This window comes from Sphingomonas sp. 2378, from assembly GCF_038084995.1.
GTDB lineage: Bacteria > Pseudomonadota > Alphaproteobacteria > Sphingomonadales > Sphingomonadaceae > Sphingomonas.
In genome coordinates, this window is the sequence record NZ_JAXCMJ010000006.1 from 109956 (window position 1) to 161078 (window position 51123).

Sequence of the window (51123 nt, forward strand, 5' to 3'; positions counted from 1 at the left end):
CCGCCGATGCCGAGGCCGCCGTGGGCCGCGCGGGCGTGGTCATCGGCCAGATGGAACGTAACGGCTTCATCACCGCCGCCCAGGCCGCCGATGCCGATCCCAAGGCGCTGAAACTCGCGCCCGAGCCGAAGCAGAATTCGGTCCGCTATTTCACCGACTGGGCACTGCCCCAGCTCGACACGCTGATCGACGAGCAGACCGCGCCGCTCGATGTGTGGACGACACTCGACCTCAATATGCAGCGTGCCGCCGATGCCGCGATCCGCGCCGATGCGCCGCCGGGGACGCAGGGCGCGCTGGTCAGCCTGGACCGGGACGGCGCGGTGCGTGCGATGGTGGGGGGCAAGGATTATGTCTCCACCAACTATAACCGCGCGGTGACGGCGGTCCGCCAGCCGGGGTCCGCCTTCAAGCTGTTCGTCTATCTCGCCGCGCTGGAGGCCGGGCACAAGCCCGAGGACCAGGTGGTCGACGAACCCGTCACCATCGACGGCTGGTCCCCGCGCAACGATTCGCGCCGCAATTCGGGCAGCGTCTCGCTCCGCACCGCCTTCGCCTATTCGCTGAACACGGTCGCGGCCAAGCTGGGCCAGGAGGTCGGGTTCCAGACGGTCGCCGACATGGCGCGCCGCTTCGGCATCACCACGCCGGTCAACACCCACCCCTCGATGGTGCTCGGCACCTCGGAAGTGCGGGTGATCGACATGACCAGCGCCTTCGCCAGCGTCGCGAACAAGGGCGTGAAGGTCACCCCCTATGGCATCACCAAGGTCATGGCGAACGGCCAGACCATCTACACGCATGAGGTCGATCGCAGCCATGTGCTGGTCGCGCCCTTCGTCGCCGCGGAGATGACCGACCTGCTCCAGACCGCGGTCAACACCGGCACCGGCCGCGCCGCGCAGATCGGTCGCCCGGTCGCGGGCAAGACGGGCACGACGACCAGCCTGAAAGACGGCTGGTTCCTGGGCTTCTCCAGCGGGATCACCACCGGCGTCTGGATGGGACGCGACAATGCCAAGCCGGTTGCCGGGCTGCACGGGGGCAGCGCCCCTGCCAAGGCCTTCGCCGACTATATGCGCGTCGCCACCGCCAACCGCCCGATCGAACAGTTCGATACCCAGGTGACCCTGCCCGACTGGCAGTTGGAGCCCGATGAGGAGAGCTATTTCGGTCAGCCCGACAATGGCGTGGCCGGGGTCGATGCCGATGGCAATCCCCTGCCCCCGCCGGTCGCCGGAGAGGCGCAGGAAGGCGACGAGACGATGGAGATCCCCACCCGCCGCAACCCCGGTGCGCCCATCCCGATCCAGCAGCCGCAACCGGGCGCGTCCGTGCCGTCGCCACCCTCGGGTCAGCCGCCCGCACAGGCCCCCGCCCCGCAACAAAGGCTGGATCAGGCATGGATCGACCGGGTGACCGGGCGCGGCAATGGCGGGGCTCCGCGTGAGGGTCGGGCCAACCCCAACCCGCCGCGCGGCTCAACCCGCGATCGTCAGGACGACCGCCCGTACCAGTGAAGTCCCGCGCCGTGTCGCCGCAACCAGGCGGTGGCCGGCGTCGGGTCCTCGCCCAGCAATTCGGCGACCAGCGCGTGGAAAACGGGCGCGTGGTTCATATGCACGCGGTGCGCGACCTCATGCGCGACGGTGGCGCGGCGGACGAAATCGGGGGCCAGGATCAACCGCCAGCTATAGCGGATCGCGCCCGTGGAGGCACAGCTTCCCCAGCGCGCCTTGGGGTCGGCGACGCTGACCTTGGTCACGGTGACACCCGCCGCCCGCGCGACCTCCGCCGTCTCGCGCGCCAGCACTTCCAGCGCCTGTCGCTTCAACCACGCCTCGACCCGGCGGCCCAGCGTTTCGATCGGGCCGGAGGCGCATAGCCGGTTCCCCTCGCGCTGGATGACGCGGGCCCGCCCCTCCCGCCATTCCAGCGTCAGCGTCACGTCGCCGAACGGGATCGTCGCGCCGGGCACGAAGGGTCGCGGGTCGGGCAGGCGGGCGCGCTGCTCGGCGATCCAGTCCTTCTTCTCCTCGGCCCAGGCGAGCGCGGACTTCAGCCCCGCGCGGCGCGGAACGATCAGCCGCGCGGTGCCGGTGGCGGGATCGACGCTGAGGCGGATGGTCTTGGCGGTCGGGTGGCGGACGACCTCGTCGATCATAATTCGCGGTCCACGATGTGATTCTCGAAATCCCCGGCATCGTCCTCGCTGATCGTCCAGCCGCGCACCGATTGCCCTGCGCGATGCACCGCCTCGCGGTCACCGCAGACCAGATAATGCCATTCGGGCAGCGCCTCGCCCGCCGCGCGCAGGCGATAGGCGCAGGTGGTCGGCAACCAGTCGATCGAGCGGACATTGCCCATGGTCAGCCGCACGCACTCGCTGACATAGGCGCGGCGATGGCGGTAGTTGGAGCATTGCCCGCTCCGCCGGTCGAGCAGGCGGCACGCGACGTTGGTCGCGACCAGTTCGCCCGTCTCCTCATCCTCCAGCTTGTGGATGCAGCATTTGCCGCAACCGTCGCACAGCGCCTCCCATTGCGCGCGGTCGAGGCTTTCGATCGGCTTTTCCCAGAAGCGCTCCATTATCGGACCCACTGGTCCAGCGTGTCGGCCACCGCCTTGGGGCCTTCATCCGTCGGCAGCAGCGCCATCGGTTTGCCGTCCGGGTCCATCAGATAGGCCTGTTTGCTATGGTTCATCAGATAGCCGCCGCCGGGCGAGGGATCGCCCTTTTGCGCCACGATGGCATAGGCCTTTTCCACCGCCGCGATCTGCGCCTCGGTGCCGGTCAGTCCGACGAAGCGCGGGTGGAAGGTGGTGGCGAAGCGGCCGACCACCTCGCGCGTGTCGCGCGCCGGATCGACGGTGATGAAGATCGGCACGATCCGCGCCGCCTTTTCGGGCGCGCTCTGTTCCAGCAGCTTCAGCCCCGCGCCGATCGCCTGCATGTCGGTGGGGCAGACATCGGGGCAGAAGCTGTAGCCGAAATACATGATGCGATACCGCCCGGCATAGTCGCGGTCGGTGACGGTGCGGCCATCGGCGGCGGTCAGGCGGAACGGCCCGCCGATCTTCGCCCCGGCCAGCGGCGGCTCGGCCTCCGGCTGGGAGGAACCGCAACCGGCCAGCATCAGGGCCAGCGGCAGCAGGGCGGACGGGAATATTCGGGTCATGACGTCGACAGCCTTGCTGTGATAAATCGCCGGTTGCAAGCCATGCTCCATTGCTCAGGATCACCTTTCATGTCCCTTCGCCCCCTGTTCGCCGCCGCGCTTCTGGGTGTCATCGCCATGCCCGCCACGGCGCAGATGATGCAGTCGGAAAGCTATAAATTTCTCCAGGCGGTGCGCGAGGCCAAGGGCAACGACGTGACCAACATGCTCGATCGTCCGGGCGCCAGCATCATCAACACCCGCGACGTGACCAGCGGCGAAGGCGCGCTGCACATCGTCATCAAGCGCGGGGACGAGACCTATCTGCGCTTCCTGCTTCAGAAGGGGGCCGATCCGAACCTGCGCGACGGGCGCGGCAACACCCCGTTGCTGCTGGCGGTCGGCGGCGGCCAGTCGGAAATGATCCGCATCCTGACCGCCGCCAAGGCCAATCCCAATATCGGCAATGCCTCGGGCGAGACGCCGCTGATCCGCGCGGTGCAGCGTTACGACATCGGCATGGTCCGCGAACTGCTCGCCGCGGGAGCCGATCCCGACCAGGCCGACAATGTCGCCGGCCTGACCGCGCGCGAATACGCCTCGCAAGACCCCCGCAACACCGCCATCGCCAAGCTGTTCGCCGAAACGCCGAAGAAGACCCGCGCGGCGGTGGCGGGGCCGAAATTCTGAACATCGTACCGGCCGGATAACGTCCCCATGATCCTCCCCTGTAAGGGGAGGTGGCAGGGCGCAGCCCTGACGGAGGGGTGTCACCAGTTGCGAGGTTCACACTCCTCGCCGATGGGAACACCCCTCCACCATCCTTCGGATGGTCCCCCTCCCCTTACAGGGGAGGAATGGGTGCGCCCTATATCAAACCCAGTTCCACCAGTTTCCCGACCAGCATCGGCGGCATCGTCTCGATCCCCGTCGCCGCGCCGCTGAGGTCGGGCGGGGCGTCGTTCGCCTCCAGATAGCGCCATCCCTGATGCGCGCGGCGGGGCAGCGCCTGGACCAGCACCAGTTCGGGATCGATATGGATGGCACAGCGCCCGCCCTCGGCCTCTCCGAAAGACAGGATCGGCGAGCGCGCGACCAACTGGTGCTTCAGGATCCAGAACAGCGACCCCTGCCCCGCCACTTCCTCATGCCGCTTGGGCAGATAGCGGGTGGTCAGGTAGACCGGCCCCTCCTGTGCCCGGATCTTCAGCCGTTCCGCCAGATGATCGATACTGGTCGCCCCGAACGCGACCTTGGTCAGATGAAGCGCCATGTCACGGGGCATGTGGGAGCGCTGAGGGTCAAAGGCTAGAGCCGGAGGAGCGCTCCATCGGAAACCAAAGGAAAAGGGCGCCGGTGGAACCCACCGACGCCCTTTCCTGATTTCCGGCGCTAACCGTCAGTCGCTATTCAAGCGGCCTGCGGCAGAGCGGCCTTCGCCTGGGCGATGATCGCCGAGAAGGCTTCGCCCTCGTGCATCGCGATGTCGGCCAGGACCTTCCGGTCCAGTTCGACGCCCGCCAGCTTCAGGCCGTGCATGAACTGCGAATAGGTCAGGCCCTCGGCCCGGACACCGGCGTTGATGCGCTGGATCCACAGACCACGGAAGGTCCGCTTCTTGACCTTGCGGTCGCGATACGCATATTGACCGGCCTTTTCGACGGCCTGGCGCGCGATGCGGATGGTATTCTTGCGACGGCCATAATAGCCCTTCGCCTGTTCCAAAATCCGCTTATGCTTCGCCTTGGTGGTCGTGCCCCGCTTGACGCGTGCCATATCTTTCTACCCTTCCAGAGATCAGTTCAGGCCGTAAGGCGCCCAGGCCTTCACGGTCTTGGTGTCGGCATCGGACAGGACCGAGGTGCCGCGGTTCTGGCGGATATACTTGCCGTTATGGCTGATCAGGCGGTGGCGCTTGCCGGCGACGCCGTGCTTGAGCTTGCCGGTCGCGGTGAGCTTGAAGCGCTTCTTGACGCCGCTCTTGGTCTTGAGCTTGGGCATTTTGGTCCTTTCGCTGGAGCTAAGGCAGAAACGGCCGCGGCAGCCCTGATGGCCGGGCCGTTCGTGACACCTCGCTCGGGAAGCGGGCCACTTAGACGAAGCCGTGGCGGAATGCAACCATGGCCCTCCGGCGGAACCAGCGCCTCGCTCGGGCGCTTGGGGCTGTCATGGATCAAGCGCCCGCGGCCGACACTTCCGCCCGCCCGACCGTTGCCCGTGCCGGGTGGCGGCGCTGGGCGTTGCGAGTCGCGGTCGGACTGCTCGCCGTCATCGCTGCGATCTGGCTGGTGCTGTTCGTCACAAAGGGGCGCTTCCTGCGATCCCCCTTCGAATCGATCGTCGGGCGACTGACCCAGCGGACCGTGACGGTCGGCGGCGACTTCCAACTCTATTTCGCGCCGTGGCGGATCAAGTTCGTCGCCGAGAAGATCGCGATCTCCAACCCCGGCTGGGCCAGCCGCCCGAACCTGTTCACCGCCGACCGGATCGATTCGCGGATCGCGCCGCTGTCGCTGCTGTTCGGAAAGCGGCGCTTCACCTGGCTGGAGCTCACAAACGGCGCGGTCGACCTGGAATGGACGCCAGACCACCGGACCAACACATGGACCTTCAGCGAAAAGAAGGGTGGCAAGCCGCTGGAATTCCCGCGAATCGACACGGCCGATGTGACCGGCACCACGGTCCGCTATCGCGATCCCCGGATGCGGGTGACGGCGGACCTGGCGCTGGACGACATCCGGTCGCAGGACGCGCGGATCGGCAAGGCGGTGGGGGTTCGCGGCAAGGGCGTGATCCGGGCCACGCCCTTCACCCTGACCGCCCGGCTTCTGTCGCCCGACGCCACCGCCAATCGCGGCAGGAACGAGTTGATCGCCCGGATGCGCGCGGCGGGCAATGTGGTCGACGTGTCGGGCACCCTGCCCTCGATCGCCGCGATCGAGAATGTCCCGCTGAAGACGCGGGCGCGGGGCAGGGATCTGTCGACGCTGCTCGACGTGATCGGCGTCGTCATCCCGCGCACCCGCACCTATGACTTGCGCGCGCAACTGGTGAAGGACGGCGAGGTCTATCGCTTCACCCGGATGACCGGCCATTTCGGGGACAGCGACGTGGCGGGCAAGCTGACCGTCACCAATGGCGAGCGGCTGCATCTCGATTCGGAACTGGCGACGACCAAGCTCGACATCATCGATGCCGCGCCCTTCATCGGTTACAATCCCGACATCGTCGCGAGCAAGGGCGCGCAGGCCGCCGCCGCCGCGACCGGGGTGGGGCCGCAAATGCTGCTGCCCGACGCCGCGCTGCCGATCGCGACGATGCAGCGATTCGATGCCGATCTGAAGTGGACGATCCGCACCGTGCGGTCGCGCCGGGTGCCGATCTCCAATGTCGACCTGACGCTGGAGTTGGAGCGCGGCAAGCTGACCCTCTCGCCGCTGCGCTTCGCGATGGCGCGGGGCGATGTGGCGTCGGACCTGATCTTCGACACGCGGCCCCGGCCAAGCCGGATCACCTATGACATCCGCCTGTCGCCGACGCCGCTCGGCCGCCTGCTCGCCGGATGGGGCGTGGCGGAAGCGGGGACGACGGGCACGGTCAAAGGCCGTATCCAGTTGGAAGGGCGCGGCGACACCATCCATGATTCGCTGGCCGGTGCGAATGGCCGCATGGCCTTCGTCCTGCCCGCCGGGTCGCTATGGACCCGCAACGCGCAATTGGCCGAGCTGGACCTGGGCACCTTCGTCCAGAAGATGTTCGAGGAGCGATTGAAGGAGCCGGTTCGAATCAATTGCGGGCTGATCGCCTTCACCGTGCGCGGCGGGGTGGCGGCGGCGGACCCGATCCTGATCGACACGTCGAAGAACGTCATCATCGGGCGCGGCGGCTTCAGCTTCCGCAACGAGGCGATCGACCTGGCCATCCGCGCCGACGCCAAGAAGTTCAGCCTGTTCTCCGGCCAGTCGCCGGTCGGGCTGACCGGCCATTTCGTCTCACCCGCCATCCAGCCGATCAGCGGCGACCTGCTCGCCCGCGCCGGGGCCGGGCTGGGGCTGGCGGTGGTGGCGACGCCGCTGGCCGGGGTGCTGGCGTTCGTCGATGTCGGCGACGCCAAGGCGGCAGCGTGCGGCCCGGTCCTGTCGGGGGCGCGGGCGAGTGCGCAGCGGACGACCAAGGGCGACAAGCGCGACGATGTCGGGCGGGGCACGACCGCCAAGGACGAAAAGGGACGCGGCAATCCCGGCGAAGCCAAGGCACAGCGGAAGAAGTTTTTGGGGATTTTCTGAGGTCACGCGCCATTCGGCACCACATGGGCACGGTCGCCCGATAGCCGGGACTAACGCGCGCCGGGGGCTGACGCCTGGAGCCTCTCGATGATCGCCGACACACCCCGCTCTATGCCTTGCCCGATCCGCGCTTTCGCGAAAGCAGGAACCATGATCCGGCTCATCACCTGCTGGCAGAACGCATCCGGCAATCGCTGTTCCAGTCCGATGCCAACGGCAATTCTGGCTTTCCTGTCATTCGGCGCCACAAGGATCACGATGCCGTCCTTGAGGTCTCTTCGGCCGACGCCCCACCGGTTTGCGAGCCGCATGGTGAAGTCCTTCACGTCCTCACCATGCAGGGTTTTCACCGTCACCACCGCGAGTTGATGACCGGTTTCCCGCTGAAAACGCCCGAGCCTTAAAGTAAGCCGCTGCTTTTCGTCGCTATTCAGGACCTGGGCCTGATCGACGACATAGCCGGTAAATTGCAACGGCTCGTCCGCACTCGCAATTTTCGGCTCCATCGCCTGGCAGGGCGCGGCAATGCCCCCAAGCAAGGCCAGCGGCATCGCCAGGGCCACCAGCACCGCTGAGCGGTATGACCGCAAAGGGGGCCTTGATCCCGGGTCGATCCTGCCGTTCACCCACCATAACCCGCCGGGGTCGGACATTTCCGCCATGTCTGTCACCAGGCATCCACCAATGATCGTGCATCAATGATCGTGATGGTGATCCCCATGCGGCACATTGCGCAACGCCTCCAGCACCTCCTCGGTCCGCGCGGGGTCGCCGATCGCCAGCACATGGCCCGCGCTGTCGGCGGTCAGGGGATCGCCGTTCCAGTCGCACATGCGCCCGCCCGCCCCTTCGACCACCGGCACCAGGGCGGCGAAGTCGTGCAGCTTCAGCCCCGATTCGCAGACGATGTCGATATGCCCGCTCGCCAGCAGTCCGTAATTATAGCAATCGCCGCCATAGACCGGCCCCTGGCGCGGACTGTCGCCGCTGATCGCCCCGACCAGCGCCATGAAGTGCGGCACGTCGTCATCCTCGAACAGATGCGGGCTGGTCGTCGCGATCGCCGCCCCCGCCAGTTCGGGACAGGGGCGGGTGCGCGCGGGCTGGCCGTTGAACAGGGTCGGGCGGCCCGTGACGCCCAGCCAGCGCTCGCCCGCGATCGGCTGGTCGATGATGCCCAGCACCGGCCAGCCATTGTCGACCAGCGCGATCAGCGTGCCGAAGATCGGGCGGCCCACGGTGAAGCTGCGCGTCCCGTCGATCGGATCGAGCACCCATTGCCGACCGGTCACGCCCGCCTTGACGCCATATTCCTCGCCATGAATCCCGTCGCCCGAGCGCTCCGCGTCCAGGATGCGGCGCATGGCGGCCTCCGCCTCCCGGTCGGCGAGCGTGACGGGCGACCGATCCTCCTTGATCTCCAGCCCCATCTCGCGACGAAAATAAGGCCGGATGGCGGCACCGGCGGCGTCGGCCAGCTTCAATGCCAGGTCGATATCGGCAGAGTGTACGGACATGGGGCATGGGATAAGCCAGCTTGGATGTATCAGCAATGGACGCCAATCCCGCGACGCGATACGTTTGACGCATAGGTAATGTGAGAGGTGGAGTGATGCGCGTACTGCTGGGCGTTCTTCTGGCAATGGCCACGGTTCCGGCTGCGGCGGCGCTTCGCCCGGGGGCCACCGCTCCCGACTTCACCACGCGCGGCGCGGTGGCAGGCAAGGTCTTCACGCTGAACCTGAAGGATCAGCTGCGCCATGGCCCGGTCGTCCTCTATTTCTTCCCCGCCGCCTTCACCAGCGGATGCAGCGCGGAGGCGCGCGCCTTCGCCGAGAAGATCGACGCCTTCCGCGCCGCCGGCGCGCGCGTGATCGGCATGTCCGCCGACCCGGTCGACAAGCTCGCCGCCTTTTCCAAGGCTGAATGCGCGGGCAAGTTCCCGGTGGCCAGCGCGGGTCCGGCGATCGTGAAGGGGTATGACGTGGCGCTGGGCCGTCAGATCGAGGGTCGCGACATCACCTCGCGCACCAGCTACGTCATCGGTCGCAACGGCAAGATCGCCTTCGTCCATGACGATATGAACCCGGCCGAGCATGTCGCCACGACGCTGGCGGCGGTGCGCGACTTGGACTCCCGTCGCTGAGCAGGGGGGTGACGGGGGCGTCCGATGTCTGTGGGGGATTATGCGGAACTGGGCGGGCGTAACATGACGCGCGCGACCGATGACCTGTTTCGGCGGATCGGCCGGTTTCTGGACGATCATCGCCTGTCCCCCGATCCGGCGCATTATGCGTTCGTCCACGCCATCATGACCGACCCGGACGGCAGTCTGGCACGGGCGGTGGCGGCGTTGATCGACGGCGGCGTCCGGCTGCACCGCGACGATATCTGCCGGCTGGGCGGTCCGCAGAACGCGTCCCGACCCGCCGCCCCATCGCCTTCACGCAAACCCCGCAGCCGCTCGCAGCTGATCGTCCCCCCCGCCGAGGTGCAAACCGACGCGCTGGCCGAACAGACCCAGGATCAGGTGGAAACCTTCGCGGCGATCATCCGCGGCATCCAGGCGGACACCTCCGCCTTCGGCGTCGATCTGGCACGCAATGCCGAAGAGCTTCGGCACGGCGACGCGATCGGGCTGAGCACGCTCGCCACGCTGACCGGCGAAATGCTGAAGCGGATCGACGCCACCGAGGCCCGGTTGCAGGAGGCGACGGCCGAGGCCGAGACGCTGCGCGAAAAGCTGGCCGAGGCGCGGGCGCTGGCACGGCGCGATCCGCTGACCGGGCTGGCCAACCGGCTGGCCTTCAACGAAGCGCTCGTCCAATGCTTCCAGACCGCCTCATCCTGCCATCTCGCCCTGTGCGACATCGATCGTTTCAAGCGGATCAACGACGAGCATGGCCATGGGGTGGGCGACCGGGTCCTGCTGGCGATCGGCAATATCCTGGCGAAGGAATGCCATGGCCATCTGGTCAGCCGTCATGGCGGCGAGGAATTCGCCATCCTGATTTCCGGCCTGTCGGACCAGGAGGCGTTCGCACTGGTCGAGCGCGCCCGCGACACGCTGCGCGAGCGGCAGATGCGGGTGCGCGAGACCGGGGAAGCGCTGGGGCCGATCACCTTCTCGGCGGGGATCACCGCCTTCCGCCCCGATGATACGCAGGAAACGCTTTTCGCCCGCGCCGACGCGCTTCTTTACCGCGCAAAGAACGAAGGCCGCGACCGCGCTTTCGGCGACGCCTGAATTGCGCCACGACATGGCGCAAAATCCGCAGGGTCGTTGGCAAAAATTCCCAACTTCTCGATTGGCAAAATAGAAAACGCCTGATTTCCGTCACTTATCGAACTGGCACGCTCCCTGCGAAGCTGTTGGCATCGGTCGCCAGATGGTTGGACGACCGGACCATCAAGGGAGTTTCACCATGTTCACCTCGTTCCAGGCTCGCCAGATCCTCGCTTCCTTCGTCGGCGCGGTCGTCTTCGCCGGTCTGGCCATCACCAGCGCAGCGCCGATCTTTCCGATCGCCTGATCGGTGACGGCGCCTTCACCATGGCGCGGTCGGGTCCATCACCGCTGATGCCCGACCGCCGCCCCTCTGACGATCAGGCGGGAACCACCGCGCCGACCGGGCCCACCGGCGCTTCCTCTTCCCGCGAATAGGTGCCGGTCAGCACCCCGGCGGCGAGCACATGCCCCGCCATCGCCTCGACCAGCGCACCACGCCCCGGCGTCGCGCCGCCGATCTCGACCAGGCTATCCAGCGCGAACAGCTGGAACACGTAACGATGCTCGCCATGCCCGCGCGGCGGATCGGGGGGCAACCAGCCTTCGCCCAAATAGGAATTGCGCCCGACATCGCCGCCTTCGGGCGTTCCCGCACCATCCGCCGCGATCGCGCCTTCCGGAAGGTCCCCGGCGTGCGGCGGCAGCTTCCACAGGATCGCATGGACCAGCGGCTGCGGCGTGGGCGCATCGGCATCCTCGACCAGCAGCGCCAGCATCGCGGTCCCGCTCGGCGGATCGCCCCATATCAAGGGCGGCGACACCCCTTCCCCATCGGCGGTGAAGCGTTCGGGCAGGCGGCCCATGTCGGCAAAGGCGGGGCTGCTCAGCGACAGGGCGGCGGGCGGGGCCAGTTCGGGCCGGACCACCGCGATCGATTCGACCCCGGCGCGCCAGCCGCTCATCGCCTTGCCCAGCCATGCAGGCAGATGTTCGAGCATGATCCTCTCTCCCTTGCCTATCGCGCCGCCATGCCGACGGCGCGCGTGCGCCAGACATGCAGCGTGTCGATCGCGCCGCGACATTCGGTCATGCTCGCCGCCTCCAGCAGCCGGAAGCGCGTGCCGTCCCAGCCGAACGACTGCCGATCGCCGCAATCGCCCAGCCCCCGGCCCTTGCCCCAGCTCGACAGCCGTCCGGTCGGCGACCATTCGCTGTTGACCAACGTCACCGCGCCGCCGGGCCTGGCCTCCCCGGCGAAGGGAAAGGCGAAGTCGAACCGCGCCGGGGCCAGCCGCCCGTCGCGCCAGATCAGCGGCTTGACCAGATAATTATACGCCCCCGCGCCGCAGGACATCAGCACCAGTGTCGAGCGCCGGTCCAGCCGATAGGATTCGGCACTGACCGGGCTGCCCAGGCTGTTACGGCAATCGAGTCGCCGCCGCATGTCGGCGATCGCCCCGTTGGGGATGGAGGGGGCCGCGCCCGGTGGCGGCGTCACGATCCGCACGACGGGCAGGACGGGGGGCCTGCCGCGATAACGCGCCGCCCCCTTCGCCACCAGCGCGCTGGTGGTCCCGGCGCGCTTCTGCCGCTCGTCGATATAGCGGAAGGCCGCCGACGCGCCGGCCAGCGACACGGGCTTGGCATCGGGGGTCAGGATCGCCGCGCGCCGACCATGGCTCATGGCGGCGACCAGCGCGGTCGCGGGGGCGCCGCGCAGCCATCCCTCCGCTTGTTGCGGCAGGGGGACGGTCGCCACCGCCCGGCCATCGATCCGGACGCTGGCGGATTGCGCCTTGCCGGTCATGTCCGCGACCTTGACCGCGACCGTCCCGTCGGCCGCGCGTCGGACGAGCAGCCCAGCGTCCTGCAACATGCCGTCCTCCGACGACAGCGAGGCCGCCTCGCACCCGCCGCCATTGTCGCAGGTCACGATCCAGTCGCGGAACAGCTTCAGCTTGGACGGGACCGGCGTGGCGGGGTCCGCCGCCGTGACGGGCATCGCGAAGCCGATGAGGACCGAGAATGCGGCGATGCGAATCATGCTGGACCAACCCCTTTGCTGGCGGTGACGTTCCGAAACGGATAGGGCGACTGTCAAAGAATAAGGAGAGTATCATGATGAAGTCGGTAGGTGTGATCGGCGCCGGGCAGATGGGCGCGGGCATCGCGCAAGTGTCGGCGGCGGCAGGCTATTCGGTCAAGCTGGCCGATGTCTCGGCCGAGCGGGCCGAGGCGGGCAAGGCGGGAATCGCCAAGGCGCTCGACCGGCTGGTGACCAAGGAAAAGACGACCCGCCCCGAGGCGGACGCGCTGCTGTCGCGGATCGAACCGGTCGGCAGCCTCTCCGCCATCGCCGGATGCGAACTGGTGATCGAGGCGGCGACCGAACGCGAAGCCATCAAGCGCGCGATCTTCGAGGAGGTCGGCCAGGGGCTGTCCGACACCGCGATCCTGGCGACCAACACCTCATCCATCCCGATCACCCGGCTGGCGCAGGCCGCGCCCGATGCGGGGCGCTTCGTCGGCGTGCATTTCTTCAATCCGGTGCCGGTCATGGGGCTGATCGAACTGATCCGCGGCCTCGCCACTTCGGACGAAACGGTCGCCACGGTCGAAGCCTTCGCGCAAGAACTGGGCAAGCGCGTCGTCCATGCCAATGATGCGCCGGGCTTCATCGTCAACCGCGTGCTGATGCCGATGATTAACGAAGCGATCTTCGCGCTGGGCGAGGGCGTGGCGACGATCCCCGATATCGATGCGGCATGCCAGCTAGGGCTCAACCATCCGATGGGCCCGCTGACGCTGGCCGATTTCATCGGGCTGGATACCTGTCTGGAGATCACCCGCGTGCTGTTCGAGGGCACCGGCGACCCGAAGTTCCGCCCCGCCCCGCTGCTCATCAAATATGTCGAGGCGGGCTGGTATGGCCGCAAGACCAAGCGGGGATTCTACGACTATAGCGGTGTGGAACCCGTGCCGACGCGGTAATGGAAGCGGGCGGCAATGCCCCTCCACCACGCCCTATGGGCGCGGTCCCCCTCCCCATCGGAGATGGGGAGGAATTGAGCAGTTATCCCCAATCCTCCCCAAGCCATGCTTGGGGAGGGGGACCGCCGCGAAGCGGTGGTGGAGGGGCATACCCCGATCAGGCGATCAGCAACCCCGCGAGCGCCGCCGACATCAGATTGGCCAGACTCCCCGCGACCAGCGCCCGGATACCCAGCCGGGCGATGGTCGGGCGCTGGTTCGGCGCGAGGCTTCCCGTCACCGCCATCTGGATCGCGATGGAGGAGAAATTGGCGAAGCCGCACAGCGAGAAGGTGACCACCGCAACGGTGCGCGGGGAAAGCTGCGCGGCCTGCTTGCTCAGGTCGATATAGGCGACGAACTCGTTCAGCACGATCTTCTCGCCGAACAGCCCGCCCGCGATCCCCGCCTCGTTCCACGGCACGTTGAGCAGCGCCATGATCGGCTGGAACACATAACCCAGCAGCGCCTGGAAGCTGAGCCCCGGAATCCCGATCATATTACCCAGCCCGCCGAGCAACCCGTTCGCCAGCGCGACCAGGGCGACGAAGGCCAGCACCATCGCGCCGACCGCGACGGCCAGCTTCACGCCGGTCTGTGCACCCTGCGCCGCCGCCATGATGATGTTGGCGGGCTTTTCCTCGTCGTGCGTGGCCTCGGCGAGCGCGATCTTCTCGTCCTCGATCACATCGCCCAGCGGCAATTGCCCGGCGGGCGGCTCGATCCGGTCGGGCATGATGATCTTGGCCATCAGGATACCGCCCGGCGCCGCCATGAAGCTGGCCGCCAGCAGATACTCGATCGAAATCCCCATCGAGGCATAGGCCGCAAGGATCGTCCCCGCCACGCCCGCCATGCCGCTGGTCATCACGGTGAAGAGCTGCGCCGGGGTGAGACTCGCCAGATAGGGGCGGATGACGAGCGGCGATTCGGACTGGCCGACAAAGACGTTGGCGGCGGCGCAGAGCGACTCCACCTTGGACACGCCGATCACCTTCTCGATCGCACCGCCCAGCCAGCGCACGACCAACTGCATGATCCCCAGATAATAGAGGATCGAGACGAGGGCCGCGAAGAAGATGATGACCGGCAGCGCCTGGATCGCGAAATTGCGGCCCAGCGGATCGGACGCCAGCGCGCCGAACAGGAACTTGGTCCCCTCATTGGCGTAGCCGAGCAGCCCTGCGACCCCGCCCGACAGCCATTGCAGCACCTTCTTGCCCCAGGGCACGTACAGGACCAGCACCGCGATCCCCGCCTGAAGCGCGAAGGCCGCACCGACGACGCGCGGGCGGATCGCGCGCCGGTCGGTCGACAGGGCGACCGCGATCGCCAGAATGACAAATATACCCGCGATACCGATGGCAAAACGATTCATGCGCGCTGCTTAACTGGGCCGCTTTGGGGCGGGTGGTGAAAACGACGCGGCCCCCCGGCTGCGCGGGGGACGATCATAAGCATGGTATGAGCCGACCGCCATAGTTTTGATCGGGAGTGCAATTCATTGAAATTCCTCCCCTGCAAGGGGAGGGGGACCATGCGCAGCATGGTGGAGGGGCGTCCCCCTATCGAGAGCGCGACACCCCTCCGTCAGGCCTGACGGCCTGCCACCTCCCCTTGCAGGATTTCTCTGCGAAACGCCCCAGTACCATCCCGGCGAAGGCCGGGACCCAGTTGCCGTACGATGGTAAATGACTCCAATCGCTTCCCAACTGGACCCCGGCCTCCGCCGGGGTGGTGCATGATGTTGGGCGACGTCCCGACTTTCGCAGAGGTTTCCTTGCACGGGAGGAACGCTATCCCGTCAACCCCGCCGCCGTCGCCAGCCCCAGAAACGCCAGGAAGCCGATCGAATCGGTCGTCATCGTCACGAACACCGACGACGCCACCGCCGGGTCGGCGTCGAACCGGTCGAGCGTCACCGGCACCAGCACGCCCGCCAGCCCCGCGACCAGGATATTGGTCATCATCGCCGCCGCGATCACCATGCCCAGCGCCGGGTTGGCGAAGACCAGGCTCACCCCCACCCCGATCACCGCCGCGACCGTCACCCCGTTCATCATCGCCACGCGGATCTCACGCATGATCGCGCGGGTGGTGTTGGATTGGGTAAGCTGGTTGGTCGCCAGCGCGCGCACCGTCACCGCCAGCGTCTGAGTCCCCGCATTGCCGCCGACGCCGGCGACGATCGGCATCAGCGTGGCCAGCGCCACCATCCGCGCGATCGTGCCCTCGAACGCCGCGATCACCGAGGAGGCGACCATCGCCGTCACCAGATTGGCGAGCAGCCAGCGGACACGGCTCTTATAGCTGTCGAGGATCGGCTCGTTGATGTCGCCCTCGCCCGCGCCCGACAGGCGCAGCACGTCCTCGCCCGCCTCCTGCTGGATGATGTGGACGATGTCGTCGACGGTGATCATGCCGACCAGCCGCCCGCTGGCATCGACCACGGCGGCGGAGATCAGCGCATATTTCTGGAAGCGCAACGCGACCTCTTCCTGGTCCATATCGACCGGGATCAGCGTCTGTTCGCGCTTCATCACGTCGCCGATCACGATCTGCCCCGGCGCGCGGAGAATCCACGACAACTGGCACGTCCCGATCGGACGATGGCCGGGATCGACGACGAAGATTTCCCAGAAATCGGTGGTCAGTTCCTCGTCGTCGCGCAGGAACTGGATCGTCTCGGCCACCGTCCAATGCTCGGGCACCGCGATCAGCTCGCGCTGCATCAGGCGACCGGCGGACTCCTCGGGGAAGGACAGCGCCTCTTCGATCGCGGCGCGGTCGTCCGGGTCGAGCGCACGCAGCACCGCACGCTGCTCGTCCTCGTCCATGTCCTCGATGATCGCCACCGCGTCGTCGGTGTCGAGTTCGGAGGCGATATCGGCGACTTCATGCGGTTCGAGCGCCTGGATAAGCTGCTCGCGCACATAGTCGTTCATCTCGGCGAAGACGTCGCCGTTCAGCAGGTCCGCGACCGCGCGTGCCAGGCTGACGCGCTCCTCGTCGCCGACCAGTTCGAACAGGTCGGCGATGTCGGCGGGATGGAGCGGCTCGACCAGCGCGCGCGCGCCCTCGTCGTCGCCCGCGTCCAGCGCGTCGAGTACCGCCGTCACATATTCGGGCTTCAGCCGGTCGTCCTCGTCCAACTGGGTTTCCGGCGGGGTCTCGGTTTCGAGTTCGGGGAGTTCGGTGTCGCTGATCTCGGCCTCCCTCGACGGTGCATGAACGCGGTGTCACGCCTCTATAGAGAGGCGCTTCGATTTGCCAGCGGGCGTGTGAACGCCTACCTGCGGGCGATCAACCAAGGAAGACCCCTTATGGCCGAGACTTTTTCCAAGCTGACCCTGACGCTCGAGAGCGGCGATGTCGTGATCACGCTGCGCCCCGACCTCGCGCCCGAGCATGTCGCGCGCATCGGCGGGCTTGCCAATGAAGGCTTTTACGACGGCGTCGTGTTCCACCGCGTGATTCCGGGCTTCATGGCACAGGGCGGCGACCCCACGGGCACCGGCATGTCGGGTTCGGACAAGCCGAATTTGAAGCAGGAGTTCAATGCCGAGCCGCATGTGCGCGGCACCTGCTCGATGGCGCGGACCAACGATCCCAACTCGGCCAATTCGCAGTTCTTCATCTGCTTCGACGACGCGCGCTTCCTCGACCGTCAGTACACGGTCTGGGGCCAGGTGGAGAGCGGCATGGAACATGTCGACGCGCTCCCCAAGGGCGAGCCGCCCCGCAATCCGGGCAAGATCCTGAAGGCGACCGCGGAGTAATTTCGCAAGAGCCGGGAAAGAGGGGAGTCCTGAGAAGGGCTCCCCTTTTTTGTTTGGCCCATCGCCCTGCCAAGCAGCACGCCCCTCCCGCAGGCGGGAGGGGATGGGGGAGGGAAAGCCACAGGCCATGCGCTCCATGAGACCCCATGCCCTCCCCAACCCCTCCCGCCTGCGGGAGGGGCTATCGTTGCGGGAGGGCGAGCAGCGCCCTCTCAACCGTCGCGGAAATCCGCCCGCCGCCGTTCCATGTTCGCCCGCACCGCCTCGCGGAAGTTCGCCCCCCGCATCAGCGCCACTTGCTCGGCGCTTTCCATCGCCAGCATATCCTCGGGTGCGCGCCCCATCGCCCCGAACAACCGCTTCGCGCTCCGCACCGCATCAGGGCTGCGTTCGGCAATCCTGCGCGCCAGGGCCAGCGCCTCCCCGCGCGGATCTTCCACCAGCCGGGTCACGAACCCCGCCGCCAGCGCCTCCGCCGCATCGAACTCGCGCGCGGTATAGACCCATTCGCGCAAGACATCCTCGCGCATCCCGCGCCACAGGGCGAAGCCGCCCATGTCCGGCACGATCCCCCAATGCACTTCCCGGATCGCGAAACGGGTCGCCGGGTGCGCCAACCGGATATCCGCCCCGGCCATGATCTGCGTGCCGCCGCCAAAGGCCACCCCGTGCACCGCCGCGATCACCGGCACGGACAGCGTCCGCCATCCCCACGCCACCTGCTGCACCCCATTGGCGGGTCCATGGGTCCGCGCCGACAGGTCCAGCCCCGCCAGTTCTCCCCCCGCCATCGCCGCCATGTCGAGACCGGAGCAGAAGCCCTCCCCCTCCCCCGACAGCACCACCGCCCGCACATCCACTCGTGTTGCCAGCATCTGGATCGCCTCGGCCAGCGCATCGAACATGGCGCGGTCGATCGCGTTCAGCTTGTCCCCGCGCGACAGGCGGACATCGGCGACGCCGTCCTTCACCGCGATCGTCACCCGGTTCCGCATGTCGCTCTCCTTTTGCACTGGCTTTCCCGTGGTGTAGATCATGGCCCCATGGGGTTCGATATGGAACGCTTCATCGCGATGGGCGGCCTGGGCGGTGGGCATGGCCGGCATCTGGGCATCGCATACCGCGCGCATGGGCCGGATTGGGCGGAACTGGCGCTGCCCTATGACGAACGGCTGATCGGCGATCCGGCGAGCGGGGTCATCGCCTCCGGCCCGATCGTCGCGATGATGGACATGGCGACCAGCGTCGCCGTCTGGCTGAAGCGAGGACGCTTCGAGGCGCATGTGACGCTGGACCTGCGCGTCGATTACCTCCGCCCCGCCGTGCCGCAGCGGACCGTGATCGGGCGCGGCGAATGCTATCGAATCACCCGCAGCGTCGCCTTCGTCCGGGGGATCGCGCATGACGGCGATCCCGACGATCCCGTCGCGCATGTCGCGGGCACCTTCATGGGAATGAAGCCATGAGCACCCCCCGCACCGCCATCGGCCAGGCGATGGTCCTGCCACCCTATGCCGAATGGCTCGGCTGTTCGATCGAATGGGCGGAGGGTGCTCCGCAACTGGTCATGCCGTTCGGCGACCATGTCATGGGCTGGCCCGGCCTGCTCCAGGGCGGCGCGATCGCGGGGTTGCTGGAGGTGGCGGGGATCGCCGCGCTGACCCACCGGCTGTCGAGCGAAGGGGCTGCGCGGATCAAGCCGGTGACGGTGACGACCGATTACCTGCGCACCGGCCGCGACCACCCGACGCGCGCGGTCGGCACGATCCTGCGGCTGGGCCAGCGGGTCGCCAATGTCGAGGCGACCGCCTGGCAGGAGGATCGCGACCGGCCGATCGCGACCGCCCGGCTGAACTATCGCATCCTGCGCGGCTGAGCGCCCCTGAGCGCCTGTTTGATCGCGGCGTCGGCGACCGGCGCCATCGCGGCATAGCCCGCCTCGTTCGGGTGGACCCCATCGGTGCCATAAGCGGGGTTCAGCGCGTCGCCGACATGTAAGGCAGACCAGTAATCGGCATAGGTCGCCCCCACCCGACCCGCATAATCCTTCAACCACGCATTCATCGCGGCGATGCGCGGGGCGGGGTTCACGCCCGGCTTCCACTCGAAATGGTCGGCGGGCGGGATGGAGGCGAGGATCACCCGGATGCCGTTGGCCTGCGCCAGTTCGACCATCGACATGATATTACCCTGCACCTGCGCATCGGTCGTCGGGCCGGTGTTGCCCGCGATATCGTTGGTGCCCGCCATGATCTGCACCACCGTGGGATGCAGGTCGATCACGTCCTGGCGAAAGCGGAGCAGCATCTGCGAGGTCGTCTGCCCGCTGATCCCGCGCCCGACCCTTTCGGTCGCGAAGAACTGCGGCACCTTGCTGGCCCAGTTCTCGGTGATCGAATCGCCCATGAAGACGATGCGGGAATGACCCGGCGTCAGCTTCGCATTGTCGGCACGATAGCGGGCGAGATAGCCGAAGTCGTTGTGCAACCGCTCCTCCCATTCACGGGCCCAGCGTTGGCCATCGGTTTCCGTCTGCTGCGCGGCGGCGGGCGTGGCGAGGACCAGCGCCATCAGCACGATCGAGGCAAGGCGGCTCACGGACGCAGGTCCGCAGCGGTGGCGGTGACGTTCCAGCCGCGAAGCGTGACGCTGGGCCTGTCCGCCCTGGCACTGGGGTATCGAATCTCGATCACGCGCGTTTCTCCCGGCAACAGGGTGACGTAATTGTCGCTGAAATAGGCGGGCAGCACCTGGCTACCGTCCGCATTCATCACGGTCAGCTTGGTTTCGATCGCGGGGACCGAACCGCTATTGGTCAGGGTGACGTTGGCGAGCGTCTCCTCGCCCTGCCCCTGAAGGCTGGTGGTCGCGGTGACGGTCGCCGCGCCCATCGTCGTCAGCGCGCGGTAGCCCGCATCGTCCTGCGCCTGCCAATAGCTGTTGGTCGACAGGATCTGCCCACCCGCGTCGGTGGCCTCCAGCCGGACCAGCACCGGCCCGCGCTTCATCGCGGAGGCGAGGTCGAGGTTGAGGGCGGGCGTCACCCCCTCGGCACCCGCGACCAGCTTCGCCTCCTGCTCGCCCTCGACCCGGCCATCGAGCCCGACAATCTTCGCGCGCACCTGCACGCCCTTCAGCGCATCACGGGTGTTGTTGACAAGCACGACACGGTGGTCGGGCAGGTTCATCTGGACATGGATCGGCTCGGCGGCCTTCTTCACCCCGTAAAAGGCGGCATGGGTGTCATAGTCGGAGGAGAAGATCTGCCATGCCGAGGACGGCCAGGCGGGTTGGGTCATCCACAGCATCCGCCCCGAATTCTCGGTCCAGAGGCCCGCATTCATCCCCTCGAAGATGGCGCGATAGGATTCATACTCCATCATCTGCGCCTTGCGCTCGAAATCCTCCAGCCCGGTGGCGGGGCCGAAGCGGCGTTCGAGGGCGTCAGTGAAGCTCTTGACCGCACCGTTCCCGCTCTGGTGCCAGTCATGATAGGCCCAGACATCGCCGATCGGCCAGCGATCCGCCTCCGCCGGGATGGCGCGCTTCCACGCCTCCAGCGTCGGCAGCGAGGGCGTGCCGACCTCGACCGAGAAGCCCTTGGCCAGATCGGTGAAGTAATCGACCGGCGGCCGCCAGTTATAGGGCCCCGAGCCTTGCAGGTTCACCGCGTTGGACGAGGGCATGTAGAGCCGCGTCCCGTCTTCGGCGCGCAGGATCGCGTCGAGCCCGGTGTTCAGGATCGGCTGCGGCACGCCTTCATTCCGCCCGAACCAGGCGACGATCGAGGGATGGTTGCGATAGCGGCGCACCACATCGGCCGCATTGGCGAGGAACAGTTGCGGGTCCTCGGCCTCCATATTGTAATCCTGGGTCGACTCCCAGAAATCGGACAGAACCATCAGGCCGTACTCGTCGGCCAGGTCGAAGAAGCTCTCCTCGCTATTCTGCCCCACCCAGTTGCGGACGATATTCAGATGCGCGTCGCGGTGGAGGCGGAAGAACGGCTCCAGATGCGCGCGATCGACGCGCTTCATATAATCGTCCATGCCGATATTCCCGCCGCGCGCCGCGATCCGCACGCCGTTGACCCGCAGGACGAGATGGGGGGCGAGGCGCGGGTCGTCCTGCACCTTGGTCACCGCCGCCGACTGGTCGCCGCCGGGGGTGAAGCTCATCGCCCAGCCGTTACCGGCCTTGCGAATGCCCGCATGGCTGGTGTCGATCACCCGCTGGCCGCCACGCACCCGGTTGAGATCGAGCGTCACCCGCTCCAGATCGCCGTCATTGTCGAACAGCGACAGGTCATAGGTCACCTGCCGCATCCCGAAGCGGAGCGCCTTCGAATCCGACAGCGCCCCGTCCACCGCCGCCGTCAGCGCGAGATCGTGCAGCGCCGGGTCGCCATAGCCATTGGGCCACCACAGGCGCGGGTTCTTGACCGAAAGCTGCGGGAACTCGGACGGCGACAGGACGGCGCGGATCGTCTGGCCGGGGGCGATCGTCACCGGCTTTTCGACCACCACATCGTCGAACACCGCGCGCACCATGGTCGTCACCGGCGCCTGGCCGTTGTTGGTGACGGGCACCGCGATCTCGACATCGGCGACGCTATTGTCGGTCTTGGGCAAGGTGGTGACCACCTGCGGGTCGCCGATCACCGCCGGGCCGGTCGCGGCCAGCGTCACCCCCTGCCACAGCCCGGTATTGCGATCGCGGACGGAGGGAATCCAGTCCCAGCCCTCGGTCGCGACGAAGGTCGGGCCGTCGAGCATCTGGACGCCGCCATTCTCGCCCACGCCCGCCGTCATCGACTCCTCATGCGCGATGCCGGGATGCGGCGGCGGCGAAACCCGCACCGCAATCGCGTTGCGCCCCGCCGCCAGCGTCACGGGGAAGCGGCCGCGGATGAAGGCCCCCTTCATCGTGCCCGCCATCCGGCCGTTGACCCAGATTTCGGCGGAATAGTTCACGCCGTTGAAGGTCAGCCACATCTGACGCCCGGCAGCCTCGGCGGGCGTGTCGAACTCGGTGCGATACCAGTAATCCTGCCGTGCCAGCGTCTCCGGGATCGACAGGTTGTTCAGCCCGACCGCCGGATCGGGATAGACGCCGCGATCGACCAGCGTGGTCAGCACCGTGCCCGGCACGGTCGCGGCATACCATTTGCTGGCGTCGAAATTCCCCTGCGACAGGTCCGCGCCGCCGGGGCCGACCTTGGCCGCCTCGATCAGTCGCCAGCCATTCACTGCCCATTGCCCGGTCGCGGTGGAGACGAGCGCCGCGTCCTTGGGCTCCGGTTTCGCCGTGCCGCTGGTCGGGATCGGGGCCTTGGACTGGGGCAGGGTCCAGGCGTCCTGCGGCACCGTCTGACCCTGCATCTGGCGCGTCTGGAAGGGCCAGCTCGGGCTGCCGGTCTGGAGCGCCAGCCTGGCGGGGTCGGGCGCGCGCCGCGCGGCGACACGGATGGTCAGCGGATCGACCACCTCGCGCACCATGCGGAAGTCGATGACCTTGCCTGCGAAGACCGGCTGGTAACTGCGCGGGGCCAGCGTCGCGACGCCGTTGACGGGTTGCAGCGTCAGGCCGCGCTGCACCACCTGTCGCCCGTTCACGAACAGCCGGACGACCTTTCCGTCATAGCTGGCGGCGATATAGGTCCATTTGTTGCGATCGGCGTCGCCGCCGCCCTGCACCACCCCCGCCTCGGTGACGAGCGCGGGCTGGCCATCGACCAGTGCAAGATAGCGGCGCGGGCCGCCGGTCGGATCGCCAAAACCGCCGATCAGCATCGTCGTGCCCTTGCCCGCGACGCTGCGCGGCTGGACCCAGGCGGACAGCGTCCAGTTGGGCGCGGCGACCGGTGTCCGCACGATGGCGCGGGCGTAGGAATCGCCACCGGGCGGCAGATCGGCGTTGATCGGCCCAAGCGGCGTAGCGGGCGGCGTCGCAGGCACGGCCACCGTCTGCGCGGAGGCGGCGAGGCTCCAGACCAGCGCCGTCACCGATGCCAGAGCCCCCATCGCCCTTGCCGCCGCCACGCTCATGCCTGCTCCTTTTGAATCGCTGCGGGATAAAGCAAATGAAAAGCCCTAAAGTCAAAGGCCGCTGACCATATTCCTCCCCTTCCGGGAAACCTCTGCGAAAGTCGGCACGTAAGCCGATACCATGGACCACCCCGGCGGAGGCCGGGGTCCAGCTGGGGCGCAATGAGAGGACTTGCAACCGTCCCGCAACTGGATCCCGGCCTTCGCCGGGATGGTCAGGGGGGAGTTTTGCAGAGTAATCCCTTGCAGGGCGGGAATCGACGTTCACCCTCCGAAGCGGTCGATCGCCGCATGGATGCCGGTCCAGACTTTACCGAGCTGTTCCGGCGTGATGGAATAGGGCGGCATGACATAGATGGTGTTGCCCATCGGCCGGACGAGCAGATCGGCCTCGCGGAAATGCGCCAGCAGCCGTGGGGCGAGGTCGGAGAGATAATCCTGCCCCGCGCCCAGTTCGAACGCGGCGATGGTGCCGAGTTGCCGGGGATTACGGACCGCCACCGCGCCGCTCACCGTCGCCAGATGCTTTCCTTGAGCCTTGGACAACGCGTCGATCCGCGCAGATACCGGCTCGTCGCGCCAGATCGCCAGATTGGCCGCCGCCGCCGCGCAGGCGATGGGGTTGGCGGTGTAGCTGGAGGAGTGGAAGAACTGCCTCGACCGATCCGTCTCGGACCAATGCGCCTGGAAAATCCCCTCGGTCGCCAGCGTCACCGCCAGTGGCACCGCGCCGCCGGTCAGCCCCTTGGACAGGCACAGGATATCGGGCACCACCCCCGCCTGCTCGCAGGCGAACAGCGTGCCGGTGCGACCCCAGCCGGTCATGACCTCGTCGGCGATGAACAGCACGCCGTGCGCCGCGCAGATTTCGCGCATCGCCGCCAGCGTCTCGGGCGGATAGAACAGCATCCCGCCCGCGCCGAGCACCAGCGGCTCGACGATGAACGCCGCCGCACCCGCCCGACACTCCGCCTCCAGCGCGTCGAGCGTAGCCTGCACGTCATGGGGAAAGGGGATGGTGCCGACATCGAAGAGCAGCGGCGCATAGGCCCGATTATACACCCCGCGCGCGCCCACCGACATCGCGCCGATCGTGTCGCCATGATAGCTGTGTTCGAGGACGAGGATGCGATGGCGCGGCTCGCCCCGGTTGAGCCAATAGCCCAGCGCCATCTTCAACGCGACCTCGACCGACGTCGAGCCGGAATCGGAGAAGAAGACCCGCGTCAGCGCGGGCGGCGTGATCCGTACCAGCTCGGCGGCGACCTCTTCGGCGGGTTCGTGAGTCCAGCCGGCAAAGATGATCTGGTCCAGCCTGCCCGCCTGTTCGGCGATGGCGGCGCTGATACGCGGATGGTTGTGGCCGTGCGTCGTCACCCACCAGCTGGAGATGGCGTCGATCACCTGGCGCCCGTCGACCGTGGTCAGCACCGCACCGCTCGCGCTGGCGACACGCGGGATCGGCTCGCCCAGGCCATGTTGGGTGAAGGGGTGCCAGACAGGCGAGGTCATCGGAAATCCCGGACGTCGAAATTCGCCGCGAACGCCTCTGCCAGTGTGTCCCGATTCAGATTCACCAGATGCGGCAGGCGGCCGAGCCGCTTCACCCCGCCGATCGCGGCGATGGTCGCCTCGCTGTCCTCTACGCCCTCGCCGACGAACGCCACGCCCAGGATCGGCACCCCGCGCGACCGCAACGCTTCGATCGACAACAGGCTGTGGTTGATCGTCCCCAGCGCGGTCCGCGCGACCAGCACCACCGGCCGTCCCCAATGCGCGAACAGATCGGCGAACAGCATCTGCCGCGTCACCGGCACCAGCACGCCCCCCGCCCCTTCCGCCACCAGCGGCCCATCGACCTCGGGCAGCGCCAACCGGTCCAGCGCGATCGCCACCCCGTCGATCTCGGCGGCGCGGTGCGGCGAGCAGGGGGTCTTCAGCCGATAGGCCGAGGGCAGGACCGGACGGCCGCTCAGGCTCGCCACCGTCTCGGCATCCCCATGCCCTTCGTCATCGGTGCCCGCCTGGACCGGCTTCCAGTAGCTTGCGCCCAAGGCGCCGGTCAGCGCGGCGGAAAAGACGGTCTTGCCGATTTCGGTATCCGTGCCGGTGACGACGATCGTGCTCATGCCAGAACCTCGCTCAGTGCCTGGTCGAGGGCGAGGATGTCCGCCGCCTCGACATTGAGAGTGATCGACAGCCGCAACCGCGCCGCGCCCACCGGCACGGTCGGCGGGCGGATGCCGCGTATGTCGAAGCCGCGTTCCTGCAACGCCTCGGCGGCGCGCATGGTGCGGCCATTGTCGCGCAGGATCAGCGGCATGATCGGCGTACCCTGCGCCAGCGCGCCGTGTGGACCCAGCCGCTCGCCCGCCAGCGCGATCCGCTGGTGCAGGGACGCACGCCGCTCGGGCTCGTCGGCCAGGATGCGCAAGCCCTCGCGCACCGCGCGCGCCATCAAGGGCGAGGGCGCGGTGGAGAAGATGAAGCCGCGCCCGCGATTGACCAGATAGTCGCGCACGATGGCGGGTCCGGCGACCTGCGCGCCCTCGCACCCCAGCGCCTTGCCGCAGGTGTGGAGGCTCACCACCCGCTCGCCGGGCGTTGCAAGCCCCTGTCCCCGTGTCCCGAAAACGCCGGTGGCGTGCGCCTCGTCGACGATCAGCATGGCGTCATGGCGTTCGGCCACTGCGTATAGCTCCGCGAGCGGTGCGGTGTCGCCGTCCATGCTGTAGAGGCTCTCGACCGCGATCCATGGCGTGCCCTTGCCCCCCTGCCCCCGCCAGGTACGGATCGCATCCTCGAACGCGCCCGCATCGTTATGCGCCGCCGCGACCGCCGTGGCGCGCGACAGCGTCATCCCCTCATGCATGCTCGCATGGACCAGCGCGTCATGAACGATCAGGTCGCCCCGCTGCGGCAGCGTGGCCATGATCGCGACATTGGCGGTATAGCCCGAGGAGAAATAGAGGCTCGCCTCCGCCCCGAAAAAGGCGGCGGCTTCGGCCTCCAGCGCCTCATGTTCGGGATGGTTGCCGCGCAGGAGACGCGATCCGCCCGAGCCGACGGGCACGCCCTCCGCCACCCCTTGCGCGATGGCGGCGGCGAGGCGGGGGCTGTTCGCCAGCCCCAGATAATCGTTGGAAGCGAAATCTCGGCCGCGCTGCGGGGCCAGCATCCGCAATCGGTCCCGCGCGGCCAGTCGGGCCAGATCGGCGCGATGAAAGTCCAGCATGGCGCTTCCCTAGCCAGACGGGCGGGGGAGCGGAACCGTGTTTATGAGGGATTCCCTTGGCCTTCGACTTCGCTCAGGCTGAACGGCGTTTTGTATCCAGCCCCGATGCCCAACCTCCGTTCAGCCTGAGCGCAGTCGAAGGCCACGCCCCAACGCAAACCTCAAACAGGCTCCGCCAAGGTCACGATCGAAACCCCCGGCGTCATCGGCGCACGGCCGACCAGGTGCCGTTCCAACCGGAAGATCGCCTCGAACGCCTTGTTCAGCGGCGCAGGGGGGGGCGAGTCGTCGCTGTCGTCGCGGCCTGTCAGCCGCCCGGCGATCCGCGCGGCGGCAGCGAGCGGGAAGAGCAGCGAGTTGAAATAGCTCAGCTTGCGCGGCCTCAGCCCGGCCTTCTCGATCGCCGCCACCAGCGTAGCCTTGGAATAACGACGGTGGTGATGGTTCACCACGTCATGCGCCGACCACATCCACTGATGCGCGGGCACCGCGATCAGGATCTTGCCGCCGGGCTTCAGACACGCCTTCATCGCGGCGAGCGCGGCGACGTCGTCCTCGATATGCTCGACCACATCGAGCACCGCGATCAGGTCATAGGCGCCGCGCTCGATCCCCGGCAATTCGGGCAGCGGCGCGTCGCCCACGGCGTGACCCAGACGGGTGGATGCGATTGCGCGCGCCGCCGGATCGATCTCGATCGCATCGACCGTGCCGAAATGCGCCAGCATCGGCAGATTATGCCCGGTGCCGCAACCGATCTCCAGGATGCGGGCATCCTGGGGCAGCTTGCCATAGCGGTCGAGATAATCGGCCAGGATGTCGCGGCGGGCGCGATACCACCAATGGGTGGAATCATGCGCCGCCATGCGGTCGTAAACGATACGGTCCATGAACTTATCCGAAGACCCATTGGCGGTTGAGCGCGAAGGTCGCGATCGGCGTGATCGTGACCACCGGGATCAGCGCGACCCAGGGTTGTTGATGCAGGAGCCCGGTCGCGATCCAGGTAAAGAGCGCGTTCAACGCAAGGCCGAAGCCCTGCACCACCAGGAATTTCAGATGCTGCTTGCCGCTGGAGTCGCGGGTGCCGTGCCCGCGAAAACTCCACGCGCTGTGCAGGAAGAAGCCGAAGATCACCGCGACCAGAAAGGCGGGCGGCACCGCCAGCACGGCCCTGTCGTGCGGCAACACCCAATAGGTCAGCGGCAGATAGACCGCCGAATAGACGACCGTCGACAGGCCGCCCGCGATGCCGAACCGGATCAATTGGCCCAGCATGCCGCTGTCCCGCCATCGTTCGATCTGGTGCTGAAGAGTCGCCACGCCGCCGCCTTTGCCCCCGACCTTGCCCTTTGCGTCGCCCGCGATAGAGCGGGCCCATGGTCCTGCGCCTTAAGCTGCGGGCGGGTATGAGGGAAGCGTCTTTGGAACGTCTGAAGGGCGAGATGGATCGGCACTGGCGACGCTGGGTGCTGATCGCCTGGGTCGCGGTCGCCGCCTGGTACATGTACGACCGCTGGGGCCAGATACGCTGGTGGTCGCTGGGCGACACCGACGACAATATGCGCCTGATGCAGGTGCGCGCCTGGATGGCGGGCCAGGGCTGGTACGACCTGCGCCAGTATCGGCTGAATCCGCCGCTCGGCTTCGACATCCATTGGAGCCGCATCGTCGACCTGCCGATCGCCGGGCTGATCCTGTTTTTCCGCCTGTTCACCACGCCGGCCTGGGCGGAGCGACTCGCCTGTGGTCTGGCGCCGATCATCCCGCTGTCGATCACCATGCTGGCGATCGCGGCGACGATCCGTCGGTTGATCGAACCCTATCTCTGGCCGCTGGGGATCGTCCTGCTGTTGTGCGCCAGCGCGACGCAGCTGATGTACATGCCGATGCGCATCGACCATCACGGGTGGCAGCTTGCCATGCTGGCGGTCACCGTCGCGGGCTTATGCGATCCGCAAGGACGGCGCGGCGGCGCGCTGGTCGGGCTGGCCAGCGCGGTGTCGCTGGCGATCGGGTTGGAGATGCTGCCCTATGCCGCGATGGCGGGTGCGATCCTGTCCTTACGCTGGGTCTGGGACCGGGCGGAGGCCCCGCGCCTGGCCATCTATGCACTGACGCTGGGCGGAGGGAGCGCGGCGGGGTTCGCCGCCTTCGCCTCCAACGCCAATTACGCGATGCGCTGCGACGCGCTGACCCCGGTCTGGCTGTCGGTGACGGTGGCGGCGGGGGCGCTGCTGTTCCTGCTCGCGCGGATCAATCCCGAGTCGCGGGGCGCGCGGCTGGGCCTGGCGGTGGTTGCGGGGGCGGTGATCGCAGGCGGGTTCGCCAGCCTGTTCCCCCAATGCCTGACCCGCCCCGAACAGGCCAGCCCGGAGTTGCAGCGCAACTGGCTGAACAATGTCCGGGAGGCCAAGCCGATCTACAAGCATCCGCTCCGCGTCGCGCTGCCCATGGCGATCATGCCGGTCATCGGCCTGATCGGTGCCGCGCTGGCGGCGTGGCGGCGGCGGACGATCGGGTGGAGCGCGGTGGCGCTGTTCACCGCCTTCGCCTGCGCCATGCTGTTGTGGCAGGCGCGCGCGGCCCCGGCGGCACAGATGCTGGCGGTGCCCGGCGTCGCGGCGCTGGTGTGGATGCTCCTGCCCCTCATCAACCGGCTGCGCTCGCCGCTGTTGCGCGTGCCGTTGATGGTCGCCGTGATCCTGGTGCCCACCGGCGTCCTCGCCGCGCTGGTCCTCAAGAAACTGCCAGCGACGCAGCCCACCCCCTATGCCGCGCGGGTCAATCGCGCGACGGGGCAGTGCGTGCGCACCTCGGTGCTGACGCGGGTCAACGTCTATCCGAGGGCGACAGTCTTCACCTTCGTCGATCTCGGCCCGCGCCTGATCGTCACCACCCATCACGATGCGATCGCGGGGCCCTATCACCGCAATGGCGATGCGATCCTGGACGTGCAGCACGCCTTTCAGGGCGGCGAGGCACAGGCGCGCGCGATCATGAAGCGGCACGGCGCGACGCTGTTGCTGATCTGCCCCGACATGGCCGAGTCGACCAATTACCGGGCACGGGCACCGGGGGGTTTTTACGACCGGATGGCGCATGGCTGGGTCCCGAACTGGCTGACCCCGCTACCGCTGCCCAAGGGGTCGCCGCTGAGGCTGTACCGGATCGATTGAGAAAAATATCCTCCCCGACACGGGGAGGTGGCAGGGCGTGAGCCCTGACGGAGGGGGGCCTGCCACACGGGACGTCCCTGGCGGCACACCCCCTCCACCACCGCTTCGCGGCGGTCCCCCTCCCCGTGCCGGGGAGGATCAGCGCAAGGACGCGGTCACCCCGTCGATCACGAACTGCACCGCCAGCGCCGCCAGCAGCACGCCCAGCACGCGGGTGATCACCGCCTCGATCTTCGCGCCCAGCAGCCGCATCAGCGGCCCCGCCGCCAGCAGCGCCGCCAGTGTCAGGATCAGGATCGTCACCATCGCGCCCAGCACGACGAGCGACGCCTCCAGCCCCGAATTGCGGCTCATCAGCAGCATGACGGTCGCGATCGAGCCGGGCCCCGCGATCATCGGCATCGCCATAGGGAAGATCGACACATCCTCCGCCTCGTGCGGATCGTCGGCGACCTTGGCGGCGCGGTCCTCGCGGCGCTGGGTGCGCTTCTCGAACACCATCTCCAGCGCGATCAGGAACAGCATGATGCCGCCCGCGATGCGGAACGCCGCCATCTCGATGCCCAGACCGTGGAGCAGCGCCTCGCCGAACAGCGCGAAGACGAACAGGATGACCGCGGCGACCAGCACCGCGCGGATCGCCATCGCCCGGCGATGCTGCGGCGTCGCCCCCGCCGAGAGGCCCGCATAGATGGGCGCACAACCCGGCGGATCGATCACCACGAAGAAGGTGATGAGCGAGGAGATGAAGAGTTCGAGCACCGGCTTACAGCGCCGTCTGGTCGATCGCGACGCCCTCGCGCCGCCCCGCCGAGACCAGCGTGTTGCGCAACAGGACCGCGATCGTCATCGGCCCGACCCCGCCGGGAACCGGGGTGATCGCACCCGCGCGGGTCACCGCCACGTCATAGTCCACATCGCCGACCAGCCCGGTCTCGACACGGTTGATGCCGACATCGATGACGCTGGCGCCGGGCTTGATCCACTCGCCCTTGACCAGCCCGGGCACGCCGACCGCCGCCACGACGATATCGGCGCGCCCGACCACTTCGGCCAGGTTGCGGGTGCGGCTGTGCGCGACCGTCACGGTGCAGCTTTCGCCGAGCAGCAACTGCGCCATCGGTTTGCCGACGATGTTGGAGCGGCCGACGACCACCGCATCCATGCCCGACAGGCTGGGGTGGATGCTCTTGAGCAGCATCAGGCAGCCCAGCGGGGTGCAGGGCACGAAGCCCTCGACACCCGTGGCCAACCGCCCGGCATTGACCGGGTGGAAACCGTCGACATCCTTGTCAGGGTCGATCGCCTGGATCACGACTTGCGCGTCGATCTGGCCCGGCAGGGGAAGCTGGACAAGGATGCCGTCCACCGTCGGATCGGCGTTGAGTTGTTCGACCAGCGCCAGCAGGGTCGCCTGGTCGGTATCGGCGGGCAGGCGATGCTCGATGCTCTCCATCCCCGCCTCGCGCGTCGCCTTGCCCTTGGAGCGGACATAGACGCTGGAGGCCGGGTCCTCGCCGACCAGCACGACCGCCAGGCCGGGCGCGCGGCCTGCCTTTTCACGGAACGTCGCGACCTGGGTGGCGATGCGGTTGCGGAGGGCGGCGGCGAAGGCCTTGCCGTCGATGATCGTCGCGCCGGTCATTGGGGTATTTGGGGTCATGGCGTATCGCCATAAAGCGCCTCGGCCAGCCGCGCCAGCTTTTGCGGGTCGCCCGCGACATGCAGGCGTTTGAGCCGCGCCGTCTCCCCCGCCACGATGGTCACCGCGCGCTTGGGCACCCCGAAATGCTTGGCGACGAGGGGCACGAGCGCCGCATTGGCCGCGCCGTCCACCGGCGGGGCGGAAAGGCGCGCGGCGAAATGCTCCTCGGTTCCGGCGGTCAGCGCATCGCGGCCGCCACGCGGCGTCACGCGCACCGCGATCTGGATGCCGTCATCGCGCGGGGTCCAGGCGGGCATGGCTCAGCCGACGACGACCGCGCCCCCGTACATCTGCTGCGCGATGGCGGTGTCCAGGATCTTGCCCAGGATGATGACGGCGAGCAGCACGACCATCGGCGACAGGTCCAGCGCCCCGAAATCGGGCAGGATGCGCCGGATCGGGCGATAGAGCGGATCGGTCATCCGTTGCAGCGCATACCAGACCGAGCGGATGAAATCGTTCGAGGTGTTGATGACGTTGAAGGCGATCAGCCAGGACAGAATCGCCTGCACGATGATCACCCACCAGACGACGTTGAGCAGTATCTGAAGGATTTGAAGGATGAGGATCAACGCAGGGAGCTCCCGATGGCCATGGCCCCATATCTAGGGCGCTGGGTGCCCGGGGGCAATAATCGTGCACGGCGGTCCTGACGCAGCCGGAACGAACTACCGGATCGAGCGTCCCGCTTAACATGGAACGAGGAATGGATCGTCCGGCGACACGGCGGCGGCTCGGGATGCGGATCGCGATAGGGGTGCTGGCGGCCTTGCCGCTGCTCCTGCTGCTGGGCCTAGCGGTGTTTCCCTGGGGTATCCTGCGCGGGGCGGTGACGCGTGCGGCGACCGAGCGGTTCGGGCGGCCCGTCACCATCGGCTCGGTCCACCGGGTCGACGCCATCGGCTTTCACCCCGTCATCGCGGTCGAAAGGCTGCGCATTCCGCAGGCCACCTGGGCAGGACAGGGCGACTTCGCGACGCTGGAGCGCGCGGAAATCCGCTTCTCGGTCTGGCCTTTGCTGAAGGGCGCGTTCGTGCCGGAGGATATCCGCGTCTCCGGCCTGCGCCTGGCGCTCGTCCGCGACAAACGGGGCCGCACCAACTGGTCCCGCCCCGGCGCGCCCGAAGAAGGCGGCAGTTCCACCGACCTGCAAGGGCTGGTCATCACCGATGGCGTGATCCGGTACAGCGACGCCAGGCAGGATCGCGACGCCACGCTGCGCATCGCCGCCGATCCCGACAGGGGCGTCCGGGCGGAGGGGCCGGGTTCGGTGCGCGGCGCGCCGGTCCGGATCATGTTCACCGGCGCGGCGGTGAAGCCGGGCCGCTGGCCCTTCGCCGCGACGATCACCGGCGATACGCTGTCGATGGTGGCGCGCGGCACGATGGATCGCCCGCTCGACACCGACGCCATGACGCTGGACCTGACGGCACGCGCCGACGACCTGAAACGGATCGACGCGGTGATCGAGGTCGGCCTGTTCCAGACCCGCGCGGTGCAACTGGCCGCGCATGTCCGCCACGATCGCCCGCGCTGGACGATCACCGATCTGAAGGGGCGCATCGGCCGCTCCGATCTGGCCGGGCATCTGACGGTCGACAAGAAGGCGGGGCGCACGCTGCTCGACGGAGAGCTGACCGCGCGACAGCTCGATTTCGACGACCTGTCCTCGGTGGAAGGGCGCGCCGAGGCCGCCGCGCTCGAACGGCGGATCGGGCCGCGACTGGTGCCCAATACGCGCATCGATATCTCCAAGATCGACACCACCGACGGCACGATCCGATTCAAGGTCGGGCGGGTGGTCAGCGCGCAAGGCCCCTCGCCGATCACCGGGCTGGCCGGGCGGATGACGATGGATCGCCAGTTGCTGACCATCGGCGATATCCGCATGGCCCTGCGCGAAGGCGTGGTGACGGGACAGGCGGTGATCGACCAGCGCAACGGGCGCAAGGTGCCACGCCTGTCGCTCGACCTCCGTTTGAAAGGGGCGAGCGTGTTGTCGCTCTCGGGTCAGACCGCGATCACCGGCCAGGTCGCCGCACGTGCGAAACTGACCGGCTCCGGCGAGACGGTGCGAGCGGCGGTCGGGCGATCGGATGGCCGGATCGGGCTGGTCGTCGCGAACGGCTCGCTGCCCGATCGCTATGCCGCAGCGCTGGGATTCGATGCGGGCGCGGCGTTCATGGGGGATAGCGGTCGCGCAACCCTGCGCTGTCTGGTGCTGGGCGTGGACATGAAGAACGGTACGGGCCGCGCCGATCCGCTGATCGTCGACACGTCACGCAGTCGGCTGGACGGAACGGGGATGGTCAGCTTTCCCGACGAGCGGCTGGCGCTTCGCCTGACCGGCGCGCCGAAACAGGGTGCGACGCTGCGGCTGGCGGGGGCGGCGACGGTGGGGGGAACGCTGGAGAAGCCGGACCTCGTCATTCCCCGCGAGGTGAAGTCGGTCGGCAATATCTTCAAGTCGATCGGCCGCGCGATCACCGGCGATTCGGGGCCGAAGGCGCAAAATGCCGCGTGCGGAACAGTCGCGCGGCAGGTGCTGCGGTGATTCCCATCTTCCGTTCAGCCTGAGCGAAGTCGAAGGCCAAGGGATTCGCGCGGCCAGGAAGTCCTGTGGGCTGGCGGTACAGCGTGGCCTTCGACTTCGCTCAGGCTGAACGGAGCGAGGGAGTCAGGCTCCCTCGGCCTTCAACGGTCTGGCCAGCAACGCCTCGATCACCTCGCCGACGCCCGCGCCCTCCAGCAACCGGCACACCGCCTCGCACACCGGCATGTCGACGCCCGCTTCCGCCGCCGCCTGGCGCAGCACGGGGGCGGTGAAGGCCCCCTCCGCCACGGTCCGCCGGTCGGCGAGCAGTTCCGTCGCCGAACGCCCCTGCCCCAGCCCGACACCCAGCGAGAAATTGCGCGAGGCGGTCGAGGAACAGGTCAGCACCAGATCGCCCAGTCCCGATAGCCCCGCCAGCGTCTCCGCGCGTCCGCCGCGCGCCAGTCCGAATCGCGTCATCTCGGCAAAGCCGCGCGCGATCAAGGCGGCGCGCGCATTCTGGCCCAGCCCCGCGCCCTCCACGACACCACAACCGATGGCGAGCACGTTCTTGATCGCCCCGCCAATCTCCGCACCCGTCACGTCATCGGTGGCATAGGGCCGGAAGTGCGGCGCGGCGATCCGGGCGGACAGGGCTTTTCGCAAATCCATATCCTCGCACGCCAAAGTCACCGCCGTCGGCAGCCCCGCCGCCACCTCATGCGCGAAGGTCGGGCCCGACAAGACCGCGATGGGAGCCTGCGGATGGATCGCCCGCGCCACCTCGCCGACCAGCCGCCGCGTGCCCGCCTCGATCCCCTTGGAACACAGGACCAGCGGCGTGGACCCGACCGGCATCGTCGCCAGCACCGCACCCACCGCCTGGGCCGGGGTGACGACCAGCAGCGCATCCGTCTCCGCCATCGCCGCCGGATCGCTCACCGCCTCGATGCTCGGCGAGAGCGCGATGTCGGGGAGGTAGAGCGGGTTGGCGTGCCTCGCGTTGATCGCCTCCGCCACCGCCGGATCGCGCGCCCAGATCCGCACCGGCCTGCCGCCATGCGCCGCCACCTGCGCCAGCGCGGTGCCCCAGGCACCCGCACCGATGACCCCGATCCTCATGCCTTCACCCCCGCGCCGCGCACCGCCTCCGCCGCCGGGTCGAGTGGCCAGCGCGCCCGTGCGGGCGTATCGAGCGGATCGGTCAGCCCTTCGCGGAACCGCTCCACCCCGGCCCAGGCGATCATCGCGGCATTGTCGGTGCACAGCCAGAGCGGCGGCGCGACGAAGCGCAACCCATGCTCGGCGGCCAGCGCCTCCAGCGCGCTCCGGATCACCCCGTTCGCCGCCACACCGCCCGCGACCACCAGGGCGGTGACCGGCGGCACCTCGGCCAGCGCACGGCGGGTGCGGTCGAGCAGGCAATCGACCACCGCCTGCTGGAAGGAGGCGGCGATATCCTCCGGGGAATGATGCCCGACCGCGCGCGCCACCGCGCTCTTGAGCCCCGCGAAGGAGAAATGCGGCTCGGCCGCACCCTTTAGCGGACGGGGCAGCGGCACCGCATGAGGATCGCCCTCCCGCGCCGCCGCCTCGACTCGCGGGCCGCCGGGATAGCCGAGGCCGAGCAGCTTGGCGGTCTTGTCGAACGCCTCGCCTGCCGCGTCGTCGATCGTCGTCGCCATCCGGCGATAGCGCCCGACCCCCTCGACCAGCAGCAACTGGCAATGCCCGCCCGACACGAGCAGCAACAGATAGGGATAGGCCAGTTCCCGGTCCGACAGGCGCGGCGACAGGGCATGGCCCTCCAGATGGTTGACCGCGATCAGCGGCTTGCCCGCCGCATGGGCCAGCGCCTTGCCCGTGACGAGGCCCACCATCACGCCCCCGATCAGCCCCGGCCCGGCGGTCGCGGCGATCGCATCCACGTCCGCCAGGCTCACCCCCGCATCGGCGAAGGCGGCGGCGACCAGCGGCTCCATCGCCTCGACATGGGCGCGCGCGGCGATTTCGGGGACGACGCCGCCGAACGGGGCATGCGCCGCCTCCTGCCCCAGCAGACGATGCGCCAGCACGCGGCCGTCATCGGTGACGAGCGCGGCGGCCGTCTCGTCGCACGAGGATTCCAGTCCCAGGATCAGCATCGTTCACCCCATAGTCCTTCGCAGGACGGTTGTCGAAGGGGGGCGTGATGCGGCAAAGGCGGACCCATGGTTCGTTTCCGGCTCGGTACGCGCGGTTCGCCGCTGGCCCTCACCCAGGCGCATATGGTGCGCGCGGCGCTGGCCGATGCGCAGGGCTGGGACGCCGACGCGATCGAGATCGTGCCGATCAGGACCACCGGCGACCGCGTGCAGGACCGCGCGCTGGCCGAGATCGGCGGCAAGGCGCTGTGGACCAAGGAACTGGATCGCGCGCTCCATGACCGGGAGATCGACGCCTCGGTCCATTCGATGAAGGATGTCGAGACGATCCGCCCCGACTGGCTGCACATCGCGGCGATGCTGCCGCGCGCCGATGTCCGCGACCGGCTGATCGGGGTGGAAACCATCGCCGAACTGCCCCCCGGCGCGGTGGTCGGCACCAGCAGCCCGCGACGCCGCGCACAATTGCTGTCGCATCGCCCCGACCTGACCATCACCTTGCTGCGCGGCAATGTCGACACGCGGCTGGCCGCCGTCGCGAACGGGGATGTGGACGCGACCCTGCTCGCCGCCGCAGGGCTCGACCGGCTGGGGCGCGAGGTCGGCCATGCGGTGCCGACTGACCAGATGCTGCCCGCCCCCGCGCAAGGGGCGGTGGGGATCGAGACGCGCGCCGACGATGCGGCGGCGACCATGCTGATCGCGTCGATCGACCATGCCGAAACCCATGGCTGCGTGATGGCGGAACGGTCGCTGCTCGCCGCTTTGGCCGCCGATTGCCACAGCCCGGTCGCGGCGCTGGCCTCGCTGTCGGGGGAGATGCTGACGTTGCGCGCCGAATTGCTGGCGGAGGATGGATCGTCGCGGGTGAGCGGCTGGGTCGAGGGGGCGAGGGACGAGGAACTGGGCGCGCGGCTGGCGATCGACCTGCTCGACCGCGCATCGCCGGAGGTGCGCCGCCTGTTCGCCGGGGGTTGAGCGCCATGGCGGTCGTCGTCGTCCGGCCCGAACCCGGCCATGGCGCGACGATCGCCTCCCTGCGTGCGGAGGGAATGGCGGCGCGATCCCTTCCCTTCTTCGCGACCCGTGCGGTCGCATGGACCGCGCCCGATCCCGATGCGATCGACGCGCTGCTCTTCACCAGTGCGCAGGGCGTGCGGCTGGCGGGGGCGGGATTGGAGCGGCTGAGGCATCGTCCCGTCGTCGCGGTCGGCCCCGCCACCACCGCCGCCGCGAGAGAGGCGGGGCTGTCGGTCGTCCTGACCGGCTCCCATGACGCCGCCGCCGTGGTGGCGCAGGCGCGGGGCATGGGGCTGGCCCGGCTGCTGCATCTGGCGGGGCGCGACCGGGTGGAGACGGGAGCGATGGTGCGGGTGGTCTATGCCGCCGATCCAGTGCCGGTGCCACCCTCCGCCATCGCCGCGCTGGCGGGCGAGGTCGTCTTGCTCCACTCCGCCCGCGCCGCCGAGCGGCTGGCCGAACTGGTCGATGAGGCGGGGCCAGGCCGCCGGGACATCGCGATCGTCGCGATCAGCGCGAAGGTCGCGGCGGCGGCGGGTTCGGGCTGGCGCGCCGTCGCCATCGCCGGTGCGCCCCGTGACGAAGCGATGCTCGCCGCCGCGCGGGCGTTGACCCGGACAGCCACCACGGGGATAAGCGGGGCATGAACCAATTCGCGCCATCCGACCGACCGCCGTCGCGGGGGCCCCGTACGGGCGCGACCATCGCGCTGATCCTGCTCGCCTTTGCCGCCGGACTGATCCTGATGGCTTATGCGATGCGCAACCTGTCCTGGTTCGGCGGCACCCCCGCCGCCAAGCCGAGCGCGGTGACCGGCGCCAAGCCGGGCGCCGCCGGGTCGCCCGCGGCCGATGCGACGCACGGCGCCACCGACCCGGTCGCGCTCGCCACGCGCGAAGCGGCGCTGGCCGCGCAGATCGCCGCGCTGGAGACCCGCGCCGCGACCATCGCCACCGATGCCTCGGCGGCAGGGGCGCAAGCCGGTCGCGCCGAATCGATCCTGGTCGCCGCCGCCGCGCGCCGTGCGGTCGATCGCGGCCAGCCGCTCGGCTATCTCGAAGAGCAGCTCCGCCAGCGCTTCGGTGCGAGCGAGCCGCGCGCGGTCGCCGTGCTGATCGGCAATGCGCGCCAGCCGGTCACGCTGGAGACGCTGCGCCAGGGGCTCGACACCCTGGCCCCCGATCTGGTCGTCAACGGCACCAGCGGCTGGTGGGAAGGGCTTCGCCAGGAACTGGGGCGGTTGATCGTGATTCGCGAGGCGAGCGCCCCCTCCTCCAACCCCGCCGACCGGCTGGCGCGCGCGCGTCGCCTGCTCGACGGTGGACAGGTGGAGGCCGCCCGCGCCGAAGTCGCCCGGCTGCCCGGCGCCGATGCCGCCCGGACCTGGCAACATGCCGCCCAGCGCTATGTCGCGGCACGCCGCGCGCTCGACCTGATCGAGAATGCGGCCCTGATCACGCCCGTCGCGGCTCCGGCCCCGATCGTGACCACCCCGGTGACGAATGCGCCTCCGGCGGAGGAACAGGCCGACCCCGAAACGGCCCCCGCGCCCGCCGCACCGACGATCTGATCCGGTCCGCCGCTGGCCCGCCGATTGCGGCGAAACGAGGAGCCGGTGGCGAGGACGGGGCGTTGATCTCCGTCATCATCGTCGGAGACCCTGCCCGTGACCCGTGCCGCACCCCGCCTCGCCCGCTGGCTGACCGGTTCGCTCCTGCTGCCGCTCGCCGCATGTGGAGGGGCCGCCGACCCGACGCGCAACGACAACGCCGCCGCTGGCCCGACACCGACAGCGACCACCATGCCGGACCGTGCGCCGGAGCACGCCGCCCTTCCCGCGCCGATCAAGACCACCCCCTCGCCCGAACCGCAGAGCGTGCTCTCCTGCTCCGCCGAACGGGGGCAGGCCGCCGCGCAAAGGCTGGTGAAGATCTGCACCTCGGTCTCGCCCGCGACCCATCCGCCGTGCAACGCCGCCAATAGCTGTGCGATCATCGAGGACGAGATCGCGCGGAGTTGCGGGCTGCTGGGCGACGACGCGGCAAAGACCAGTGGTTGCGCGGTCGATCCGAAGAGCGATGCGGCGGCGGCCAACGTCATCCGCCGCTATTATTCGGCGATCAATGCGCATGACTATGCCACCGCCTGGATTCAGTGGGGCAATGACGGGCGACCGGGCCAGCGCTTCGCCGATTTCCAGAAGGGCTTCGCCGATACCCGCGCGACCAGCGTGACGATCGGCAAAATGCCGCCCAGCGAAGGGGCGGCGGGATCGATCTATGCCACCGTGCCGGTGACCGTGGATGCGCAACTGGACGATGGGCGGCGGCAGCGCTTCGTCGGGCACTATGTGGTGCGGCGGGTCAACGACGTACCGGGGGCGAGCGCGGAGCAGCTACGCTGGCATATCGATTCGGCGACGTTGAAGGCGGCGGGGGTTTCCGGGTGAGCGTGAGGCGCGGCCTTCGACTTCGCTCGGGCTGAGCGGGTGAGGGGTTTGGTTCGCCCTCGCCGGAAGGGCACACGCCCCAACCTCCGTTCCGCCTGAGCGAAGTCGAAGTGCGAACGGAGGAGGATCCTAGATCGGATGCCCCTCGGTATCGCGCAGCACCTCGCGTCGCCCGACATGGTCGGGGCGACCGACGATCCCGTCCGTCTCCATCCGCTCGATCAGCCGCGCCGCCGAGTTGTACCCGATCCGCAACTGGCGCTGGAGCCAGGAGGTCGAGGCCTTCTGGCTCTCGCACACCAACTGGATCGCGGCGCGATATTGCTGGTCCTCCGCCGAATCCTCCCCCGTCGGCGCGCCGTCGAGCGCGAAGCTTTCCGCCGGTTCCTCGGTGACCGAGGAGATGTAATCGGGCTGCCCCTGCGAGCGCCAGTGATCCGCGACCCGGTGCACCTCGTCGTCCGAGACGAAGGGACCATGGACGCGCACGATCCCCTTGCCGCCGGGCATGTAGAGCATGTCGCCGCGCCCGAGCAGTTGCTCTGCCCCCTGCTCGCCCAGGATGGTGCGCGAGTCGATCTTGGACGTGACGTGGAAGCTGATGCGGGTCGGCAGGTTCGCCTTGATGACGCCGGTGATGACGTCCACCGACGGCCGCTGCGTCGCCATGATGAGGTGGATGCCCGCCGCGCGCGCCTTTTGCGCCAGGCGCTGGATCAGGAATTCGACCTCCTTGCCCGCCGTCATCATCAGGTCGGCCAATTCGTCGACGATCACCACGATCTGCGGCAGCGGTTCATATTCGAGCTTTTCCTCCTCATAGACCGGCTGGCCGGTCTCAGGATGATAGCCCGTCTGCACCTTGCGCCCCAGCGGCTGGCCCTTGGCCTTGGCCGCGCGCACCTTGTCGTTGAAGCTGGCGAGGCTGCGCACGCCGACCGAGGACATTTGCCGATAGCGGTCCTCCATCGTCTCCACCGCCCATTTCAGCGCGCGGACCGCCTTGGCCGGATCGGTGACGACCGGCGAGAGCAGATGCGGAATGTCGTCATACATCGACAATTCCAGCATCTTGGGGTCGATCATGATCATCCGGCACTGCTCGGGCGTCAGGCGGTAGAGCAGCGACAGGATCATGCCGTTCAGGCCGACCGACTTACCCGACCCCGTCGTACCCGCGACCAACAGATGCGGCATCGGCGCAAGGTCGGCGACCACCGAGTCGCCCGCGATATTCTTGCCCAGGATGATGGGAAGCTGCGCGGCCTGATCGGCGAAGCTCTGCGACGCGACCAGTTCGTGCAACGACACCATCTCGCGCTTGGCATTGGGCAGTTCGATGCCAATGACGTTGCGCCCCGGAATCACCGCGACGCGCGCCGAGATCGCCGACATGTTGCGCGCGATATCGTCGGCCAGCGCGATGACGCGATTCGCCTTGATGCCGGGTGCCGGTTCCAGTTCGTACATGGTGACGACCGGGCCGGGGCGAACCTCGACGATCGAACCCTGGACGCGGAAATCGTCGAGGACATTCTCCAAGAGGCGCGCATTGCGCTCCAGCCCGGCCTTGTCGATCGTCCCCGCCGGGGTCGGCGGCGCGGGCGTCAGCAGGTCGAGGCCGGGCAACTGGTACGGCGCATCGCGATCCGCCGTCGCCTTGGGCCGCGCGGGTGCGGGGGCGATCTGCCGGTCGGCGATGACGGGCGCGGGGCGATCCTCACGCACCGGCACCGCCTTGCGCGCCAGGGTCAGCGGCTCCTCGTCTTCGTCCTCGTCGTAGAGCGCCTCGTCCTCATCGTCCCAGGGGAGCGCCTCGCCATCCTCGCCGATCGCACGGCGGCGACGCAGCCGGGCCAGGCCGCGCTCGGCGAGATCGAGTTCCAGGCTCCGCCCCCAGATCAGCGCGCCGCCCAGCCCGAAGGCGAGCCCGATCGCCACCGAACCCCAGGTCACCACCGCCGCCTGTCCGCTGAACTCCAGGGCCCAGCGGACGAAACCGGCGACCGACAGCCCGATCACCCCGCCCCAACCGGCGGGCAGCGCCAGCACCGCCGAGTCGGAGACGAAGGACAGGGCACAGGCCATCAGCGCCACGCCGATCACCGCCTGGCGCAGCATCCGCACCCAGCGCCCCGCCGGGCGGTCGCGCCACAAGCGACTCGCGACGATCGGTCCGACCGGCAGGACCAGCGCGACGGCGGGGCCGAACAGGGTCAGCGCGATATCGGCCACCCACGCGCCGGGCAGTCCCAGCCAGTTGGCGGGCACCGCACCCGAGGCGGTGTTGAGCGCGGGGTCGCTCGCGCGGTAGCTGGCCAGCGCCAGCACCAGCATCAGCGTGACGGCGAACAGGATCAGCGCGGCGACCAGCGCCCCGCTACGTACCGCGCCCGCCTTCACCGTCTCGCGCCATAATACCGGCTGCGCGCGGCTGGCCATGGTCTTGTCCTTCAGGAATGTCCGAAAATCCGGGAAAATTCATCGCCTCTGGCGGTTCCCACGTCAAGGCGCACGGGCCACAGCCGCATTGTTAGGCGGTCCGCGAAGGTCTAGGAGCATGTCCATGGATAGCGATGTCATCATCCTCGGCGGCGGTCTGGTCGGCGCGACGCTGGGCGTCGGGCTGGCCGCGCATGGCCTTTCCTCGATCATCATCGATCCCGCCGATCCGGCGGTGATCCTGGCCCCCGGCTTCGACGGGCGCGCCTCCGCCGTCGCTTCGGCGAGTTGGCGGATGCTCGACGCGATCGGGATCGGGGCCAAGCTGGCGGGACAGGGCTGCGAGATTCGGCATATCCGGGTCAGCGACGGGCTGGAGCCGGGGGCGCTCGATTTCATTCCCGATGCCGATGACGGTGCGCTCGGCACGATGTTCGAGAACAAGCTGCTCCGCCGCGCGATCCATGCGACCGCGAGCGAAGCGGAACTGGTCGACCTGCGGATGCAGACCCGCGCGATGTCGGTCGAGCGTGGCCCGGCGGGGGTCACCGCCACCTTGAGCGACGGCACCACGGTCCGCGCGCCGCTGCTGGTCGCAGCCGAGGGACGCCAGTCGCCGACCCGCGATGCGGCGGGGATCAAGGTGGCGCGCTGGTCCTATGATCATAAGGCGATCATCAGCGCCTTCCACCACGAAGCGTCGCACGAGAATATCGCGTTCGAAATCTTCTACCCCACCGGCCCCTTCGCGCTGCTGCCGCTGCCCGATGACGAGGTCGGGCATCGCTCGGCAATCGTCTGGTCGGTGCCGGGGCGCGATGGCGACGCGATGCTGAAACTCTCCGACCGCGCCTTCCTCGCGGAGGCGGAGAAGAGCATGGGCGGGTTCCTGGGGCGGCTGTCCCATGCCAGCCCACGTTCCGCCTATCCGCTGGGCTTCCACCGCGCCGCGACGATGACCGGCGAGCGGCTGGTGCTGGTCGGCGACTCGGCGCATGGCATCCACCCAATCGCGGGGCAGGGCGTGAACCTCGGCTATCGCGACGTCGCCGCGCTGGTCGAGGTGCTGGTCGAGGGCAAGCGGACCGGCATGGACCTGGGGGATGCGGCGTTGCTCCAGCGGTATCAGCAATGGCGCGGGCTCGACACGTTGATGGTGTCGGTGGCGACCGACAGCTTCAACCGCATCTTCGGCGTGCCCGGCAAGATGGCCAGCAGGGTCCGGCGGCTGGGCATCAGCGCGATCAACCATATCCCGCCGATCAAGAACCGCTTCATGGCCGAGGCGCGCGGTGAAACCGGCCAGCTTCCCCGGCTGTTGCAGGGCGTGATGGTCTAACCCACAGGAGCCGCCATGATCCCTGGGCCTGATTATCCCGACCACCCCGGCCGCCCCGCTCGCGCGCCCGTCAGAGACCGTCGCCAGACCGGCGTCGCGCGCGGCATGGCGGCGGCACTGGTGGTCGTCCTCCTGACGCTGGCGGTGGGTTGGAGCGTGGGCAGCCCGCTCTCCCCGACCGACCGGGTGTTGCGCGCGGTCGCGGCGGCGACGGTCGCGGCGCTCTGGCTGGCGGCGGCGATCGGACGTGTCGCGGCGCTGCGGTTCGACTCGCCCGCCGATATCGATGCGGCGGCGAGCGGGAGTGCGGATTCGCCCCGCCTTGCCATCGCCAATGCGGTGCTGCGCAACACGCTGGAGCAGGTGGTGCTGGCCGTCCCGGCCTATCTCGCGCTCGCCTGGGTGGTGGAGGGATCGGGCGCGATGATCCCGATGCTCGCCGCGCTGTTTTCGGCGGGGCGGACGCTGTTCTGGGCCCATTACGCGCGCGGGGCGGCGGCACGGTCGTTCGGCTTCGCACTGACCTTCTATTCCAGCGTCGCGGCGCTGGTCATCGTGCTGGTGGCGCTGGTCGGGCGACTGGTCTGAAATCCACCCTCCATTCGCACTGAGCGAAGTCGAAGTGCACGTTCCGCGCTGCGTCGCGAGGGATTCCCTTGGCCTTCGACTTCGCTCAGGCTGAACGGGGGATAGGGAGGTGAGGGCGCGGGATCAGATTTCCCGCGCTTCCTCGACCAGCATCACCGGCACGCCGTCCCGGATCGGATAGGCCAGCCCCGCCGCCTCCGACACCAGTTCCTGGGCATCTTCATCATAACGCAGCGGCGTCCGCGTGACCGGGCACACCAGCCGTTCGAGCAACCACGGATCCAGGCTCATTGCAGCGTCACCCGATCCTCGCCGTCATGGCGACCGAAAAATTGCATCAACTGGATGATCAGTTCGGCGCGCTGTTCCAGGTCGGTCGCCTCCAACAGCGCCTGCTTCGCCGCCACGTCGAAGGGCGCGATCTGGGCGATGCCGTTGACCAGGCTCTCGTCATCGAGTCGCCCGACCGCGTCCCAGTCCACCGCATAGCCCTGTAGCTCGGCGAAGCGCCGCGATTCCTGCTCCAGCGACGCCCGGCGGCCCAGCGACAACAGATCCTCGTCCACCACCGGCAGCAACTCCGCCTCGACCTGGCGGAAGGGTGTCGTCACCTCCAGTTCGCGGACGATGCGGAACAGCGAGACGCCTTCGAGCACGAGGTTGTAGCGGCCATCCTCCATCGCCTCGACCTCGGCGATGCGGCCGACGCATCCCATCTGATAGAGGCTGGGTGTATCGCCCTCGCCCGAAGGCTGGACCATGCCGATCCGCCGGTCGCGCGCCATCGCGTCCGACACGAGCGCCCGGTAGCGCGGCTCGAAGATGTGCAGCGGGAGCGGCATCCCCGGAAAGAGGATCGCGCCCGCCAGCGGAAAGATCGAGAGCCGCGCCACCCGCCTTATCCGAACAGGATGGCGGACAGCCGCCGCCGCTGCTGCGACACCCAGGGGTCGGTCATGCCGACCACCTCGAACAGCTTGAGCAGTTGCTGGCGCGCGGCATCCTCGTTCCAGCTACGGTCGGCGGCAACGATGTGGAGCAGATTGTCCGCCGCCCCGTCACGGTCGCCCGCCGCCATCTGCGCGTTGGCAAGCGCGAACCGCTTCTCGTGATCCTCGGGATTGGCCGCGACGTCGGCCGCCAGATCGGCATAGTCCGCCGCCGGAGGGGCCGAACGCGCCAGCGCCACGGCGGCGACCGCGCGGTGGATGGCGGGGTCGTTGGCAAGACCGTCGGGCAGTGCCTCGGTCGCGGCTTCGGCCTCCTCGACCCGACCGGCGGCGATCAGCGCGCGGATGCGGCCCGACAGCACGGCGGGATGCTCGGGAGCCATGTCGAGCAACTGCTCGAAGATCGACAGCGCACGTTCCGCGTCACCCGCCTCCAGCACCTCTTCGCCCATCGCGATCAGCGGTTCGAGTTCCGCCGCCGCGTCCGCCGCCTCCGACTGGATCGGCAATTGCTTGAGCAACTGGTCCAGCGTCGCCCGCAGCGCGCTTTCGGTGCGCGCGCTGGTCAGGTCGGCGACCAACTGCCCCTGGAACATCGCATAGACGGTCGGGATCGAGCGGATCTGGAATTGGTTGGCGATGAACTGGTTCTTGTCGGTGTCGATCTTGGCCAGCACCACGCCCTTGTCGGCATAGTCGGCGGCGACCTTCTCCAGCGTCGGGCCCAGCGCCTTGCACGGGCCGCACCATTCCGCCCAGAAATCGAGGATGACCAGCTTGGTCATCGACGGCTCGACGACATCGCGGCGGAAGGCGGTGACGGCCTCCTTCTCGGCGGGCGACATTCCCAACGTGGCCAAAAGACGCTCCTTTACGTGTTGCTCGGCCCTATGTGGGCGAGGCGGTGCGGTAATGAAAGGCCGTTCGGTGAATCAGGCCGACAGCCGCGCGATCGTCCGCTCCTGCCCGATCAGCGGGAGAAGCGCGGCCATGTCCGGCCCCTGCGCCCGGCCGGTAAGGGCAAGTCGCAGCGGCAGGAACAGCGTCTTGCCCTTGCGCCCCGTCGCGTCCTTGAGCGCGGCGGTCAGCCTGTGCCACGGGTCGTTCGCCCAGTCGATGGTGGCCGCAACCTCGGCGGCTTGGGCCAGGTACGCGCGGTCGTCCCCGGCGGGCTTGGGTGCGTCCACCGGGCCCTCGATCACCTGCCACCAGTCGGCGGCCTCCGCGACGGTCGACAGGTTGGGCCGCACCGCTTCCCATTCCGCTGCGCCCATGCCGGTGGGAAGGCGATCGGCCACAGCGGCATACGGAGTCTGATGCAGAATGCGCGCGTTCAACTGCGCCAGTTCCGCCTCGTCGAACCGCGCGGGCGCGCGACCGAAGCGCGAAAAGTCGAACCCGGCGATCAGCGGGGCCATGTCGGCGACCGGCTCGACCGGATCGCTGGTGCCGATCCGGGCGAGGAGCGCGCGGACCGCCTGCGGCTCGATCCCGATCTCGCGGAAGTGATCGACGCCCAGCGAACCGAGTCGCTTGGACAGCTTGCCCTCGTTACCGGTCAGCAAGGCGGCATGGGCGAAGCGCGGCAATTCTGCCCCCAGTGCCTGGAACATCTGGATCTGGAGCGCGGTGTTGGAGACGTGATCCTCGCCCCGCACCACCTGGGTCACGCCCATGTCGATGTCATCGATCACCGAGGGCAGCATATAGAGCCACGTCCCATCGGCGCGGCGGATGACGGGATCGCTCATGGTCGCGGGGTCGAAGCGCTGGGGCCCGCGCACCGCATCGTCCCACTCGATCGACGCGCCATGGTCCAGCTTGAAGCGCCAGTGCGGGCGAACGCCTTCGGCCTCCAGCTTGGCGCGATCCTCTTCGGTCAGGGCCAGCGCGGCACGGTCGTACACGGGGGGAAGCCCTCGCCCCAACTGAATCTTGCGCTTCAGGTCGAGTTCCTGCGCGGTTTCATAGGCGGGATAGACATGGCCGTTCGCCACCAGTTCGGCGAAGCGCGCCTCATACAGCGCGAAACGCTGCGACTGGCGCACCTCGGCATCGGGGATCAGCCCCAGCCATTGCAAATCCGCCCGGATCGCCTCGACATAGCGCTCCTCGCTCCGCTCGGCATCGGTGTCGTCGATACGCAGCAGGAAGCGCCCGCCGGTGCTTTGCGCATACATCCAGTTGTGGAGCGCGGTGCGGATATTGCCGACATGCAGCCGCCCGGTGGGCGAAGGAGCGAAACGGGTCACGGTCATGCCCCGCGCCATAATCCGGGAATCGCCTTTGCGCTATTGTGACAGCGCGATTAAAGGGGCCGCGACTGAAGGGCTGTCTGCGGGGACGGGGTACCACCATGAAATTGATGACCGGCAATTCGAACCTGCCGCTGGCGAAGGCCATTTCCGCCTATCTGGAAGTGCCGCTGACAGAGGCGCTGGTGCGCCGCTTCGCCGATGAGGAAATCTTCGTCGAGATTCAGGAGAATGTGCGCGGCGAGGACGTGTTCGTGATCCAGTCGACCGGCTATCCGGTCAACGACAACCTCATGGAATTGCTGATCATGATCGACGCGCTGAAGCGTGCGTCGGCGCGGCGGATCACGGCGGTCATCCCCTATTTCGGCTATGCGCGCCAGGACCGGAAGCCGGGACCGCGCACCCCGATCTCGGCCAAGCTGGTCGCCAATCTGATCACCGTGGCGGGTGCCGATCGCGTCCTGTCGGTCGACCTCCATGCCGGTCAGATCCAAGGCTTTTTCGATATTCCGACCGACAATCTCTATGCCGCGCCGGTCATGTCGGCGGACATATTGGCGCGCTTCAAGAGCGATAACCTCATGGTCGTATCGCCCGACGTCGGCGGCGTGGTCCGTGCGCGCCAGCTCGCCAAGCGGCTGAACAACGCGCCGCTCGCCATCGTCGACAAGCGCCGCGAGCGCGCGGGCGAGTCGGAGGTGATGAACATTATCGGTGACGTCGAGGGCCGCTTCTGCATCCTGATCGACGATATCGTCGACTCGGCGGGCACGCTGTGCAACGCCGCCGCCGCGCTGCGCCAGGCGGGGGCGGAGGACGTGGTCGCCTATGTCACCCACGGCGTGCTGTCGGGCGGCGCGGTGGCGCGGGTCGAGGGATCGGAACTGCGCGAACTGGTGATCACCGACTCGATCGGCAATCACGAGTCGATCGGCGCGACGACCAAGATCCGCCATTTGCCCATCGCCCCGCTGCTGGGCGAGGCGATCAAGCGCATCGCGGATGAAACCAGCGTATCGAGCCTGTTCGACTGATGGCAACAGGGGGCCGTCGGCAGTTTTGCCCGCCCCCATGGCTGCGGGTCGATGGGGGATTCCCGTGGCCTTCGACTTCGCTCAGGCTGAACGGGGGGTAGGGGGTCGCCAAAACCCCGTTCGCGCTGAGCGAAGTCGAAGCGTACGCCCCTCGCTCACCGCAAGGGACACGAACCGCCTCAGCCATTCCCCAGCGCGACGATATGCTCGAACACCGCCGGGTGGAGCGGCTTGGAAAAGGCGCAGCCATATTTGAAGCCGTCGCGCCAGGCGATCACCGCCTCCATGGGGGCGAGGCCCGGCAGGGTCAGCCAGACGATCGTACCCGGCCACAGGGTGAAGCTGGTTTCGGCGCGAAAACCATGCTGCGACAGGTCGACCACGTCGATCTCGAACCGGGTCTGCCCCTTGTCGCGAAGATGGGCGCGCATCCGCACCGCATGACGCAGGGTACGACGGAGTTCCTGGCCGGCGACCGGCTCGAACGGCGGGGTGAAGACCGGTTTTTCCATGACTCCGGTTCTATCCGAAATAAGGTTACTTTTTCGACAACAGCCCGTCCTGTTCGGCTACGGCACCGACAGGGCGGCGAACCCCGGCGCGCGAACGCCGCTTGAGTTCGGCCTTCAACGCCTCGGGCCTGGGCGCGACCAGAAAGCCGAAGCTGACCGTGCCATGCTTGGTTTCCACGACATGGTGCAGCCGGTGCGCCTGGATGATCCGCTTCATATAATCCGACCTGGGCAGATAGCGGGTCGGCAGCCGCTTGTGCACGATGACATCGTGAAAACCGAAATAGATCGCGCCGTAAGCCGCGATCCCCGCGCCGATCCAGGTAAAGCCGCTCCACCAGCCCAGTTGCGCACCGCCCAGGATCATCACGAAGGACGGCACCGCGAAGATCGCGGCGTACAGGTCGTTCAACTCCCAATTGCCGGTGCGCGGGCGGTGATGGCTTTCGTGGAGGAACCAGCCGGGCCCATGCATGATCCAGCGATGCGCCGCATAGGCGAACCCCTCCATGAAGATCACGGTGCCGAGGAATAGGAGAATGCCGAGAGCCCAATGCATCCGGCCCATATAGCGTGGTCGCTCTGCTTTTGCGCGTAATTCCGTTCGTCACCCTGATCGAACGGCTCGCCACCCGAGAATTCGCACTTGCGATGCAATTGCAATAATGCCGTTTCGGGGTGGATTTGTCCGTCCGCCTGTGCTTTAGCCGCACCCAATTTCCCTAGAACCACCCGAGAGGCGGAAGGCTAGCGCATGAACATCCACGAATATCAGGCCAAGGAATTGCTCGCCAAGTTCGGCGTGCCCGTCCCCGCCGGCTTCGCCGCGATGACCGTCGAGGAAGCTGTCGAGGCATCGTCCAAGCTCCCCGGACCGCTCTATGTCGTCAAGGCGCAGATCCATGCCGGTGGCCGTGGCAAGGGCAAGTTCAAGGAACTCGGCCCCGACGCCAAGGGCGGTGTCCGCCTCGCCAAGACGCCTGAGGAAGTCCGCGCTGCCGCGACCGACATGCTGGGCAACACGCTGGTCACCATCCAGACCGGCGAGGCTGGCAAGCAGGTCAACCGCCTGTACGTGACCGACGGCGTCGACATCGCCAAGGAATTCTACCTGGCGCTGCTCGTCAACCGCGCCACCGGCCGAGTCTCGATGGTCGCTTCGACCGAAGGCGGCATGGACATCGAGACCGTGGCGCATGACACGCCGGAGAAGATCCATTCGATCGACATCGACACCGCGACCGGCTTCATGCCGCATCACGGCCGCGCCGTCGCCGCCGCGCTGGAACTGACTGGCGACCTTGCCAAGCAGGCCGCCAACGTCGCGTCGAAGCTGTACGCCGCGTTCCTGGGCACCGATGCCGAGCAGATCGAGATCAACCCGCTCGCCGTCACCGAGGACGGCAAGCTGATGGTGCTCGACGCCAAGGTCGGCTTCGACGGCAACGCCATGTTCCGTCACAAGGACCTGATGGAACTGCGCGACACCACCGAAGAAGACGCGATGGAACTGGAGGCGTCGAAGTACGACCTGGCGTACATCAAGCTCGACGGCGACATCGGCTGCATGGTCAACGGCGCAGGGCTTGCCATGGCGACGATGGACATCATCAAGCTGAACGGCATGTTCCCGGCCAACTTCCTCGACGTCGGCGGCGGCGCGAACAAGGAGAAGGTCACCGCGGCGTTCAAGATCATCCTGAGCGACCCCGCCGTGAAGGGCATTCTGGTCAACATCTTCGGCGGCATCATGCGCTGCGACATCATCGCCGACGGCATCGTCGCGGCGGCGAAGGAAGTGAACCTTCAGGTTCCGCTGGTCGTCCGCCTCGAGGGAACGAATGTCGAGAAGGGCAAGGAAATCCTCGCCAATTCGGGTCTCGCCATCGTCCCCGCCAACGATCTGGGCGACGCCGCCAAGAAGATCGTGGCCGAGGTGCAGAAGGTCGCCTGATAAGCGCCTTCGGCCCTGATGGACCGATTTGGAGGGGCTCGGGCGGAAACGTCCGGGCCCCTTTCTCGTTGGTCGGGACGAACACTTGCGATGCGCTCGCAAGCCCGCCAAAGACGGCGACATGATAGGCTGTTCAGCCGGGAAGGAACCGCGATGAAGATCGTCGTGCCCGTGAAACGGGTGTTGGATTATAACGTGAAGCCTCGGGTGAAGGCGGACGGGACGGGCGTCGATCTGGCGAACGTGAAGATG

Annotated in this window: 52 protein-coding genes and 1 pseudogene (1 of these 53 cut by a window edge); 20 read left to right on the top strand and 33 right to left on the bottom strand. The window is 68.1% G+C overall.

Features of this window, described 5'->3' with window-relative positions; genetic code table 11:
* On the top strand, positions 1 to 1520 hold the 3' portion of the coding sequence (locus SM191_RS05305; protein WP_341505279.1) for a transglycosylase domain-containing protein. It extends 697 nt beyond the left edge of the window; 1520 of the gene's 2217 nt are visible here — the last part of the coding sequence; the start codon falls outside the window, past its left edge; it ends in the stop codon at positions 1518 to 1520.
* Here the strand turns inward: SM191_RS05305 and SM191_RS05310 are convergent.
* The 3 genes from SM191_RS05310 to SM191_RS05320 are packed head-to-tail and all read right to left on the bottom strand — an operon-like array spanning position 1496 to position 3179.
* Positions 1496 to 2164 carry a M48 family metallopeptidase gene (locus SM191_RS05310; protein ID WP_341505280.1) on the bottom strand — a complete coding sequence of 223 codons (669 nt, stop codon included), beginning with the start codon at positions 2162 to 2164 and terminating at the stop codon, positions 1496 to 1498. The two genes, SM191_RS05305 and SM191_RS05310, sit on opposite strands and share 25 nt — an antisense overlap.
* Positions 2161 to 2589, bottom strand: coding sequence for a YcgN family cysteine cluster protein (locus tag SM191_RS05315; RefSeq protein WP_306997037.1), 429 nt, complete (start codon positions 2587 to 2589; stop codon positions 2161 to 2163). The genes SM191_RS05310 and SM191_RS05315 overlap by 4 nt, the downstream gene beginning before the upstream one ends.
* Positions 2589 to 3179 carry an SCO family protein gene (locus tag SM191_RS05320; protein WP_341505281.1) on the bottom strand — a complete coding sequence of 197 codons (591 nt, stop codon included), beginning with the start codon at positions 3177 to 3179 and terminating at the stop codon, positions 2589 to 2591. The genes SM191_RS05315 and SM191_RS05320 overlap by 1 nt, the downstream gene beginning before the upstream one ends.
* Positions 3180 to 3248: 69 nt before the next feature.
* Between SM191_RS05320 and SM191_RS05325 the strand changes: the two genes are divergently transcribed.
* A complete protein-coding gene (locus SM191_RS05325) occupies positions 3249 to 3848 on the top strand; it encodes an ankyrin repeat domain-containing protein (RefSeq protein WP_267434607.1) in 600 nt (199 codons plus the stop codon).
* A 178-nt stretch (positions 3849 to 4026) separates the two neighbouring features.
* Here the strand turns inward: SM191_RS05325 and SM191_RS05330 are convergent, their stop codons facing one another.
* From SM191_RS05330 to rpmI, 3 genes are all read right to left on the bottom strand, one after another.
* Positions 4027 to 4431: a DUF1489 family protein gene (locus SM191_RS05330; protein WP_341505282.1), complete on the bottom strand. Its 405-nt coding sequence runs from the start codon at positions 4429 to 4431 to the stop codon at positions 4027 to 4029.
* A 137-nt stretch (positions 4432 to 4568) separates the two neighbouring features.
* Positions 4569 to 4934 (bottom strand): 50S ribosomal protein L20, encoded by a 366-nt coding sequence (gene rplT, locus SM191_RS05335; protein ID WP_261268354.1) that lies wholly within the window; start codon positions 4932 to 4934, stop codon positions 4569 to 4571.
* 21 nt (positions 4935 to 4955) lie between these two features.
* Positions 4956 to 5159 carry a 50S ribosomal protein L35 gene (rpmI, locus tag SM191_RS05340; protein ID WP_007406658.1) on the bottom strand — a complete coding sequence of 68 codons (204 nt, stop codon included), beginning with the start codon at positions 5157 to 5159 and terminating at the stop codon, positions 4956 to 4958.
* 167 nt (positions 5160 to 5326) lie between these two features.
* On the opposite strand from rpmI, the gene SM191_RS05345 reads away from it, so the two are divergent.
* Positions 5327 to 7444 (top strand): AsmA family protein, encoded by a 2118-nt coding sequence (locus SM191_RS05345; protein ID WP_341505283.1) that lies wholly within the window; start codon positions 5327 to 5329, stop codon positions 7442 to 7444.
* A gap of 50 nt (positions 7445 to 7494) precedes the next feature.
* Here the strand turns inward: SM191_RS05345 and SM191_RS05350 are convergent, their stop codons facing one another.
* Positions 7495 to 8013, bottom strand: a complete 519-nt coding sequence (locus SM191_RS05350) for a TPM domain-containing protein (protein WP_341505284.1) — start codon at positions 8011 to 8013, stop codon at positions 7495 to 7497.
* Between the two features lie 126 nt (positions 8014 to 8139).
* Positions 8140 to 8961, bottom strand: coding sequence for an inositol monophosphatase family protein (locus SM191_RS05355; RefSeq protein WP_341505285.1), 822 nt, complete (start codon positions 8959 to 8961; stop codon positions 8140 to 8142).
* Between the two features lie 95 nt (positions 8962 to 9056).
* On the opposite strand from SM191_RS05355, the gene SM191_RS05360 reads away from it, so the two are divergent.
* Positions 9057 to 9590, top strand: a complete 534-nt coding sequence (locus SM191_RS05360; protein ID WP_306997058.1) for a peroxiredoxin — start codon at positions 9057 to 9059, stop codon at positions 9588 to 9590.
* 24 nt (positions 9591 to 9614) lie between these two features.
* Positions 9615 to 10691: a GGDEF domain-containing protein gene (locus tag SM191_RS05365; protein WP_341505286.1), complete on the top strand. Its 1077-nt coding sequence runs from the start codon at positions 9615 to 9617 to the stop codon at positions 10689 to 10691.
* A gap of 359 nt (positions 10692 to 11050) precedes the next feature.
* On the opposite strand, the gene SM191_RS05370 is transcribed toward SM191_RS05365, so the two are convergent.
* Both SM191_RS05370 and SM191_RS05375 read right to left on the bottom strand, forming a co-directional pair.
* A complete protein-coding gene (locus SM191_RS05370) occupies positions 11051 to 11671 on the bottom strand; it encodes a YbhB/YbcL family Raf kinase inhibitor-like protein (RefSeq protein WP_341505287.1) in 621 nt (206 codons plus the stop codon).
* Between the two features lie 17 nt (positions 11672 to 11688).
* Complete coding sequence (locus SM191_RS05375; protein ID WP_341505288.1) at positions 11689 to 12717, bottom strand: DUF1176 domain-containing protein; 1029 nt, start codon at positions 12715 to 12717, stop codon at positions 11689 to 11691.
* A 77-nt stretch (positions 12718 to 12794) separates the two neighbouring features.
* On the opposite strand from SM191_RS05375, the gene SM191_RS05380 reads away from it, so the two are divergent.
* A complete protein-coding gene (locus SM191_RS05380) occupies positions 12795 to 13664 on the top strand; it encodes a 3-hydroxyacyl-CoA dehydrogenase NAD-binding domain-containing protein (protein ID WP_341505318.1) in 870 nt (289 codons plus the stop codon).
* A 157-nt stretch (positions 13665 to 13821) separates the two neighbouring features.
* On the opposite strand, the gene SM191_RS05385 is transcribed toward SM191_RS05380, so the two are convergent.
* Together SM191_RS05385 and mgtE are read right to left on the bottom strand one after the other, a co-directional pair.
* On the bottom strand, positions 13822 to 15081 hold the full coding sequence (locus SM191_RS05385; protein WP_341505289.1) for a NupC/NupG family nucleoside CNT transporter: 1260 nt from the start codon (positions 15079 to 15081) through the stop codon (positions 13822 to 13824).
* Between the two features lie 418 nt (positions 15082 to 15499).
* Positions 15500 to 16909, bottom strand: coding sequence for a magnesium transporter (gene mgtE / locus SM191_RS05390; RefSeq protein WP_341505319.1), 1410 nt, complete (start codon positions 16907 to 16909; stop codon positions 15500 to 15502).
* Between the two features lie 117 nt (positions 16910 to 17026).
* Here mgtE and SM191_RS05395 point away from each other — a divergent pair, with 117 nt between their 5' ends.
* Positions 17027 to 17482 (top strand): peptidylprolyl isomerase, encoded by a 456-nt coding sequence (locus SM191_RS05395; protein ID WP_056436311.1) that lies wholly within the window; start codon positions 17027 to 17029, stop codon positions 17480 to 17482.
* Between the two features lie 212 nt (positions 17483 to 17694).
* Here SM191_RS05395 and SM191_RS05400 read toward each other — a convergent pair whose 3' ends face one another.
* Positions 17695 to 18477, bottom strand: coding sequence for a crotonase/enoyl-CoA hydratase family protein (locus tag SM191_RS05400; protein ID WP_341505290.1), 783 nt, complete (start codon positions 18475 to 18477; stop codon positions 17695 to 17697).
* Between the two features lie 60 nt (positions 18478 to 18537).
* On the opposite strand from SM191_RS05400, the gene SM191_RS05405 reads away from it, so the two are divergent.
* Together SM191_RS05405 and SM191_RS05410 are read left to right on the top strand one after the other, a co-directional pair.
* Positions 18538 to 18948, top strand: coding sequence for a PaaI family thioesterase (locus tag SM191_RS05405; RefSeq protein ID WP_306997076.1), 411 nt, complete (start codon positions 18538 to 18540; stop codon positions 18946 to 18948).
* Entirely contained in the window at positions 18945 to 19358 is a 414-nt protein-coding gene (locus tag SM191_RS05410) for a PaaI family thioesterase (RefSeq protein ID WP_341505291.1), read from the top strand. The genes SM191_RS05405 and SM191_RS05410 overlap by 4 nt, the downstream gene beginning before the upstream one ends.
* On the opposite strand, the gene SM191_RS05415 is transcribed toward SM191_RS05410, so the two are convergent.
* The 7 genes from SM191_RS05415 to SM191_RS05445 form a co-directional block, all read right to left on the bottom strand.
* Positions 19337 to 20080 (bottom strand): GDSL-type esterase/lipase family protein, encoded by a 744-nt coding sequence (locus SM191_RS05415; RefSeq protein WP_341505292.1) that lies wholly within the window; start codon positions 20078 to 20080, stop codon positions 19337 to 19339. The two genes, SM191_RS05410 and SM191_RS05415, sit on opposite strands and share 22 nt — an antisense overlap.
* Positions 20077 to 23529 carry a glycosyl hydrolase 2 galactose-binding domain-containing protein gene (locus SM191_RS05420; protein WP_341505293.1) on the bottom strand — a complete coding sequence of 1151 codons (3453 nt, stop codon included), beginning with the start codon at positions 23527 to 23529 and terminating at the stop codon, positions 20077 to 20079. Before SM191_RS05420 ends, SM191_RS05415 begins: the two co-directional genes overlap by 4 nt.
* Before the next feature lie 264 nt (positions 23530 to 23793).
* Positions 23794 to 25041 carry an adenosylmethionine--8-amino-7-oxononanoate transaminase gene (locus SM191_RS05425; protein ID WP_341505294.1) on the bottom strand — a complete coding sequence of 416 codons (1248 nt, stop codon included), beginning with the start codon at positions 25039 to 25041 and terminating at the stop codon, positions 23794 to 23796.
* Complete coding sequence (bioD, locus tag SM191_RS05430) at positions 25038 to 25658, bottom strand: dethiobiotin synthase (protein ID WP_341505295.1); 621 nt, start codon at positions 25656 to 25658, stop codon at positions 25038 to 25040. The genes SM191_RS05425 and bioD overlap by 4 nt, the downstream gene beginning before the upstream one ends.
* Positions 25655 to 26764 carry an 8-amino-7-oxononanoate synthase gene (locus SM191_RS05435; RefSeq protein WP_341505296.1) on the bottom strand — a complete coding sequence of 370 codons (1110 nt, stop codon included), beginning with the start codon at positions 26762 to 26764 and terminating at the stop codon, positions 25655 to 25657. The genes bioD and SM191_RS05435 overlap by 4 nt, the downstream gene beginning before the upstream one ends.
* A gap of 161 nt (positions 26765 to 26925) precedes the next feature.
* On the bottom strand, positions 26926 to 27654 hold the full coding sequence (locus SM191_RS05440; protein WP_341505297.1) for a class I SAM-dependent methyltransferase: 729 nt from the start codon (positions 27652 to 27654) through the stop codon (positions 26926 to 26928).
* Positions 27655 to 27658: 4 nt separating this feature from the next.
* A complete protein-coding gene (locus tag SM191_RS05445) occupies positions 27659 to 28042 on the bottom strand; it encodes a GtrA family protein (protein ID WP_341505320.1) in 384 nt (127 codons plus the stop codon).
* Positions 28043 to 28173: 131 nt separating this feature from the next.
* Here SM191_RS05445 and SM191_RS05450 point away from each other — a divergent pair, with 131 nt between their 5' ends.
* A complete protein-coding gene (locus SM191_RS05450; RefSeq protein WP_445949816.1) occupies positions 28174 to 29943 on the top strand; it encodes an AcrB/AcrD/AcrF family protein in 1770 nt (589 codons plus the stop codon).
* A gap of 138 nt (positions 29944 to 30081) precedes the next feature.
* On the opposite strand, the gene SM191_RS05455 is transcribed toward SM191_RS05450, so the two are convergent.
* Genes SM191_RS05455 through SM191_RS05470 form a run of 4 tightly spaced genes read right to left on the bottom strand, consistent with a single transcriptional unit; the run spans position 30082 to position 32220 of the window.
* Positions 30082 to 30705, bottom strand: coding sequence for a MarC family protein (locus SM191_RS05455; RefSeq protein WP_341505298.1), 624 nt, complete (start codon positions 30703 to 30705; stop codon positions 30082 to 30084).
* A 4-nt stretch (positions 30706 to 30709) separates the two neighbouring features.
* The gene (gene folD / locus SM191_RS05460) at positions 30710 to 31606 is read right to left on the bottom strand and encodes a bifunctional methylenetetrahydrofolate dehydrogenase/methenyltetrahydrofolate cyclohydrolase FolD (RefSeq protein ID WP_445949813.1); all 897 of its coding nucleotides are present in this window, start codon (positions 31604 to 31606) and stop codon (positions 30710 to 30712) included.
* Positions 31603 to 31905, bottom strand: a complete 303-nt coding sequence (locus tag SM191_RS05465) for a DUF167 domain-containing protein (RefSeq protein ID WP_341505299.1) — start codon at positions 31903 to 31905, stop codon at positions 31603 to 31605. The genes folD and SM191_RS05465 overlap by 4 nt, the downstream gene beginning before the upstream one ends.
* Before the next feature lie 3 nt (positions 31906 to 31908).
* Positions 31909 to 32220, bottom strand: a complete 312-nt coding sequence (locus SM191_RS05470; RefSeq protein ID WP_306997099.1) for a YggT family protein — start codon at positions 32218 to 32220, stop codon at positions 31909 to 31911.
* A 134-nt stretch (positions 32221 to 32354) separates the two neighbouring features.
* Between SM191_RS05470 and SM191_RS05475 the strand changes: the two genes are divergently transcribed.
* A complete protein-coding gene (locus SM191_RS05475) occupies positions 32355 to 34202 on the top strand; it encodes an AsmA family protein (protein WP_341505300.1) in 1848 nt (615 codons plus the stop codon).
* 123 nt (positions 34203 to 34325) lie between these two features.
* Here the strand turns inward: SM191_RS05475 and SM191_RS05480 are convergent, their stop codons facing one another.
* Both SM191_RS05480 and tsaD read right to left on the bottom strand, forming a co-directional pair.
* Complete coding sequence (locus SM191_RS05480; protein ID WP_341505301.1) at positions 34326 to 35303, bottom strand: NAD(P)H-dependent glycerol-3-phosphate dehydrogenase; 978 nt, start codon at positions 35301 to 35303, stop codon at positions 34326 to 34328.
* Positions 35300 to 36325 (bottom strand): tRNA (adenosine(37)-N6)-threonylcarbamoyltransferase complex transferase subunit TsaD, encoded by a 1026-nt coding sequence (gene tsaD / locus SM191_RS05485; protein WP_341505302.1) that lies wholly within the window; start codon positions 36323 to 36325, stop codon positions 35300 to 35302. Before tsaD ends, SM191_RS05480 begins: the two co-directional genes overlap by 4 nt.
* Positions 36326 to 36391: 66 nt before the next feature.
* Here tsaD and hemC point away from each other — a divergent pair, with 66 nt between their 5' ends.
* From hemC to SM191_RS05505, 4 genes are all read left to right on the top strand, one after another.
* A complete protein-coding gene (gene hemC, locus SM191_RS05490; protein WP_341505303.1) occupies positions 36392 to 37303 on the top strand; it encodes a hydroxymethylbilane synthase in 912 nt (303 codons plus the stop codon).
* 5 nt (positions 37304 to 37308) lie between these two features.
* Entirely contained in the window at positions 37309 to 37992 is a 684-nt protein-coding gene (locus SM191_RS05495) for a uroporphyrinogen-III synthase (RefSeq protein WP_341505304.1), read from the top strand.
* The gene (locus SM191_RS05500; protein ID WP_341505305.1) at positions 37989 to 38915 is read left to right on the top strand and encodes a hypothetical protein; all 927 of its coding nucleotides are present in this window, start codon (positions 37989 to 37991) and stop codon (positions 38913 to 38915) included. The genes SM191_RS05495 and SM191_RS05500 overlap by 4 nt, the downstream gene beginning before the upstream one ends.
* Before the next feature lie 96 nt (positions 38916 to 39011).
* On the top strand, positions 39012 to 39794 hold the full coding sequence (locus tag SM191_RS05505) for a hypothetical protein (protein ID WP_341505306.1): 783 nt from the start codon (positions 39012 to 39014) through the stop codon (positions 39792 to 39794).
* Positions 39795 to 39923: 129 nt separating this feature from the next.
* Here the strand turns inward: SM191_RS05505 and SM191_RS05510 are convergent, their stop codons facing one another.
* The gene (locus SM191_RS05510) at positions 39924 to 42236 is read right to left on the bottom strand and encodes a DNA translocase FtsK (RefSeq protein ID WP_306997118.1); all 2313 of its coding nucleotides are present in this window, start codon (positions 42234 to 42236) and stop codon (positions 39924 to 39926) included.
* Positions 42237 to 42360: 124 nt separating this feature from the next.
* Between SM191_RS05510 and SM191_RS05515 the strand changes: the two genes are divergently transcribed.
* Both SM191_RS05515 and SM191_RS05520 read left to right on the top strand, forming a co-directional pair.
* The gene (locus tag SM191_RS05515) at positions 42361 to 43575 is read left to right on the top strand and encodes a UbiH/UbiF/VisC/COQ6 family ubiquinone biosynthesis hydroxylase (RefSeq protein ID WP_341505307.1); all 1215 of its coding nucleotides are present in this window, start codon (positions 42361 to 42363) and stop codon (positions 43573 to 43575) included.
* A gap of 15 nt (positions 43576 to 43590) precedes the next feature.
* Entirely contained in the window at positions 43591 to 44163 is a 573-nt protein-coding gene (locus SM191_RS05520; protein WP_341505308.1) for an MAPEG family protein, read from the top strand.
* A 123-nt stretch (positions 44164 to 44286) separates the two neighbouring features.
* Here the strand turns inward: SM191_RS05520 and SM191_RS05525 are convergent, their stop codons facing one another.
* The 4 genes from SM191_RS05525 to gltX form a co-directional block, all read right to left on the bottom strand.
* The gene (locus SM191_RS05525) at positions 44287 to 44454 is read right to left on the bottom strand and encodes a Trm112 family protein (RefSeq protein ID WP_341505309.1); all 168 of its coding nucleotides are present in this window, start codon (positions 44452 to 44454) and stop codon (positions 44287 to 44289) included.
* On the bottom strand, positions 44451 to 45056 hold the full coding sequence (locus tag SM191_RS05530) for an LON peptidase substrate-binding domain-containing protein (RefSeq protein ID WP_445949814.1): 606 nt from the start codon (positions 45054 to 45056) through the stop codon (positions 44451 to 44453). Before SM191_RS05530 ends, SM191_RS05525 begins: the two co-directional genes overlap by 4 nt.
* A gap of 5 nt (positions 45057 to 45061) precedes the next feature.
* Complete coding sequence (locus tag SM191_RS05535; RefSeq protein ID WP_341505324.1) at positions 45062 to 45958, bottom strand: tetratricopeptide repeat protein; 897 nt, start codon at positions 45956 to 45958, stop codon at positions 45062 to 45064.
* 87 nt (positions 45959 to 46045) lie between these two features.
* Positions 46046 to 47371 carry a glutamate--tRNA ligase gene (gene gltX / locus SM191_RS05540; protein ID WP_341505310.1) on the bottom strand — a complete coding sequence of 442 codons (1326 nt, stop codon included), beginning with the start codon at positions 47369 to 47371 and terminating at the stop codon, positions 46046 to 46048.
* Between the two features lie 98 nt (positions 47372 to 47469).
* Here gltX and SM191_RS05545 point away from each other — a divergent pair, with 98 nt between their 5' ends.
* Positions 47470 to 48405, top strand: a complete 936-nt coding sequence (locus tag SM191_RS05545; RefSeq protein WP_341505311.1) for a ribose-phosphate pyrophosphokinase — start codon at positions 47470 to 47472, stop codon at positions 48403 to 48405.
* Positions 48406 to 48584: 179 nt separating this feature from the next.
* Here the strand turns inward: SM191_RS05545 and SM191_RS05550 are convergent, their stop codons facing one another.
* Both SM191_RS05550 and SM191_RS05555 read right to left on the bottom strand, forming a co-directional pair.
* A complete protein-coding gene (locus SM191_RS05550; RefSeq protein WP_306997128.1) occupies positions 48585 to 48917 on the bottom strand; it encodes a PilZ domain-containing protein in 333 nt (110 codons plus the stop codon).
* Positions 48918 to 48942: 25 nt separating this feature from the next.
* The gene (locus SM191_RS05555) at positions 48943 to 49476 is read right to left on the bottom strand and encodes a beta-carotene hydroxylase (RefSeq protein WP_341505312.1); all 534 of its coding nucleotides are present in this window, start codon (positions 49474 to 49476) and stop codon (positions 48943 to 48945) included.
* 195 nt (positions 49477 to 49671) lie between these two features.
* Between SM191_RS05555 and sucC the strand changes: the two genes are divergently transcribed.
* Both sucC and SM191_RS05565 read left to right on the top strand, forming a co-directional pair.
* The gene (gene sucC / locus SM191_RS05560) at positions 49672 to 50871 is read left to right on the top strand and encodes an ADP-forming succinate--CoA ligase subunit beta (protein WP_341505313.1); all 1200 of its coding nucleotides are present in this window, start codon (positions 49672 to 49674) and stop codon (positions 50869 to 50871) included.
* Between the two features lie 153 nt (positions 50872 to 51024).
* Positions 51025 to 51123 (top strand): annotated as a pseudogene (locus tag SM191_RS05565) (electron transfer flavoprotein subunit beta/FixA family protein); the annotation flags it as partial.

Bases quoted from the DNA above. Each gene is read 5' to 3' on its own strand.
- SM191_RS05310 (WP_341505280.1), bottom strand. From the start codon at position 2,164: ATGATCGACGAGGTCGTCCGCCACCCGACCGCCAAGACCATCCGCCTC.
- SM191_RS05315 (WP_306997037.1), bottom strand. From the start codon at position 2,589: ATGGAGCGCTTCTGGGAAAAGCCGATCGAAAGCCTCGACCGCGCGCAA.
- SM191_RS05320 (WP_341505281.1), bottom strand. From the start codon at position 3,179: ATGACCCGAATATTCCCGTCCGCCCTGCTGCCGCTGGCCCTGATGCTG.
- SM191_RS05325 (WP_267434607.1), top strand. From the start codon at position 3,249: ATGTCCCTTCGCCCCCTGTTCGCCGCCGCGCTTCTGGGTGTCATCGCC.
- SM191_RS05330 (WP_341505282.1), bottom strand. From the start codon at position 4,431: ATGGCGCTTCATCTGACCAAGGTCGCGTTCGGGGCGACCAGTATCGAT.
- rplT (WP_261268354.1), bottom strand. From the start codon at position 4,934: ATGGCACGCGTCAAGCGGGGCACGACCACCAAGGCGAAGCATAAGCGG.
- rpmI (WP_007406658.1), bottom strand. From the start codon at position 5,159: ATGCCCAAGCTCAAGACCAAGAGCGGCGTCAAGAAGCGCTTCAAGCTC.
- SM191_RS05345 (WP_341505283.1), top strand. From the start codon at position 5,327: ATGGATCAAGCGCCCGCGGCCGACACTTCCGCCCGCCCGACCGTTGCC.
- SM191_RS05355 (WP_341505285.1), bottom strand. From the start codon at position 8,961: ATGTCCGTACACTCTGCCGATATCGACCTGGCATTGAAGCTGGCCGAC.
- SM191_RS05360 (WP_306997058.1), top strand. From the start codon at position 9,057: ATGCGCGTACTGCTGGGCGTTCTTCTGGCAATGGCCACGGTTCCGGCT.
- SM191_RS05365 (WP_341505286.1), top strand. From the start codon at position 9,615: ATGTCTGTGGGGGATTATGCGGAACTGGGCGGGCGTAACATGACGCGC.
- SM191_RS05370 (WP_341505287.1), bottom strand. From the start codon at position 11,671: ATGCTCGAACATCTGCCTGCATGGCTGGGCAAGGCGATGAGCGGCTGG.
- SM191_RS05375 (WP_341505288.1), bottom strand. From the start codon at position 12,717: ATGATTCGCATCGCCGCATTCTCGGTCCTCATCGGCTTCGCGATGCCC.
- SM191_RS05380 (WP_341505318.1), top strand. From the start codon at position 12,795: ATGAAGTCGGTAGGTGTGATCGGCGCCGGGCAGATGGGCGCGGGCATC.
- SM191_RS05385 (WP_341505289.1), bottom strand. From the start codon at position 15,081: ATGAATCGTTTTGCCATCGGTATCGCGGGTATATTTGTCATTCTGGCG.
- SM191_RS05395 (WP_056436311.1), top strand. From the start codon at position 17,027: ATGGCCGAGACTTTTTCCAAGCTGACCCTGACGCTCGAGAGCGGCGAT.
- SM191_RS05400 (WP_341505290.1), bottom strand. From the start codon at position 18,477: ATGCGGAACCGGGTGACGATCGCGGTGAAGGACGGCGTCGCCGATGTC.
- SM191_RS05405 (WP_306997076.1), top strand. From the start codon at position 18,538: ATGGAACGCTTCATCGCGATGGGCGGCCTGGGCGGTGGGCATGGCCGG.
- SM191_RS05410 (WP_341505291.1), top strand. From the start codon at position 18,945: ATGAGCACCCCCCGCACCGCCATCGGCCAGGCGATGGTCCTGCCACCC.
- SM191_RS05420 (WP_341505293.1), bottom strand. From the start codon at position 23,529: ATGAGCGTGGCGGCGGCAAGGGCGATGGGGGCTCTGGCATCGGTGACG.
- SM191_RS05425 (WP_341505294.1), bottom strand. From the start codon at position 25,041: ATGACCTCGCCTGTCTGGCACCCCTTCACCCAACATGGCCTGGGCGAG.
- bioD (WP_341505295.1), bottom strand. From the start codon at position 25,658: ATGAGCACGATCGTCGTCACCGGCACGGATACCGAAATCGGCAAGACC.
- SM191_RS05435 (WP_341505296.1), bottom strand. From the start codon at position 26,764: ATGCTGGACTTTCATCGCGCCGATCTGGCCCGACTGGCCGCGCGGGAC.
- SM191_RS05440 (WP_341505297.1), bottom strand. From the start codon at position 27,654: ATGGACCGTATCGTTTACGACCGCATGGCGGCGCATGATTCCACCCAT.
- SM191_RS05445 (WP_341505320.1), bottom strand. From the start codon at position 28,042: ATGCTGGGCCAATTGATCCGGTTCGGCATCGCGGGCGGCCTGTCGACG.
- SM191_RS05450 (WP_445949816.1), top strand. From the start codon at position 28,174: ATGAGGGAAGCGTCTTTGGAACGTCTGAAGGGCGAGATGGATCGGCAC.
- folD (WP_445949813.1), bottom strand. From the start codon at position 31,606: ATGACCCCAAATACCCCAATGACCGGCGCGACGATCATCGACGGCAAG.
- SM191_RS05465 (WP_341505299.1), bottom strand. From the start codon at position 31,905: ATGCCCGCCTGGACCCCGCGCGATGACGGCATCCAGATCGCGGTGCGC.
- SM191_RS05475 (WP_341505300.1), top strand. From the start codon at position 32,355: ATGGATCGTCCGGCGACACGGCGGCGGCTCGGGATGCGGATCGCGATA.
- SM191_RS05480 (WP_341505301.1), bottom strand. From the start codon at position 35,303: ATGAGGATCGGGGTCATCGGTGCGGGTGCCTGGGGCACCGCGCTGGCG.
- tsaD (WP_341505302.1), bottom strand. From the start codon at position 36,325: ATGCTGATCCTGGGACTGGAATCCTCGTGCGACGAGACGGCCGCCGCG.
- hemC (WP_341505303.1), top strand. From the start codon at position 36,392: ATGGTTCGTTTCCGGCTCGGTACGCGCGGTTCGCCGCTGGCCCTCACC.
- SM191_RS05495 (WP_341505304.1), top strand. From the start codon at position 37,309: ATGGCGGTCGTCGTCGTCCGGCCCGAACCCGGCCATGGCGCGACGATC.
- SM191_RS05500 (WP_341505305.1), top strand. From the start codon at position 37,989: ATGAACCAATTCGCGCCATCCGACCGACCGCCGTCGCGGGGGCCCCGT.
- SM191_RS05510 (WP_306997118.1), bottom strand. From the start codon at position 42,236: ATGGCCAGCCGCGCGCAGCCGGTATTATGGCGCGAGACGGTGAAGGCG.
- SM191_RS05515 (WP_341505307.1), top strand. From the start codon at position 42,361: ATGGATAGCGATGTCATCATCCTCGGCGGCGGTCTGGTCGGCGCGACG.
- SM191_RS05520 (WP_341505308.1), top strand. From the start codon at position 43,591: ATGATCCCTGGGCCTGATTATCCCGACCACCCCGGCCGCCCCGCTCGC.
- SM191_RS05525 (WP_341505309.1), bottom strand. From the start codon at position 44,454: ATGAGCCTGGATCCGTGGTTGCTCGAACGGCTGGTGTGCCCGGTCACG.
- SM191_RS05535 (WP_341505324.1), bottom strand. From the start codon at position 45,958: ATGTCGCCCGCCGAGAAGGAGGCCGTCACCGCCTTCCGCCGCGATGTC.
- gltX (WP_341505310.1), bottom strand. From the start codon at position 47,371: ATGACCGTGACCCGTTTCGCTCCTTCGCCCACCGGGCGGCTGCATGTC.
- SM191_RS05545 (WP_341505311.1), top strand. From the start codon at position 47,470: ATGAAATTGATGACCGGCAATTCGAACCTGCCGCTGGCGAAGGCCATT.
- SM191_RS05550 (WP_306997128.1), bottom strand. From the start codon at position 48,917: ATGGAAAAACCGGTCTTCACCCCGCCGTTCGAGCCGGTCGCCGGCCAG.
- SM191_RS05555 (WP_341505312.1), bottom strand. From the start codon at position 49,476: ATGCATTGGGCTCTCGGCATTCTCCTATTCCTCGGCACCGTGATCTTC.
- sucC (WP_341505313.1), top strand. From the start codon at position 49,672: ATGAACATCCACGAATATCAGGCCAAGGAATTGCTCGCCAAGTTCGGC.